This is a genomic window from unidentified bacterial endosymbiont (genome assembly GCF_918797525.1).
Classification (GTDB): Bacteria; Pseudomonadota; Gammaproteobacteria; order Enterobacterales; family Enterobacteriaceae; genus Enterobacter.
Map to the genome: position 1 here is coordinate 3,329,705 of NZ_OU963893.1, position 57,671 is coordinate 3,387,375.

The 57,671-nt window shown below is 54.0% G+C and carries 53 protein-coding genes, 5 tRNA genes and 1 riboswitch (2 of these 59 running past the window's edge); of the genes, 16 read left to right on the forward strand and 42 right to left on the reverse strand.

Annotation, left to right across the window (positions count from 1 at the left end):
• Positions 1 to 462, reverse strand: partial view of a molybdenum cofactor biosynthesis protein B gene (gene moaB, locus NL510_RS15830; protein ID WP_253378069.1) — the 5' portion only. It extends 51 nt beyond the left edge of the window; the window shows 462 of its 513 coding nt (coding positions 1–462); its start codon is at positions 460 to 462; its stop codon lies beyond the left edge, outside the window.
• 24 nt (positions 463 to 486) lie between these two features.
• Positions 487 to 1,476, reverse strand: a complete 990-nt coding sequence (moaA, locus tag NL510_RS15835; protein WP_253378070.1) for a GTP 3',8-cyclase MoaA — start codon at positions 1,474 to 1,476, stop codon at positions 487 to 489.
• A riboswitch (molybdenum cofactor riboswitch) is annotated at positions 1,464 to 1,598 on the reverse strand. It overlaps the preceding gene by 13 nt.
• Before the next feature lie 226 nt (positions 1,599 to 1,824).
• Between moaA and yvcK the strand changes: the two genes are divergently transcribed.
• Positions 1,825 to 2,733, forward strand: a complete 909-nt coding sequence (yvcK, locus tag NL510_RS15840; RefSeq protein WP_253378071.1) for a uridine diphosphate-N-acetylglucosamine-binding protein YvcK — start codon at positions 1,825 to 1,827, stop codon at positions 2,731 to 2,733.
• Between the two features lie 64 nt (positions 2,734 to 2,797).
• Here yvcK and uvrB read toward each other — a convergent pair whose 3' ends face one another.
• Positions 2,798 to 4,813, reverse strand: coding sequence for an excinuclease ABC subunit UvrB (gene uvrB / locus NL510_RS15845; RefSeq protein WP_253378072.1), 2,016 nt, complete (start codon positions 4,811 to 4,813; stop codon positions 2,798 to 2,800).
• Positions 4,814 to 5,553: 740 nt separating this feature from the next.
• Between uvrB and NL510_RS15850 the strand changes: the two genes are divergently transcribed.
• Entirely contained in the window at positions 5,554 to 6,276 is a 723-nt protein-coding gene (locus tag NL510_RS15850) for an ABC transporter ATP-binding protein (protein WP_253378073.1), read from the forward strand.
• Here the strand turns inward: NL510_RS15850 and bioD are convergent.
• The 4 genes from bioD to bioB are packed head-to-tail and all read right to left on the reverse strand — an operon-like array spanning position 6,239 to position 9,866.
• On the reverse strand, positions 6,239 to 6,940 hold the full coding sequence (gene bioD / locus NL510_RS15855) for a dethiobiotin synthase (protein WP_253378074.1): 702 nt from the start codon (positions 6,938 to 6,940) through the stop codon (positions 6,239 to 6,241). The two genes, NL510_RS15850 and bioD, sit on opposite strands and share 38 nt — an antisense overlap.
• A complete protein-coding gene (gene bioC / locus NL510_RS15860) occupies positions 6,933 to 7,688 on the reverse strand; it encodes a malonyl-ACP O-methyltransferase BioC (RefSeq protein WP_253378075.1) in 756 nt (251 codons plus the stop codon). The genes bioD and bioC overlap by 8 nt, the downstream gene beginning before the upstream one ends.
• Positions 7,675 to 8,829 (reverse strand): 8-amino-7-oxononanoate synthase, encoded by a 1,155-nt coding sequence (gene bioF, locus NL510_RS15865; protein WP_253378076.1) that lies wholly within the window; start codon positions 8,827 to 8,829, stop codon positions 7,675 to 7,677. Before bioF ends, bioC begins: the two co-directional genes overlap by 14 nt.
• A complete protein-coding gene (bioB, locus tag NL510_RS15870) occupies positions 8,826 to 9,866 on the reverse strand; it encodes a biotin synthase BioB (protein ID WP_253378077.1) in 1,041 nt (346 codons plus the stop codon). Before bioB ends, bioF begins: the two co-directional genes overlap by 4 nt.
• 86 nt (positions 9,867 to 9,952) lie before the next feature.
• Between bioB and bioA the strand changes: the two genes are divergently transcribed.
• Together bioA and NL510_RS15880 are read left to right on the forward strand one after the other, a co-directional pair.
• Entirely contained in the window at positions 9,953 to 11,242 is a 1,290-nt protein-coding gene (bioA, locus tag NL510_RS15875; protein WP_436299140.1) for an adenosylmethionine--8-amino-7-oxononanoate transaminase, read from the forward strand.
• 50 nt (positions 11,243 to 11,292) lie between these two features.
• Positions 11,293 to 11,769: a kinase inhibitor gene (locus NL510_RS15880; protein WP_253378079.1), complete on the forward strand. Its 477-nt coding sequence runs from the start codon at positions 11,293 to 11,295 to the stop codon at positions 11,767 to 11,769.
• A gap of 48 nt (positions 11,770 to 11,817) precedes the next feature.
• On the opposite strand, the gene hutH is transcribed toward NL510_RS15880, so the two are convergent.
• The 5 genes from hutH to hutI form a co-directional block, all read right to left on the reverse strand.
• A complete protein-coding gene (gene hutH, locus NL510_RS15885) occupies positions 11,818 to 13,338 on the reverse strand; it encodes a histidine ammonia-lyase (RefSeq protein ID WP_253378080.1) in 1,521 nt (506 codons plus the stop codon).
• Positions 13,338 to 15,023, reverse strand: coding sequence for a urocanate hydratase (gene hutU, locus NL510_RS15890; RefSeq protein ID WP_253378081.1), 1,686 nt, complete (start codon positions 15,021 to 15,023; stop codon positions 13,338 to 13,340). The genes hutH and hutU overlap by 1 nt, the downstream gene beginning before the upstream one ends.
• A gap of 127 nt (positions 15,024 to 15,150) precedes the next feature.
• Positions 15,151 to 15,885 carry a histidine utilization repressor gene (locus tag NL510_RS15895; protein WP_253384955.1) on the reverse strand — a complete coding sequence of 245 codons (735 nt, stop codon included), beginning with the start codon at positions 15,883 to 15,885 and terminating at the stop codon, positions 15,151 to 15,153.
• Positions 15,886 to 15,904: 19 nt separating this feature from the next.
• Positions 15,905 to 16,843, reverse strand: coding sequence for a formimidoylglutamase (gene hutG / locus NL510_RS15900; RefSeq protein WP_253378082.1), 939 nt, complete (start codon positions 16,841 to 16,843; stop codon positions 15,905 to 15,907).
• A complete protein-coding gene (gene hutI, locus NL510_RS15905) occupies positions 16,840 to 18,063 on the reverse strand; it encodes an imidazolonepropionase (RefSeq protein ID WP_253378083.1) in 1,224 nt (407 codons plus the stop codon). Before hutI ends, hutG begins: the two co-directional genes overlap by 4 nt.
• A gap of 223 nt (positions 18,064 to 18,286) precedes the next feature.
• Here hutI and NL510_RS15910 point away from each other — a divergent pair, with 223 nt between their 5' ends.
• Positions 18,287 to 19,570 carry a putative acyl-CoA thioester hydrolase gene (locus NL510_RS15910; RefSeq protein WP_253378084.1) on the forward strand — a complete coding sequence of 428 codons (1,284 nt, stop codon included), beginning with the start codon at positions 18,287 to 18,289 and terminating at the stop codon, positions 19,568 to 19,570.
• A gap of 71 nt (positions 19,571 to 19,641) precedes the next feature.
• Here the strand turns inward: NL510_RS15910 and NL510_RS15915 are convergent, their stop codons facing one another.
• Both NL510_RS15915 and pgl read right to left on the reverse strand, forming a co-directional pair.
• Positions 19,642 to 20,229, reverse strand: coding sequence for a hypothetical protein (locus NL510_RS15915; protein WP_253378085.1), 588 nt, complete (start codon positions 20,227 to 20,229; stop codon positions 19,642 to 19,644).
• Positions 20,230 to 20,553: 324 nt separating this feature from the next.
• Positions 20,554 to 21,549: a 6-phosphogluconolactonase gene (gene pgl, locus NL510_RS15920; RefSeq protein WP_253378086.1), complete on the reverse strand. Its 996-nt coding sequence runs from the start codon at positions 21,547 to 21,549 to the stop codon at positions 20,554 to 20,556.
• A 137-nt stretch (positions 21,550 to 21,686) separates the two neighbouring features.
• Here pgl and NL510_RS15925 point away from each other — a divergent pair, with 137 nt between their 5' ends.
• Positions 21,687 to 22,529, forward strand: coding sequence for a pyridoxal phosphatase (locus NL510_RS15925; protein ID WP_253378087.1), 843 nt, complete (start codon positions 21,687 to 21,689; stop codon positions 22,527 to 22,529).
• A 147-nt stretch (positions 22,530 to 22,676) separates the two neighbouring features.
• Here NL510_RS15925 and modC read toward each other — a convergent pair whose 3' ends face one another.
• The 4 genes from modC to NL510_RS15945 form a co-directional block, all read right to left on the reverse strand.
• Positions 22,677 to 23,735: a molybdenum ABC transporter ATP-binding protein ModC gene (modC, locus tag NL510_RS15930; protein ID WP_253378088.1), complete on the reverse strand. Its 1,059-nt coding sequence runs from the start codon at positions 23,733 to 23,735 to the stop codon at positions 22,677 to 22,679.
• A gap of 2 nt (positions 23,736 to 23,737) precedes the next feature.
• Positions 23,738 to 24,427: a molybdate ABC transporter permease subunit gene (gene modB, locus NL510_RS15935; RefSeq protein ID WP_253378089.1), complete on the reverse strand. Its 690-nt coding sequence runs from the start codon at positions 24,425 to 24,427 to the stop codon at positions 23,738 to 23,740.
• The gene (modA, locus tag NL510_RS15940) at positions 24,427 to 25,200 is read right to left on the reverse strand and encodes a molybdate ABC transporter substrate-binding protein (protein WP_253378090.1); all 774 of its coding nucleotides are present in this window, start codon (positions 25,198 to 25,200) and stop codon (positions 24,427 to 24,429) included. The genes modB and modA overlap by 1 nt, the downstream gene beginning before the upstream one ends.
• Before the next feature lie 177 nt (positions 25,201 to 25,377).
• Positions 25,378 to 25,527 (reverse strand): AcrZ family multidrug efflux pump-associated protein, encoded by a 150-nt coding sequence (locus tag NL510_RS15945; protein ID WP_042321036.1) that lies wholly within the window; start codon positions 25,525 to 25,527, stop codon positions 25,378 to 25,380.
• 127 nt (positions 25,528 to 25,654) lie between these two features.
• On the opposite strand from NL510_RS15945, the gene modE reads away from it, so the two are divergent.
• From modE to gpmA, 7 genes are all read left to right on the forward strand, one after another.
• A complete protein-coding gene (gene modE / locus NL510_RS15950) occupies positions 25,655 to 26,443 on the forward strand; it encodes a molybdenum-dependent transcriptional regulator (RefSeq protein ID WP_253378091.1) in 789 nt (262 codons plus the stop codon).
• 67 nt (positions 26,444 to 26,510) lie between these two features.
• Positions 26,511 to 27,983 (forward strand): molybdate ABC transporter ATP-binding protein ModF, encoded by a 1,473-nt coding sequence (gene modF / locus NL510_RS15955; protein ID WP_253378092.1) that lies wholly within the window; start codon positions 26,511 to 26,513, stop codon positions 27,981 to 27,983.
• Positions 27,984 to 28,183: 200 nt separating this feature from the next.
• A complete protein-coding gene (gene galE, locus NL510_RS15960; RefSeq protein ID WP_253378093.1) occupies positions 28,184 to 29,200 on the forward strand; it encodes a UDP-glucose 4-epimerase GalE in 1,017 nt (338 codons plus the stop codon).
• Between the two features lie 9 nt (positions 29,201 to 29,209).
• On the forward strand, positions 29,210 to 30,256 hold the full coding sequence (galT, locus tag NL510_RS15965; RefSeq protein WP_253378094.1) for a galactose-1-phosphate uridylyltransferase: 1,047 nt from the start codon (positions 29,210 to 29,212) through the stop codon (positions 30,254 to 30,256).
• A gap of 3 nt (positions 30,257 to 30,259) precedes the next feature.
• Positions 30,260 to 31,408, forward strand: a complete 1,149-nt coding sequence (gene galK, locus NL510_RS15970) for a galactokinase (RefSeq protein WP_253378095.1) — start codon at positions 30,260 to 30,262, stop codon at positions 31,406 to 31,408.
• Positions 31,402 to 32,442: a galactose-1-epimerase gene (gene galM, locus NL510_RS15975; RefSeq protein WP_253378096.1), complete on the forward strand. Its 1,041-nt coding sequence runs from the start codon at positions 31,402 to 31,404 to the stop codon at positions 32,440 to 32,442. Before galK ends, galM begins: the two co-directional genes overlap by 7 nt.
• Before the next feature lie 203 nt (positions 32,443 to 32,645).
• On the forward strand, positions 32,646 to 33,398 hold the full coding sequence (gene gpmA / locus NL510_RS15980) for a 2,3-diphosphoglycerate-dependent phosphoglycerate mutase (protein ID WP_253378097.1): 753 nt from the start codon (positions 32,646 to 32,648) through the stop codon (positions 33,396 to 33,398).
• A 981-nt stretch (positions 33,399 to 34,379) separates the two neighbouring features.
• On the opposite strand, the gene aroG is transcribed toward gpmA, so the two are convergent.
• Positions 34,380 to 35,432: a 3-deoxy-7-phosphoheptulonate synthase AroG gene (gene aroG, locus NL510_RS15985; protein ID WP_253378098.1), complete on the reverse strand. Its 1,053-nt coding sequence runs from the start codon at positions 35,430 to 35,432 to the stop codon at positions 34,380 to 34,382.
• Positions 35,433 to 35,734: 302 nt separating this feature from the next.
• Here aroG and NL510_RS15990 point away from each other — a divergent pair, with 302 nt between their 5' ends.
• On the forward strand, positions 35,735 to 36,115 hold the full coding sequence (locus NL510_RS15990; RefSeq protein WP_253384957.1) for a protein YbgS: 381 nt from the start codon (positions 35,735 to 35,737) through the stop codon (positions 36,113 to 36,115).
• Between the two features lie 99 nt (positions 36,116 to 36,214).
• The gene (zitB, locus tag NL510_RS15995) at positions 36,215 to 37,153 is read left to right on the forward strand and encodes a CDF family zinc transporter ZitB (RefSeq protein ID WP_253378099.1); all 939 of its coding nucleotides are present in this window, start codon (positions 36,215 to 36,217) and stop codon (positions 37,151 to 37,153) included.
• Here the strand turns inward: zitB and pnuC are convergent.
• From pnuC to cydA, 18 genes are all read right to left on the reverse strand, one after another.
• Positions 37,150 to 37,869 carry a nicotinamide riboside transporter PnuC gene (gene pnuC / locus NL510_RS16000; RefSeq protein WP_253378100.1) on the reverse strand — a complete coding sequence of 240 codons (720 nt, stop codon included), beginning with the start codon at positions 37,867 to 37,869 and terminating at the stop codon, positions 37,150 to 37,152. The two genes, zitB and pnuC, sit on opposite strands and share 4 nt — an antisense overlap.
• 22 nt (positions 37,870 to 37,891) lie before the next feature.
• Positions 37,892 to 38,935 carry a quinolinate synthase NadA gene (nadA, locus tag NL510_RS16005; protein ID WP_253378101.1) on the reverse strand — a complete coding sequence of 348 codons (1,044 nt, stop codon included), beginning with the start codon at positions 38,933 to 38,935 and terminating at the stop codon, positions 37,892 to 37,894.
• A gap of 168 nt (positions 38,936 to 39,103) precedes the next feature.
• Positions 39,104 to 39,176, reverse strand: a tRNA-Lys gene (locus NL510_RS16010).
• A gap of 23 nt (positions 39,177 to 39,199) precedes the next feature.
• Positions 39,200 to 39,275 (reverse strand) — tRNA-Lys (locus tag NL510_RS16015).
• A gap of 47 nt (positions 39,276 to 39,322) precedes the next feature.
• Positions 39,323 to 39,398, reverse strand: a tRNA-Lys gene (locus tag NL510_RS16020).
• A gap of 3 nt (positions 39,399 to 39,401) precedes the next feature.
• Positions 39,402 to 39,477: transfer RNA gene (locus tag NL510_RS16025), tRNA-Val, on the reverse strand.
• A gap of 27 nt (positions 39,478 to 39,504) precedes the next feature.
• A tRNA-Lys gene (locus NL510_RS16030) sits at positions 39,505 to 39,580 on the reverse strand.
• Between the two features lie 161 nt (positions 39,581 to 39,741).
• Entirely contained in the window at positions 39,742 to 40,536 is a 795-nt protein-coding gene (gene cpoB / locus NL510_RS16035; protein WP_253378102.1) for a cell division protein CpoB, read from the reverse strand.
• Positions 40,537 to 40,545: 9 nt separating this feature from the next.
• Positions 40,546 to 41,067 carry a peptidoglycan-associated lipoprotein Pal gene (pal, locus tag NL510_RS16040; protein ID WP_253378103.1) on the reverse strand — a complete coding sequence of 174 codons (522 nt, stop codon included), beginning with the start codon at positions 41,065 to 41,067 and terminating at the stop codon, positions 40,546 to 40,548.
• Positions 41,068 to 41,102: 35 nt separating this feature from the next.
• A complete protein-coding gene (tolB, locus tag NL510_RS16045; protein ID WP_253384959.1) occupies positions 41,103 to 42,395 on the reverse strand; it encodes a Tol-Pal system beta propeller repeat protein TolB in 1,293 nt (430 codons plus the stop codon).
• 134 nt (positions 42,396 to 42,529) lie between these two features.
• The gene (gene tolA / locus NL510_RS16050) at positions 42,530 to 43,696 is read right to left on the reverse strand and encodes a cell envelope integrity protein TolA (protein ID WP_253378104.1); all 1,167 of its coding nucleotides are present in this window, start codon (positions 43,694 to 43,696) and stop codon (positions 42,530 to 42,532) included.
• Between the two features lie 28 nt (positions 43,697 to 43,724).
• On the reverse strand, positions 43,725 to 44,153 hold the full coding sequence (tolR, locus tag NL510_RS16055) for a colicin uptake protein TolR (RefSeq protein WP_253378105.1): 429 nt from the start codon (positions 44,151 to 44,153) through the stop codon (positions 43,725 to 43,727).
• Positions 44,154 to 44,156: 3 nt separating this feature from the next.
• Entirely contained in the window at positions 44,157 to 44,849 is a 693-nt protein-coding gene (gene tolQ / locus NL510_RS16060; protein ID WP_253378106.1) for a Tol-Pal system protein TolQ, read from the reverse strand.
• Positions 44,846 to 45,250, reverse strand: a complete 405-nt coding sequence (ybgC, locus tag NL510_RS16065) for a tol-pal system-associated acyl-CoA thioesterase (RefSeq protein ID WP_253378107.1) — start codon at positions 45,248 to 45,250, stop codon at positions 44,846 to 44,848. The genes tolQ and ybgC overlap by 4 nt, the downstream gene beginning before the upstream one ends.
• A 149-nt stretch (positions 45,251 to 45,399) precedes the next feature.
• Positions 45,400 to 45,690, reverse strand: coding sequence for a cyd operon protein YbgE (ybgE, locus tag NL510_RS16070; RefSeq protein WP_253378108.1), 291 nt, complete (start codon positions 45,688 to 45,690; stop codon positions 45,400 to 45,402).
• A complete protein-coding gene (gene cydX / locus NL510_RS16075; protein WP_253378109.1) occupies positions 45,690 to 45,803 on the reverse strand; it encodes a cytochrome bd-I oxidase subunit CydX in 114 nt (37 codons plus the stop codon). Before cydX ends, ybgE begins: the two co-directional genes overlap by 1 nt.
• A 14-nt stretch (positions 45,804 to 45,817) precedes the next feature.
• Entirely contained in the window at positions 45,818 to 46,957 is a 1,140-nt protein-coding gene (gene cydB, locus NL510_RS16080) for a cytochrome d ubiquinol oxidase subunit II (RefSeq protein WP_253378110.1), read from the reverse strand.
• A 15-nt stretch (positions 46,958 to 46,972) separates the two neighbouring features.
• On the reverse strand, positions 46,973 to 48,541 hold the full coding sequence (gene cydA / locus NL510_RS16085) for a cytochrome ubiquinol oxidase subunit I (protein ID WP_253384961.1): 1,569 nt from the start codon (positions 48,539 to 48,541) through the stop codon (positions 46,973 to 46,975).
• 806 nt (positions 48,542 to 49,347) lie between these two features.
• Here cydA and NL510_RS16090 point away from each other — a divergent pair.
• A complete protein-coding gene (locus NL510_RS16090) occupies positions 49,348 to 50,811 on the forward strand; it encodes a phosphatidylinositol-specific phospholipase C domain-containing protein (RefSeq protein WP_253378111.1) in 1,464 nt (487 codons plus the stop codon).
• Between the two features lie 130 nt (positions 50,812 to 50,941).
• On the opposite strand, the gene sucD is transcribed toward NL510_RS16090, so the two are convergent.
• The 5 genes from sucD to NL510_RS16115 all read right to left on the reverse strand — a co-directional run.
• Positions 50,942 to 51,811: a succinate--CoA ligase subunit alpha gene (gene sucD / locus NL510_RS16095; protein ID WP_253378112.1), complete on the reverse strand. Its 870-nt coding sequence runs from the start codon at positions 51,809 to 51,811 to the stop codon at positions 50,942 to 50,944.
• Entirely contained in the window at positions 51,811 to 52,977 is a 1,167-nt protein-coding gene (gene sucC / locus NL510_RS16100) for an ADP-forming succinate--CoA ligase subunit beta (protein WP_253378113.1), read from the reverse strand. Before sucC ends, sucD begins: the two co-directional genes overlap by 1 nt.
• Before the next feature lie 84 nt (positions 52,978 to 53,061).
• A complete protein-coding gene (gene odhB / locus NL510_RS16105) occupies positions 53,062 to 54,279 on the reverse strand; it encodes a 2-oxoglutarate dehydrogenase complex dihydrolipoyllysine-residue succinyltransferase (RefSeq protein WP_253378114.1) in 1,218 nt (405 codons plus the stop codon).
• Positions 54,280 to 54,293: 14 nt separating this feature from the next.
• Complete coding sequence (gene sucA, locus NL510_RS16110) at positions 54,294 to 57,101, reverse strand: 2-oxoglutarate dehydrogenase E1 component (RefSeq protein ID WP_253378115.1); 2,808 nt, start codon at positions 57,099 to 57,101, stop codon at positions 54,294 to 54,296.
• A 228-nt stretch (positions 57,102 to 57,329) separates the two neighbouring features.
• Positions 57,330 to 57,671 carry the end of a succinate dehydrogenase iron-sulfur subunit gene (locus NL510_RS16115; protein WP_064325349.1) on the reverse strand. It continues 375 nt past the right edge of the window, so the window shows 342 of its 717 coding nt (coding positions 376–717); its start codon lies beyond the right edge, outside the window — the gene reads right to left on this strand; the stop codon is at positions 57,330 to 57,332.

Below are 57,671 nucleotides of genomic sequence, written 5' to 3' on the forward strand. Positions count from 1 at the left end.
CTGCGGCGCGATGATATTTTCCCACGCGGTGCGGCACGCTTTCGTCGAGCCAGGCATAGCGAAAATGAGCGTCTTATTCGCGACACCGGCCACGGCGCGCGACTGCAGCGTAGAAGTGCCAATCTCTTCAAAGGAGAGCATACGGAACACTTCCCCAAAACCGTCTATTTCACGGTCGAACAGCGGAATAAGCGCCTCTGGCGCCTGATCCCCTGCGGTAAAGCCGGTGCCGCCCGTGATTAACACCACCTGTACTGCATCGCCTGCAATCCACTGAGAGACCTGGGCCCGAATGGCGTAGCGATTCTCTTTTACGATAGCTTTATCCACAATGTGATGTCCGGCTTCATGAGCCGCCTCGCGCAGCCAGTGCCCGGAGGTATCATCCTCTTCACCACGACGCTCAGAAACGGTAAGAATAGCAATACGTGTCGGGATAAATTCAGCGCTGACCTGACTCATCTTCTGATTCCTTCTTATGCCTGTTTACCCGCCAATGTATGACAGATTCTGAGTAATTCCGGTATTACCCTGATGGAGGAAATGGGTCTGTTTTTTATGCCTCAGGGCGTCTGAAATGCGCGCTTCGAGCGCGTCCTGCTGAGCATCATCTTCCAGCAAATCGCGAAGATCAACGCCGCCATCGCCAAACAGGCACAGATGTAGTTTACCGACAGAGGAGACGCGAAGGCGATTACAGCTGGCGCAGAAGTCTTTTTCATAAGGCATGATTAAGCCGATTTCCCCTTCATAATCCGGGTGACAAAAGACCTGGGCCGGGCCATCGCTGCGCTGGCGGATTTGGTGGATCCAGCCGCGCCTTAAAAGTGCATCGCGCAGCACCATGCCGGAGAGGTGATGTCGCCGGAATAGCTCAATGCCTTCGCCGGTTTCCATCAGCTCAATGAAACGCAGTTGGATACGGCGAGGCTTGATCCACGTCAGGAAGGTATCGAGCTGGTGGTGATTTACATCACGCATCAGCACCGTGTTGACTTTGACTTTATCGAAACCAGCAGTAAATGCTGCATCAATGCCCTCCATTACCTGGCGGAACTTGTCCTGACCGGTAATGGCGTGAAACTGCCTGGCGTCCAGGCTATCCACGCTGACGTTGATCGCCGTCAGGCCTGCCTCACGCCAGTTCGCCACGTCGCGTGCCATGCGATACCCATTGGTGGTGACCGCGATCTGGCGGATCCGCGCGTTTTCACGGACAGCGGCAATGATATCGGTAAAGTCCCGACGCAGAGAGGGTTCTCCGCCGGTCAGACGGATCTTTTCCGTGCCAAGATCGGCGAAGGCGCGCGTGATGCGGCGCACCTCATCAACGGAGAGAAAGCCGTTATTGGTGACGCTGCCCGGTTTATAGCCATCGGGCAGGCAGTAGGTGCAACGAAAGTTACACACATCGGTAATCGACAGACGCAAGTAAAAAAACTTACGCGCGAAAGCATCAGTAAGTTGTGAAGCCATGTACACCTTTCCAGATACGGGAGGCACAGTCATTTCTTTCTGTACCCTGGTGGCAAATCCGCCACGGCCAGGGCGCCATATCTTCCGACACAGGCGCCAGGGCTAGAGTGTATGTTTTCAAATGTGAAAACGTGGTTGTGGCGATAGTAGCGCGGAATCACGCACTTCGCCACGATCGCTTTTCGCTATATAAATACATACATAGCGGCATTATCGTGCATTTTCGCAACAGAATACCTAAAACCTGGGCTTTCGCATTGATATACATCATTAAGCGCAGGGAGGGGCATCGTCTTTTAGGGGGAGTTGGGTTACTGTTACGCCGTTGGAACGTGATAAGGAATGTGTATGCGTAATCGCACTTTTGCGGATCTTGACCGCGTGGTCGCTCTGGGCGGAGGCCACGGTCTGGGCAGAGTAATGTCCTCTTTGTCGTCGCTTGGCTCAAGGCTGACAGGGATAGTAACAACGACCGATAACGGTGGCTCTACCGGTCGGATCCGGCGTGCGGAAGGTGGAATTGCCTGGGGTGACATGCGTAACTGTCTGAACCAGTTAATTACCGAACCCAGTGTCGCTTCAGCCATGTTTGAATATCGTTTTGGCGGTAATGGCGAACTTTCCGGCCATAACCTTGGAAATCTGATGTTAAAGGCATTAGATCACCTGAGTGTCAGGCCCCTGGAAGCCATTAATTTAATACGTAATCTGCTCAAAGTGGACGCGTTCCTGATCCCTATGTCCGAGCAACCGGTCGATTTAATGGCAATTGACGCCGAAGGACATGAAATTTACGGCGAGATGAATATCGATCAGCTGATCCTGCCGCCTACAGAGCTGATGACCTACCCGATCGTTCCCGCCACCCGCGAAGCGGTTGAGGCTATCGCTGAAGCGGATCTGATCCTGATCGGGCCCGGCAGTTTCTACACCAGTTTGATGCCCATTCTGCTGATTAAGGAACTGGCGCAGGCGCTGCGCAGAACGCCCGCGCCAATGGTATACATCGGCAATTTAGGGCGCGAACTTAGCCCGGCGGCGGCAAGCCTGTCGCTGGCCGACAAACTGAGTTTGATGGAGCAGTACGTCGGTAAAAAAATTATCGACGCCGTGGTGGTGGGGCCGAAAGTGGATGTATCCGATATGGGCGATCGCGTGGTGGTGCAGGAGCCGCTGGAAGCGAGCGATGTTAAATATCGCCATGACCGTCACCTGCTGCGTGAAGCGCTAGAAAAGGCGATTCAGGCATTAGGATAGACGTTTTCTCCCACTCCCTGTGGTTGCGGGAGAAAACACGCCTTAGCAACCCTGTTGCTTTTACCTAGGATGCGGCAATAAACAAATCGCGCAACTGATGTAACTGGTCGCGGAGCTGCGCCGCCTCTTCGAACTCCAGATTCTGCGCATGCTGCATCATCTGCCCTTCCAGCTCGTGGATTTTCTGCTGCAGCGCTTTCGGTGTCAGCACGACAGCATCGTCTTCCACCACCGGGCGTGCCTTGCCGCGACCTTTCGCTTTGGTCTTCGCAATGTTCTGCCCCAGCGCCAGAATGTCCACTACCTTCTTGTTCAGGCCCTGCGGGGTGATGCCATGCTCTTCGTTGTATTTCTGCTGTTTCTCGCGACGCCGTTCCGTTTCGCTAATTGCTTTCGCCATTGACGGCGTGATTTTGTCACCGTACAGAATCGCCTTACCGTTAACGTTACGCGCGGCGCGGCCAATGGTCTGAATCAATGAACGTTCGGAACGCAGGAAGCCCTCTTTGTCAGCATCCAGGATCGCCACCAGCGACACCTCTGGCATATCTAAACCTTCGCGCAGAAGGTTAATCCCCACCAGCACGTCAAACTCGCCGAGACGCAGGTCGCGAATGATTTCCATACGCTCTACGGTGTCGATATCCGAGTGCAGATAACGCACCTTCTCTCCGTGCTCTTCAAGATATTCGGTCAGGTCTTCCGCCATCCGCTTCGTCAGCGTCGTGACGAGCACGCGCTCGTTGATGGCAACACGAGTGCGGATTTCCGACAGCAGATCGTCCACCTGCGTCGCAACCGGACGCACCTCAATGACAGGATCGAGTAACCCGGTCGGTCGCACGACCTGGTCGACCACCTCATCGCCAGATTTCTCCAGCTCATACTTGCCCGGCGTTGCCGATACGTAGATGGTTTGCGGGGCCAGCGCCTCGAACTCTTCAAACTTCATCGGGCGGTTATCCAGCGCCGAAGGCAGACGGAAACCATACTCGACCAGCGTCTCTTTACGCGCCCGGTCACCGCGATACATACCGCCTATCTGCGGGATCGTGACGTGGGATTCGTCGATCACCAGCAAGCCATCTGCCGGGAGATAATCAAACAGCGTCGGGGGCGCTTCGCCCGGACCACGCCCGGAGAGGTAACGAGAGTAGTTTTCAATGCCCGAGCAGTAGCCAAGTTCGTTCATCATCTCCAGATCGAACTGCGTTCGCTGGCTTAGGCGCTGCTCTTCCAGCAGCTTATTGTTCGCCAACAGCGTTTTACGGCGATCGGCCAGCTCGACTTTAATCTCTTCCATCGCCTGCACGATACGCTCGCGTGGCGTGACGTAGTGGGTTTTCGGGTAGATGGTGAAACGCTGAATCACCGATTCTATGTGTCCGGTCAGTGGGTCAAACAGCGACAGGCGTTCCACCTCTTCATCAAACAGCTCAACGCGCAGTGCCATATCGTCCGATTCAGCCGGGAAGATGTCGATAACTTCACCGCGCACCCGGAACGTGCCGCGCTGGAAGGCCTGATCGTTGCGGGTGTACTGCAGCTCTGCGAGACGTCGTAAGATTGCGCGCTGGTCGATGATCATCCCCTGGGTCAGGTGCAGCATCATCTTCAGATAAAGATCCGGATCGCCCAGACCGTAAATGGCGGATACCGAGGCGACCACCACCACGTCACGACGTTCCAGAAGCGCTTTGGTCGCTGACAGACGCATCTGTTCGATGTGCTCGTTCACCGAGGCGTCTTTCTCAATAAAGGTGTCAGAACTCGGGACATAGGCTTCAGGCTGATAGTAATCGTAGTAGGAGACGAAGTACTCCACCGCGTTCTCCGGGAAGAACTCTTTCATCTCGCCGTACAGCTGCGCGGCCAGGGTTTTGTTCGGCGCCAGTACCATTGTAGGGCGCTGTAGATCGGCTATCACGTTGGCGACGGTGAAGGTTTTACCCGAGCCGGTCACGCCCAGCAGCGTCTGGTGTGCCAGCCCATCTTCTAGCCCCTCTTCGAGACGACGGATAGCCTCAGGCTGATCGCCTGAAGGACGGAATGCAGAATTCAATTTGAACGGTTTACTCATGGGCGACAACCTGATGACGTAAAAAGCGGCAGGTGAGTAATTTTACGCGTTGTGGCCAGGATTGCCAGTAAAAAATACTGGATAAAAAACCAGTATCATGTCAGGATATTTAGCGTAGCACACGAATATTTAGCGCATTTGCGGTGAAAATGTGGACTGTGCCCCTATAAAACACCAGCCTCGGCGGGTTATCCCCAGAAGATTTCCATTATTAACATTTGTCAAGCTGTGTCATGAGAGTTTTCTGGCAATCCATGACCGTTTCATGACAGCAATTGCTTTTATCTAACTCGCTAATTAGCAAAAGATATTTTCAAAAGCCGCCTTTCGCATCAATTCACGCGTAACCCGCGTACTCTCTAGCTTATCGCGTGTTTTCTAACTCTAATGCACATGGTTATCCACAGGAATAGTGGATAACTGCTTCCAGCCCGTACGGACCGTACCTCGGCTAATTCCCGGTTTTTCCCACGAGACGTGAGCAAAAAATATTTATCGTGATTTTTCGATGATTTTTTGTTGAGCCATTTTTAGCCACCCGGTGAGATCTTAATCACAGATCCACGTTTGCACCACGTCCTGACCATTGCGGCACTGTGGTTGTGCAACAGGGTCTTCCCGGCGGGGTGAGACTGGGATTAATTCCTAAAAAAATCTCATTTTTAATCATTTTAGTGTTCTGGCAGGCGTTTTGCACTTCTCACCCTGGGCCTTACCCACACCCGTTTAAGGAGAGAAAGATGTTGAGTCTGCGTGCTATTAATCAGTTTTACGGAAGCCAACATACGCTATGGAATGTCGATTTAGATTTACCCCAGGGCTTATGCACCGGGGTGGTGGGTTTGCCCGGCATGGGCAAAACCACCCTGATGAACTGCATCACCGGTGCTTTGCCCGTGGAGAGTGGAACCATCGTCTGGCATGAGGCCGGAGCGTCCCCCTGCAACTTGCTGAGCATGGTTGCGGAGCAGCGGTCCCGGCTGGGTATTGGCTATGTGCCACAGGACAGGCGGATCTTTTCCCAGCTTACCGTCGAGGAGAATTTACATATTGCGATGCGCGCAACCGGCATGACAGATGCAACGGCGAAATTCGAGGTTTATGACCTGTTTCCCCTCCTGTATACGCTACGAAAAACCCGCGCCAACGGGCTTTTGCCTGACGACCAGTATCAGCTGGCGCTGGCAAATGCGCTGATTACCCGCCCGCGCGTGCTGATCCTTGATGAGCCGATGCATGGCGCGGGGCACAGTTATGCTCAGAAGCTTGGACAACTGCTGGTGCGGTTAAGCCGGGAATGGGGGATGACAGTGCTGCTGGCGGAACAACAGCTTTCGTTTATCCGCCGGTTCGCGGATCGTTTCTGCATGCTGTACTGCGGACGCAACGTGGCGCAGGGCCACGTCAACGCATTAGATGATGGGCTTATCGCTCACTGGATGTCGCGGGATGCAAGGCGCTGAGGTTGAGGTAGCGCCCGGTTTCGGCCTGTTCTGCCCCTTCGGCCAGCCACGGGATCTCCCCCAGGAACGGCGCGGGCAGAACCCGTTTGAGCGTGGACAGATACTCCGGGTGGCGTTTCCCCGGCGCGACCACGTCGTTGGCTATCCAGCCTGCCAGGCGCAGCCCGGCCTGTTGCACGGCCTGCGCCGTTAGCATAGCGTGGTTGATGCAACCGAGCTTCACCCCGACGACCAGAATCACCGGGAGCTGTTCGGCCTGCACCCAGTCGGCAAAGGTGTGATGGTCTGAAAGCGGGGTAAACCAGCCGCCTGCGCCTTCTACCAGCACCCAGTCAGCCTGGCTTTCCAGCGAGCGCAGCCCGGCAGACAACAGGCTAAAATCAATCGGCCTGCCTTCATCGGCGCTGATGATATGCGGTGAGGTCGGCTCGGCAAAGGTGTACGGATTCACCGCCGGATAGTCCAGTTCAAGCGTGCTGTGACGCTGTAGCGCCAGCGCATCGCTATTGCGTAATCCTTGCGCCGTCATCTCGCTGCCGGAAGCGACAGGTTTATATCCGGCGGTGATTTTCCCCTGCAAACGGGCAGCCTGCAGCAGCGCGGCGCTGGCGACCGTTTTGCCCACTTCCGTATCCGTGCCGGTGACAAAATAACGTTCAGTCACGTTCAATAATCCCATGAAAAAGGTGATAAGAGAGCGGGAAATATCCCCGCGGCTGCGGCCAGGTAAGCTCCAGGCGCTGTAGTTGCCCGCGGGTGAGCGGTTTTCTCACCCGTCCGGCATGCAGATGTGTCGCGCCAATGCCCTTCAGAGAGCGCATGGCGCTGAGGGCATCGCTAAAGTTAAGCGTGATGGTCTGCACCGCGCTGCGATAGCGCCAGCCTGAAAGCGCCTGGATAACCTGGTGGTGTGATAAAAAGCGGTTGGCATGCGGCTGTTCATCCACCGCACGCCATGCCAGGTTTAACTCCGGCAGCGAACTTTCCAGCAACGTAGTAAAGGCCACACAGCCTCCGGGACGCGCCAGACGATACAGCTCGCCAAGCGCCTGCGGTAAACTGCTGCACCACTGCACCGCCAGGTGGCTCCAGACCAGATCGAACTGCGCATTCGCCAGCGGGATCGCTTCGATATCGGCCAGCAGATAATGATCCGCCGCCTGCTGCTGACGCGCCTGCTCGAGCATCTGCGCACTAAGATCGATGGCTGTAACCTCGCTCCCCTCCTCGCGCCAGTGGCGGCTATTGCTGCCGGGGCCACAACCAGCGTCAAGCACCTGCGCAAAGCGGCGCTTACCCAATGTAGCCAGCAGTCCCTGCGCGCTCTGGCGCTGCAGTTCGTCATGCTGTGAATAGCTGCGGGCGGCCCTGCCAAACGCCGCAGCGATGGCCTGCTTATCAACTGGCGTCATGCAATGCCTCCAGCAGCGTATCGATATCCTGGGTATCGTGCGCTGCCGTAAGCGTCAGACGCAGGCGAGCCGTACCCGGCGGCACGGTGGGCGGACGAATGGCAGTAACCCATATTCCGCGCGCGCGCAGGGCACCGGCCAGCGCCAGCGCCCGGGCGTTATCCCCGACGATCGCAGGCTGGATAGCACTTTGCGAATCAGTACGCTGCAGCGCCAAAGCGTGTAAACCCCGACGTAAACGTTGAATGTGTTCAGACAGACGCTCCCGCCGCTCTGCCCCCTCGGCGCTGCGAATAATCGCCACCGACGCAGACAGCGCCACGGCCTGCGCGGGCGGCATACTGGTGCTGTAAATCAGGTGTCTGGCGAACTGCAGCAGATAGTCAGCGACCGAATCACTGCACAGCACCGCCGCACCGCTCACGCCAAAGCCTTTGCCGAAGGTGACAATCAGCAGTTCCGGCTTCACGTTTTGCTGATGCGCGCTGCCGCGCCCTTCATCCCCCGTCACGCCTGTTCCGTGGGCATCATCAACCAACAGCCAGCCATTCTGTTTTTTCACCGCGTCATGCAGCGCTCGCAGTGGCGCACTGTCGCCGTCCATGCTAAAGACGCCTTCGGTTACCACCAGCTGTTGCCCGACACAGGGTTTATCAAGTAAGGCAGAAAGCTGCGCGACATCGTTATGGGCAAAGCGTCGCAGTTGAGCCGGGCTTAAATTAGCCGCTTCGAGCAGCGAAGCGTGGCTTAAGCGATCGGCGATGATACGGTCATCTTTGTCCGTCATCGCAGCAATGACCGCCTGATTAGCCGCAAAGCCCGAGATGAACAGCAGCGCACGCGCATAACCCAGCCAGCCGGCAAGCTCCTCTTCAAGCCCCTGATGCGCCGTCGTGTAGCCGCTGACATGCCCTGAACCGCCGCTGCCCACGCCGTAGCGATCCGCCCCCTGCTGCCAGGCCCGCACGATGGCCGGATGCTGGCTTAACCCCAGATAATCATTACTGGAGAAATTACAAAACCGCCGCCCCTCCCGAGTGAGAAATCGGCCTGCCCCGTTTTCCACCGCCTGACGTACGCGAAAAGCCGCCGCCGCACGGCGTGCCTGCAGGGCGGAATCAATACGTTGTTGCCAGGTCATACGGCGGCCGCGTTGTAGAACTGTTCGGTGTCGGCGTTGAAAATCTGCTGCTCCAGCTGCTGCTGTTGCTCGTTATCCCCCGTCGTCACTGCTGTTTGATGCGGGTTCAACCCCAGCTTACGAAACAGCTGCACGTCTTTGTCCTCTTCCGGGTTGGGCGTCGTCAGCAGTTTGCAGCCGTAGAAAATGGAATTTGCCCCGGCCATAAAGCACATGGCCTGCGTCTGCTCGCTCATCTGCTCACGACCGGCAGACAGGCGCACGAAGGAGGTCGGCATCATGATGCGCGCCACCGCGATGGTACGGATGAAGTCAAACGGATCCACATCCTCGTTGTCCGCCATTGGCGTGCCTTTGACCTTCACCAGCATGTTGATCGGCACACTTTCCGGTGGCGTCGGCAGGTTTGCCAGCTGGAGCAGTAGCCCGGCACGATCGTTTACCGTCTCGCCAAGGCCGATAATGCCGCCAGAACAGACCTTGATGCCCGCATCACGCACGTTATCCAGCGTGTCGAGACGCTCCTGATAGGTACGGGTGGTGATGATATTGCCGTAAAACGCCGGTGAGGTGTCGAGGTTATGGTTGTAGTAATCCAGCCCTGCCGACGAGAGGCGTTGCGCCTGTTCTTCATTCAGCGTGCCCAGCGTCATGCAGGCCTCCAGGCCCATCTCTTTAACGCCTTTCACCATTTGTTCAAGGTAGGGCATGTCGCGATCGTGCGGATTCTTCCACGCGGCCCCCATGCAGAAACGGGTTGAACCTGCGTTTTTCGCCTTACGTGCCGAGTCAAGCACCTGCTCGACCTCCATCAACCGCTCGGCTTCAAGACCGGTTTTATAGCGCGCGCTTTGGGGACAATATTTACAGTCTTCCGGACAGGCGCCGGTTTTGATCGACAGCAGCGTACTGACCTGAACATGGCGCGGGTCGAAGTGCTGACGATGCACCTGTTGCGCTTCAAACATCAGTTCCAGGAAAGGTTTGTTGAATAATTCAGTAACTTGCGACATCGTCCAGCGTGCGTGGTGAGCCATTGGGCTTCTCCAAAGGGTTTTGTTAATCGTCAGTTCGGTTTATACTTGTAAACCTAAATGTTTTCAAAATGGTTTACAAGTCGATTATGACCCAGGACGATCTCGCCTTCGACAAGCAGCATATCTGGCACCCTTACACCTCCACGACCCACCCCTTACCGGTCTATCCAGTAGCCTCTGCGCACGGTTGTACGCTCCAGCTTGCCAGCGGCGAACAGCTTATTGACGGGATGTCCTCCTGGTGGGCAGCCATTCACGGCTATAACCATCCGCGTTTAAATGCTGCCATGAAAACGCAAATTGATCGGATGTCGCACGTCATGTTTGGCGGCATCACCCATCCGCCTGCGGTTGATCTGTGCCGTCGTCTGGTCGCGATGACGCCCGACGCGCTGGAGTGCGTATTCCTTGCCGACTCCGGCTCCGTGGCCGTTGAAGTGGCGATGAAAATGGCGCTGCAATACTGGCATGCAAGGGGAGAAATCCGTCAGCGATTCCTCACCTTCCGTAACGGCTACCACGGCGATACGTTTGGCGCCATGTCAGTGTGCGATCCCGATAACTCAATGCACAGCTTGTGGAAAGGGTATTTGCCGGAAAATCTGTTTGCTCCGGCGCCTCAAAGCCGTTTCGACGGCGAATGGAATGAAATGGACATGGTCGGCTTTGCGCGGCTGATGGCGGCACATCGCCATGAAATTGCTGCCGTTATTCTTGAGCCGATTGTTCAGGGCGCAGGCGGGATGCGCATGTATCATCCACATTGGCTGAAGCGCATTCGCAAGATGTGTGACCGCGAAGGGATTCTGCTGATTGCCGATGAAATCGCCACCGGCTTCGGCCGTACGGGCAAGCTGTTCGCCTGTGAACACGCGGGGATCGCGCCGGACATTTTGTGTCTTGGCAAAGCGCTGACTGGCGGCACCATGACCCTTTCCGCCACCCTCACCACCCGCCACGTTGCGGATACTATCAGCGACGGCGACGCAGGCTGCTTTATGCATGGTCCGACGTTTATGGGCAATCCGCTGGCCTGTGCGGTAGCAAGCGAAAGCCTCGCAATCCTGGAAAGCGGCGAATGGCAGGCGCAGGTCGCAACGATTGAAGCGCAACTGAAGAATGAACTGGACGAGGCTTGTGGGGCCGAATTCGTGACGGACGTGCGTGTGCTCGGCGCTATTGGCGTCATTGAGACAACGCATCCGGTGAACATGGCGGCCCTGCAACGCTTTTTCGTTGAACAGGGCGTATGGGTCCGCCCCTTCGGTAAGCTTATCTATCTGATGCCGCCGTACCTAATCACGCAGACGCAATTGCGCACCTTAACCCGTGCGGTAGTTGAAGCCGTTCATATTCCGGCACATTTCACGATTTAACCCAATACGTTACACTTCTAAAAAAGCAGTGATTAGCGAGGGTAAATCGTATGAAAATCATCAGTAAAGATCTGCGCGACGGTGAAAAATTGCCAGAGCGTCACGTTTTCAACGCCATGGGCTATCAGGGGGATAACCTCTCTCCGCATCTGGCATGGGATGATGTTCCCGCCGGAACAAAGAGCTTTGTCGTCACCTGCTATGACCCGGATGCACCAACCGGCTCTGGCTGGTGGCACTGGATAGTGGCTAACCTGCCTGCGGATACGCGCGTATTGCCGCAGGGTTCAGGTTCGAGCCTTGTCGCCCTGCCGGAGGGCGCCATCCAGACCCGTACCGATTTCGGCAAAGCGGGCTACGGCGGCGCGGCACCGCCTAAAGGGGAAACCCACCGCTATATCTTCACGGTGCATGCGCTGGATGTAGATAAGATTGAGGTAGATGAAGGTGCGAGCGGCGCGATGGTGGGATTTAACGTGCACTTCCATTCCCTGGGAAGTGCGACGATTACCGCGATGTATTGTTGATAACGTCAACACATTTCCCTCACTCCGGAGGCCCGGAGTGAGGGATAATCACAGAATTGCCGGTAATAGCCCTACCAGCCGTCCTTCCTCAAGCAGCGCCATCGCCTGAGCAATATCCGGCGCAAAGAAGCGGTCATCATCGTAATGCGAAACCTGCTCGCGCAGCACCTGACGCGCCTGCTCCAGCAGCGGGCTAGATTTTAGCCCTTCACGTAAGTCTATGCCCTGACTGGCAGCCAGCCATTCCACCGCCAACACGCCGCGGGTATTCGCAGCCATTTCCCACAGACGACGCCCGGCAGCCGGCGCCATGGAAACATGATCTTCCTGGTTTGCTGACGTTGGCAGACTGTCCACGCTGTGGGGATGAGAGAGCGCTTTGTTCTCGCTCGCCAGCGCCGCCGCCGTGACCTGAGCAATCATAAAGCCCGAGTTCACCCCACCGTTGCGCACCAGGAACGGCGGCAACTGGGACATATGTTTATCCATCATCAGCGCGATACGTCGCTCAGACAGCGCGCCCACCTCAGCAATTGCCAGCGCAATATTATCTGCCGCCATCGCCACCGGCTCAGCGTGGAAATTACCGCCAGAAACCACCTCATTTTCCTGAGCAAATACCAGCGGGTTATCAGACACCGCGTTGGCTTCTGTCAGTAACACCTCTGCCGCCTGACGCAACTGCGTCAAACAGGCGCCCATCACCTGCGGCTGACAGCGCAGCGAGTAGGGGTCCTGCACTTTGTCGCAGTTATGGTGAGACTCAGCAATCTCGCTGCTCCCGGTAAGTAAATGGCGATACAGGGCGGCCGCGTCTATCTGCCCACGCTGACCGCGCACCGCGTGAATACGTGGGTCAAACGGACGACGTGAACCCAGCACGGCCTCGGTCGTCAATGCACCACACACCACCGCTGACGCAAACAGATCTTCGGCCTCAAACAGGCCACGCAGCGCAAAGGCGGTAGAGGCCTGCGTTCCGTTAAGCAGCGCCAGGCCCTCTTTCGCCGCCAGCGTGATGGGTGCCAGCCCGGCTTTTTTCAGCGCCTCTTTTGCCGATAGCCATTCGCCCTGCCAGCGCGCCTGTCCTTCGCCCAGCAGCAGCAGCGACATGTGCGCCAGCGGAGCCAAATCGCCTGATGCGCCGACAGAGCCTTTTGTCGGGATCCACGGACAGACTTGCGCATTGACCAGCGCCATCAGCGCCTGGATAACGCGCAGACGAATCCCCGAGAAACCGCGCGCCAGGCTGTTGATTTTGAGCACCATCATCAGACGGACTATCTCATCATCCAGCGGCTGACCGACGCCCGCCGCGTGCGACAGCACCAGCGAACGCTGCAGATTTTCCAGATCGTGCGTCGCGATGCGCGTCTGCGCCAGCAGGCCAAAACCGGTGTTGATGCCGTAGGCCGTTCGCCCCTCGGCCACCATCGCCTCGACGCAGGCCACACTGTCGTTGATGGCCGCGTGCGCACTTTCATCAAGCGACAGGGTGACCGGGTGACGCCAGACGCTACGCAGTTGTGTAAGCGTCAGGGAGCCGGGAGAGAGTGTTAAGGCGTTCATTATGGCTTTCCTTGTGTGGCAGGGATCATCGGCAGGTTGAGTCCCTGCTCTTTGGCACATTCAATCGCTATCTCATAACCGGCATCGGCGTGGCGCATCACCCCCGTTGCCGGATCGTTGTGCAGCACGCGCGCAATACGTGCGGCGGCGTCATCGGTTCCATCACAGACGATGACCATTCCCGCGTGCTGGGAGAAGCCCATTCCCACGCCGCCACCGTGGTGCAGTGACACCCAGGTCGCGCCGCTGGCGGTATTTAACAGGGCGTTCAGCAACGGCCAGTCGGAGACGGCATCGGAGCCGTCGCGCATGGCTTCGGTTTCGCGATTCGGGCTGGCAACCGAGCCTGAGTCCAGGTGGTCACGGCCAATCACAATCGGCGCGGAGACGTCACCACTGCGTACCATTTCGTTAAAGGCGAGGCCGAGTTTTTGCCGCCACTCCAGCCCTACCCAGCAGATACGCGCTGGTAAGCCCTGGAAATTGATACGCTCACGCGCCATCTCCAGCCAGCGGTGCAGGTGTTCATCGTCCGCGACAATCTCTTTGACTTTGGCGTCGGTTTTGTAGATGTCCTGCGGATCACCGGACAAGGCCACCCAGCGGAAGGGTCCAATACCGCGACAGAACAGAGGGCGAATATAGGCAGGCACAAAGCCGGGGAAGTCAAAGGCGTTGCTGACGCCCATCTCTTTCGCCATCTGGCGGATATTGTTGCCGTAATCGAAGGTCGGAATGCCCCTCTGACTAAACGCCAGCATGGCGCTCACGTGATCGGCCATGGACCGTTTAGCGGCGAGTACCGTGCCCTGCGGGTCAGTTTCGGCGTGTTGCTGGTAGTCTTCCCACGTCCAGCCTTTTGGCAGATAACCGTGCAGCGGATCATGGGCGCTGGTCTGGTCGGTGACGAGATCCGGGCGCACGCCACGGGCGACCAGCTCGGGGAGGATTTCCGCCGCATTGCCGCACAGGGCAATGGACACCGCTTTGCCTTCGCCAGCGTAGTGAGCGATCCGCGCCAGGGCATCATCCAGGTCGGCAGCCTGTTCGTCCACATAGCGGGTACGCAGACGGAAATCGATGCGGCTCTGCTGGCATTCAATGTTGAGCGAACAGGCGCCGGCAAGGGTCGCGGCCAGCGGCTGCGCGCCGCCCATTCCGCCCAGACCGGCGGTGAGCACCCAGCGCCCTTTCAGGGAGCCGTTATAGTGCTGACGCCCCGCTTCGACGAAGGTTTCATAGGTGCCCTGCACAATTCCCTGGCTACCGATGTAGATCCAGCTCCCCGCCGTCATCTGGCCGTACATCGCCAGCCCTTTGGCATCCAGCTCGTTGAAGTGCGCCCACGTTGCCCAGTGCGGCACCAGGTTCGAGTTGGCAATCAGCACGCGCGGCGCGTGTTCATGGGTTTTGAATACGCCGACCGGTTTGCCGGATTGCACCAGCAGCGTTTCGTTATGTTCCAGAGTAATCAGGGATTCGATAATGGCGTCATAGCATTCCCAGTTGCGCGCGGCGCGTCCAATGCCGCCGTAAACCACCAGCTCATGGGGGTTTTCCGCCACCTCGGGATCAAGGTTATTCATCAACATGCGCAACGGTGCTTCCGTAAGCCAGCTTTTGGCGGTAAGCGTAGTGCCGCGCGGGGCGCGAATATCCTGCTGGCGAAATTTACCTGACGTCATTGTGTGCTCCTCATACGGGACGGATGATGCATTAAGATATACTTGTATAGACAAGCACACACAAGATTGAATTTAACAGAAAATATACAATTTTGTAATATTGCGTTAGCTATCACGCTTTTAAAATTTATGACATAAAGTGGCCCTGCAGCCGGTAACGATCGCCCGGAAACAGCAGCGTTGCATGCGATACAATTTGCGATGCCGACCAGGTCCGGCGACGAATAAGCAGGCACGGATCGTGCTCTTTAATGCGCAGAATCTCGCACTCCCGCGGCGTAGCGCGAACCGCTTCAACGATGTGCTCCCCTTCCGTCAGCGGTGCGACGAGCGAGAGCCAGGCATGTGGCGTGGTCTGGGTGTAATCCTGATCCAGGTAATCCGGCACGCTAATCGCGTTCACGCAGCGGTCTTCAATCTGCACGGGAACATCGCTCTCAAAATGCACCATCACCGAATGGTAAATACGGGCGCCCTCTTGTACGTTAAGCGCCACGGCCTGCTCCGTACTCGCCTGCGTCTCTTCGAGCACCAGTACTTCGCAGCGGTGTCGATGGTTTCGCGCCGCAATTTCATCGGCGATGCTGCGAATTTCAAACAGTGCCGACTGTCCCTTGGGTTCCGCGACAAAGGTCCCTACCCCCTGCAGGCGCACCAGAAGCCCTTCGTCGGTCAGCTCGCGTAACGCCCGGTTGATGGTCATTCGGCTAAAGCCAAACTGCGCCACCAGCTCGGCCTCTGACGGAATACGGTCGTGCGCCCGCCAGACGCCGGCCGCAATTTTTTCGCTGATCGCCTGCTTCACCTTTTCATAAAAAGGGGCGGGCGGGCTGGATTGAGGCTCGGGTAAGCGTGAAAACATCATGGCTCCTTCAACAGTGTTATGCCCACCAGTGAGCAATTTGCCAGGCCAGACGGGCGGCAAGCTTCGCCCCTTGTCCATCCCGATCGTAATGTGGATTAAACTCGACCAGATCGGCTGCCTGCAGCTTGCCGCTGCGGCAGATCCGCTCAATAACCGGGAGCAGATCCAGCGCCGGAATACCTAACGCCGCAGGGGCAGAGACGGCAGGCATTTCGCCTGCCGGCAAGACATCCAGGTCAATAGTGAGATAGAGGCGATCGGCCTGCGCCAGCACTTTCTCCAGGGAAGTTAATGCCTCCCGGCGAAAGTACAGATCTTCTACCAGCGTGACGTTGAGCCGCGTAGCTTCGTCCCAGAGCGCCTGCGTGTTCGCCGCACGGCTTACCCCCAGACAGGCGTAGTGAAATTCACGCGCATTTTCAGTGCAGTGGTGCGCGAGCTGGCGAAACGGAGTGCCGGAGGTCGCACGGTCGGCTTTACGCAGGTCAAAGTGCGCATCAAGGTTGATGACCATCACGCGCTCGTGGGGGAAGGCATCCAGCACACCGCGACCGTGCGCCCAGGCGGTTTCGTGGCCGCCGCCAAACACCAGTGTGCGCATGCCTGACTGCTGACACGTTACCACCGCATCGCTTAAGGCCTGCTGGGCGGCCTCCAGGTCGTCGCCCTCGGCATAAACAGAGCCCATATCGATAAGCCGTTCATGTCCCGGATGGCTGGCCATATTCGCCAGCGCCCGGCGCAGCACGTCAGGAGCCTGCGCGGCGCCGGGCCTGCCGTGGTTGCGCTTTACCCCTTCATCACATTCAAAACCGATCAACGCGATGCCTGATGGCATGGGGATGAACTGTTTTTGCTGACGCAGGGTCTGGAAAATACGTTGCGCATTGCCGGCTTCGGCGCTGTCGTCGCGCCCTTGCCAGACCGTTTCTGCAACGGGCCGCCACAGCTTCATACCCGCTTCCCCCGGAAAACACGTTGATACAGTGGATTACGCCCCGGTTCGTAGACCATTTCCACCGGATATTGTGCATCCCAGACGATAAAATCAGCGACAAACCCGGCCTTGAGTTGTCCATGCGTCGCGCCACGACCCAGCGCCTGCGCTGCATGTCGCGTCACGCCAGCCCAGGCCTCTTCCGGCGTCAGGCCAAACTGTACGCAGGCCATGTTCATCGCCAGGTGAAGGCTGGCAAACGGGCTGGTGCCGGGGTTATAGTCGGTGGCGACGGCCATTGGGACGCCGCTTTGGCGGAGTTGCTCAACCGGAGGGCGCTGCCGCTCCTGTAGAAAATAGAAAGCGCCGGGCAACAGCACGGCGACCGTATCGCTTTGAACCATCGCCTGGATCCCGGCGTTGTCGAGATATTCAATGTGATCGGCCGAGAGACCGTTATAGCGGCTGACCAGCGCAGCCCCGCCCAGATGTGAAAGCTGCTCCACATGTCCTTTTACAGGAATACCCAGCGCAGTCGCGGCCTGAAAGACGCGTTCGCTTTGCGCCAGTGTAAAGCCGACATGTTCACAAAAGACATCCACGGCTTCGAACAACGCTTTTCGCCACAGTTCGGGCATGATCTGCTCACACACCAGCCTGATATAGCCGTCTGGATCGTCCCGATACTCCGCCGGAACGGCATGAGCCGCTAATAGCGTTGGGCTGATATCTATCGGATTGTTAAGACCTAATTGACGTACGACCCACAACATCTTCTCTTCAGCCTCTGCGTTCAGCCCATATCCCGATTTGATTTCAAGGGTGGTTACCCCTTCGTTCATCAGGCGCTGAAGACGCGGTTGCGCCAGTTCCAGCAAGCTTTCCGCCGAGCTGTTGCGGGTTGCCGCCACGCTGGCATTAATACCCCCGCCCTGCGCGCTGAGGGTCTGATAAGAGACCCCGTTTAGCCTTTGCTCCCACTCAGCGGCACGATCGCCACCAAACACAAGGTGGGTATGACAGTCGATAAGGCCAGGCGTCACCAGACGTCCCGCGAGATCGATACAATGACAATGCGCGGCAGGAATATCTGATTCTGCAATGACCGCCAGAATGGTATCACCCCGTACCACGATGGCGTGTTGCGCTTTCAGGCCATACGGGGTGGGATCGTCAGCAACCATTGTTGCCAGGCGTGCATTTCGCCAGATCACATCGTCAGATTGAAGCTGTTGCATGGGCATTTCTCTTGTCATGGGTTGTATAGACATTTATTTTCATCTGCTGCATGCTGTCAACCATTCTGATGTTAAATGTTATTTTTTTGTGATGATTTTCCCTGCGCGTCGGGGCAAAAATGCAACTTTTACCCTTTTTTATCTTCCCGTTTCGCTCAACTTAGTATAAAAAAGCAGGCTATTTCGTCTCTACCCTTAAGACTTGCTTATCAGGAGCTTTACCTTGAACATTTCCAGGATTTCCCGTCTGGGGTTGGCACTCGCATTTGGCGTGACGTTGTCCGCATGCAGCTCAACCCCCCCGGATCAGCAACCTTCTGAGCAGGTGGCACCGGGGACTTCATCTCGCCCGATCCTCTCTGCTGATGAAGCGAAAAACTTTACCCAGGCGCGTTACTTCACGGCGATGGATCCCAACGCTGCACCCTGGACGCCTTCTTCTATTAACCTGCCTAAGCAGCCTGACTTTGTGGTTGGACCGGCAGGCTCGAAGGGCGTAACTCACACTTCTATTCAGGCGGCGGTAGATGCTGCAATCACTAAACACAGCGCTTCTCGTCAGTTCATCGCCATTCTGCCGGGCGAATATGAAGGGACCGTTTACGTGCCGGCTGCACCGGGCAGCATTACGCTGTATGGTCTGGGCGAAAAAGCTATCGACGTGAAAATCGGTCTGGCGATTGATTCCGAACTCGATAGCACCACCTGGCGTCACCTGGTGAATCCAGCGGGTAAATACATGCCGGGTAAACCTGCCTGGTATATGTTTGATAGCTGTCAGAGCAAGCGTACCGCGACCACTGGCGTGATGTGCTCGGCAGTATTGTGGTCTCAGAATAATGGTCTGCAACTGCAGAACCTGACCATTCAGAACACCGTGGGGGACAGCGTTGACGCGGGCAACCATCAGGCCGTAGCGCTGCGCAGCGATGGCGATAAAGTGCAACTCAACAATGTGAATATTTTGGGCCGTCAGAATACCTTCTTCGTCACCAACAGTGGTGTGCAGAACACCCTGCAAAATAACCGCCTGACACGTACACTGGTCACCAACAGCTATGTTGAAGGTGACGTGGACCTGGTGTCCGGACGTGGCGCGGTGGTGTTCGATAATACCGAATTCCGCGTGGTGAACTCACGTACTCAGCAGGAAGGCTATGTGTTTGCGCCGGCAACCCAGTCTAACCTGTTCTACGGCTTCCTCGCCGTTAACAGCCGCTTCAACGCATACGGTAACGGCGTGGCGCAGCTCGGTCGTGCTCTGGATGTGGATTCTGCTACCAACGGCCAGGTGGTGATCCGCGATAGCGTGATTAACGAAGGTTTTAATACGGCAAAACCGTGGGCGGATGCCGCTATCTCCAAACGTCCGTTCTCGGGTAATACCGGTGCGGTGGATGATAAAGGCAACGTGCTGCGTAACCTGAACGATGCTAACTTCAACCGCATGTGGGAATTCAACAACCGCGGTCTGGGAAGCAGAGTGGTTGCTGAACCGAAGCAGTAAGTGATGCGTATAAGGGGGGGCGTCAATCCCCCTTTTACTGCGACTGATTACGGGAAGCTGAATATACGCTTCTAAGCGGTTTTAAAAACCGTCTGATTGTTTTTTGGGATATCGTAGTCGGTGGAAATTACCTGTTTTCGAGGAATATCGTAATCGGATGGAATTGTCTGTTCTATCGTAAATGCAGCGTTTTGATTGCCTTCCGGGTGAGTATTCCAATCGGACGGCGTTGTACTTACCTGAGATTGTAATCGCTGTAGACGCCATTGCTCAAACTCTTCAAATGGAACGAGATCCGTATCATCGTCATCTAAAGCGTTAACGCTGGCGGTTAAGGATGTCTTAATATCAGAGGTGCCAGGAGATGAGCTCTCATTCCTGAACACACTCTCATCAAAGTGAACTTTTTTCTTCGATCCTCCCAATGAATCCATGAGTTTTTTGTACCGGGAATATTCGTTAGCGCTCATTCTTAATTTGGGATGCAAACACGAAACTCGCGGCTTAATGTCCGGGGGTTTAAGGTTCGTACGGGTTGCGACGTATCCGCTTGATGTATGAATACCTTGCGTTGAATGCGTTGAGTTGAATGACGTATCAACGGAGGAATCAATGCTTGAGGTTGAATGGCATAAACATGCGTTGATATTTAAAGGCATGAACCCTCCTGATAATACTCTTTATCAATGTAGGTGAAATAATAACAAGGAACAGCGTTCATCATATGACTGGTTACTCTTTAATAAGGCAAAGGGAGCGACTCTTTTTCCACCCTGCCTGTGGAAAATCCGCATAAAAAAGTTAAAGGGAAATGAGGAATATAAAAACAGAAATTAAAGTAGAGTGACTGACCAGATGATGAGTCCTTTCTTTACAGATAGTTCACAGTGCCTTCGGCCACCATTATTATGACTGCGGTAGTTTCTCTTCGATGTGCCCATCGGGCATAAAAAACCTCGCATTTGCGAGGTTTTTTGAACCACTTAATGCGCGTTAACTACCACCCACATTGGCCCCTGACCTACGGCATAACGCCCTTTCTCTTCCAGCAGACCCTGCTCGCCGTGAATTTCGTACAGCGCAATGTGGTGGGATTTTTGCCCGGCCGCAATCAGGTATTTACCGCTGTGATCGATATTAAAGCCACGCGGCTGGGTTTCTGTCGGCTGGAAGCCTTCAATCGCCAGCACACTGCCGTCTTCCGAGACGCTAAAGATGGTGATCAGGCTTGAGGTGCGGTCACAGGCATACAGGTGACGACCATCCGGCGTGAGGTGAATATCCGCAGCCCAACGGGTGTCGGAGAAATCAGACGGCATCATATCCAGCGTCTGCACACACTCAACCTTACCGTTAGGATCGTTCAGTTCCCACACGTCGACAGAACTGTTCAGCTCGTTAACCACGTAGGCATATTGCTGGTTTGGATGGAAGACCATATGACGCGGGCCAGCCCCCTCTACGGTGGTCACCTCGGCAGGCGTCTGCGCCACCAAATGACCCTCATCGCTCAGGGTAAACAGGCAGATACGATCCTGCTTCAATGCGGGCACCCACAGCGTGCGGTTGTCCGGCGAGATATTGGCAGAGTGGCATCCTTCCAGACCCTCGACGACATCCACGGTTTCAACCGGAATACCGTCTTGTAGACGCATTACGCTAACACAGCCTGCGTTATAAGAGCCGCTGAAGATAAAGACGCCTTTGCGATCGGTCGAGATATGGGTTGGGCTTCCCGGCAATGGCGCTGCTGCGGTGTAGGTCAGCGCACCGTCATCCGGCGAGATGCGGTAGGCCAGCACGCGAAATTCCGGGCGAACGCCAACATACAGAAAACGTTTATCCGGGCTGATGACCATCGGCTGCACCTGTCCCGGCACATCCACTACCTGAACCAGCGTGAGTGTACCTTCGGTATTTAAACGCCAGACGTGGATCTGCTGGCTTTCAGGGCTGGCGGTATAAACGGTTTGTTTCATGAATACTCACTCCTCACTGCACATGTACATAGTTAACGTTTAACGATGAATGCTGAATTGTCGACGGGTGGTTTGAAGCATTCGCCTCCCGGTGTACTATCGAAAAAACGCTCTACCTAAATCAGGTGAATCACTATATGGACTATCAGGTAATCGCCCTTGATCTCGACGGTACTTTATTGACGCCAGAAAAAACTATTTTATCCGCATCATTATCTGCCCTTCAGAATGCGCGTAAAGCTGGGGCGAAGGTTGTCATCGTTACCGGTCGGCACTTTGTCGCCATTCATCCTTTTTATCAGGCATTAGGACTTAATACACCCGCTATATGTTGCAATGGTGCTTTATTGTACGATTACACCGAAAAAAGGGTCATTGCCTCAGACCCGTTACGACCAGAACAAGCGACACAATTAGTTAACTTACTTGATAGTGACAATGTCCATAGTCTGATGTATGCCGACGATGCCATGTTTTATCAGGAACCCTCGGGGCATATTACCCGTACAGAGAATTGGGCTAAGTCTCTCCCTGAATCCCAACGGCCAATTTTCAAACAAGTTCCCTCTCTTCGTGAAGCATCACAGCATGTTAATGCTATCTGGAAATTTGCCCTCACCGGCTCTGATACTGAAAAACTACAGCGCTTTGCTCAGATCGTCGAACGTGAGCTTGGGCTTGCGTGTGAATGGTCCTGGCATGACCAGGTAGATATAGCCCAAGCCGGAAACAGTAAGGGTAAACGCCTGGCACAGTGGGTTCAGACGCAAGGTTTATCTATGAGCCAGGTTATAGCCTTTGGTGATAATTTCAACGATCTAAGTATGTTGAAGCATGCTGGCCTGGGTGTTGCTATGGGTAACGCTGTTGATGAAGTCAAAGCCTGCGCTGATTTGGTAATAGGTAACAATACAGAAGCTGGAATAGCGGATGTCGTAAACCAGTACTTTGAACAAGTTCCGACAACAGAATGTCTGTAACTAAAGGGGATTTCGCCTTTAGAGCAAAGGTACGTTGAATCTTATTGCGATTGTTGACAGAGGGGTTTTGCTTACGTTGTTGAGTCTCAGGATGGGTCAATGCCCCCCTGACAGTATCACGCAGGACATTTATCCCCACTGCTGCAATCAGGTGGTGATCGAGACGCTCTTGATTTGCGCATAGAGCCACAGGCCAGGCTTTATCCCTAGCTCGTCTCTGGCCCACGGGCTAATGCGCGCCCAGAGCGTTTTACTGCCCACCTCGAGCTTTACTTCGACCTGGCCGTGATCATCAAAACACGCCGCCACTTTGGCGCGCAGTATATTTCGGATGCTGGTTTGCAGCGGGGGATGAAGTACCAGTGAAACATCCGACGCCTGAATGCGGATCCGCAGCGCAGACTGCAGCGGCTTGTCAATCTTATTAACCCACAGGTGCTGATCACCCAGCGCCAGCGCAGTCATGGCGTAATGCGGATGGTGTTCCAGCACGCTGACCTTCAGAATACTGCTCTGCTGCTCCTTCGGCAGCCAGGGGTGCATCACGCTGCTGCCCCATACCTCCTCCAGAGCGCCAAACGCTTTCACCTTGCCCGCCTCCAGCACCAGCACTTTATCTGCCAGATGCAGAATTTCGTCCAGCGAGTGGCTGACGTACAGCATGGGAATATTGATTTCACGCGCCAGACGCTGCAGATACGGTAACAATTCACGCTTGCGTGGAATATCAAGCGACGCCAGCGGCTCGTCGAGTAATAGCAGTTCCGGTGCGGTCAACAGCGCACGCCCTATCGCCACACGCTGTTTCTCGCCACCAGAGAGCGAGGAAGGCAGCCTGTCCAGCAATGGCCCGATGCCCAACAGCGCCACCAGCTTATCGAATTGTACGGCCATACTTTTCGCCATGCCGTAGCGCAGATTTCCGCGCACGCTGTAGTGCGGAAACAGCCTTGCATCCTGAAACACGTAACCGATACGGCGTTTCTCTGGGGACAGGTAAATCTTGTTTTCGACGTCATGTAACACGCGGTTATTTAAAACAATTCGCCCTGACTGCGGGTGCGTCAGACCGCTAATAGCATTAATCAGCGACGTTTTACCCGCCCCGGACACCCCAAAAATGGCGGTTATGCCGCTAGCGGGTAGCGTTTCGTTAAGCGTCAGGCAGTGGTTTCCCAGCGTCTGGGTGAAATGAAGTTCCAGCATAGTTATTTCCCCATCCGCTCGCGGCAAATACGCGCCAGCCATTCCGACACCAGCAGCGAGGCCAGCGCCAGCACAATTGAGATGATGCACAACCGCGCCGCCGCACTTTCACCGCCCGGAGTCTGAATAAGGGTGTACATCGCCGACGGAAGGGTTCGCGTCTCACCAGGGATGTTAGACACAAAGGTGATGGTCGCCCCGAACTCACCAAGCGAACGGGCAAATGCCAGCACAGTGCCGACGATAATACCCGGCAGCGTAAGGGGAAGCGTAATGGTGAAAAAGACGCGCCAGCGTCCGGCCCCCAGGGTACGGGCCGCCTGTTCTAGCTTGATGTCAACGCCTTCCAGCGCCAGGCGGATTGCCCGCACCATCAGCGGAAATGACATCACCGCGGCCGCCAGTACCGCACCACGCCAGCTGAAGGCAAACGTCAGTCCGAACCAATCGTATAGCCATGAGCCGATAAAACCACGACGACCCATTGCTATTAACAGCAGATAACCGACCACCACGGGCGGCAGAACCAGAGGAAGATGAAGAACGCTGTCCAGAAGGGCTTTGCCCGGAAACTTACAGCGAACCAATAACCAGGCAAAGAAGATCCCAAAGGGCAAACTCAGCGCAACCGCCAGGGAAGAGACTTTAAGGCTCAGCAGCACGGCCTGCCATTCAGGATCGGTCAATATCATTAGTGAGTCGTGAATCCGTAACGTTTAAAGATTGCCGACGCTTCTGGTCCCTTCAAATAGTCATAGAAGGCCGTGACGGTCGCATTTTTATGTCCATTCACCATCGCAACAGGATATTCCACTTTCTTATGGGTCTCTTCCGGGAAGGTCCCCACCACTTTGACACCCTTGCTGGCAACGGCATCAGAGCCGTAAACAATACCCAGCGGCGCTTCATTACGTTCCACCAGCGCCAGAGCGCCGCGGACATCTTCAGCCGGCGCCAGTTTTGGCGATAAGGTTTCCCACGCGCCCAGTTTCTGCAACGCTTCTTTGGCGTAAATTCCGGCCGGGACGTGGTCAGGATCGCCCACCGCCAGACGTCCACCGTTTAACAGGCGCGTCCAGTTGGTCTCTTTATTGATGGTCATAGCACCCTGGGCGCTGCTTTTTGGCGCAACGACAACAAGGCTATTGCCCAGCAGCGTTTCGCGGGTTGATGCCTCTATCGATTGCTTCTCAACCGCGTAATCCATCCACTTCTGATCGGCAGAAATAAAGAGATCGGCCGGTGCGCCCGCTTCAATCTGGCGCGCCAGCGTTGAAGAGGACGCAAACGAGGAGACGACCTCGACGTTGTGCTCTTTTTTGTATTCCGCAGCAATATCCTGCATCGCATTGGTCAGAGATGCTGCCGCAAAGACCGTGATTTTGCCTTCACCAGCCAGCGCGTGTCCGGTGAGTGAAAGCGTTAATGTTGCCCCTGCGAACAGGCGTGCCCATCTACGTGTCATCTGTAACTCCTTAGGGATCGTTATATAAAAATAAATATAACGAAACATACAGGGATATCCTAGCGATTAATCGTACTGATTGATGAGTAAAGCATATTGCTGTCAGGAATAATATCGGCGAGGAAGAGTTTAACTTGAGAGCAAAACGCCCGGGCTAGCCGGGCGTTTTGTAGGGAATCATTGCTGCTTTTTAGGCTGGTCTCGGTGACCGATGTTCGAAAAGACGTTGAACACTTCACCCAAGCCATAGATGGCACCGAGGATGATAGCCATCACTACTGGTACCATGATTACTGCGAATACCAGACTTTTCAACAACTCTAACATGGTTTTCTCCAGTTAATGTGAACAGCTTATTCTACCCTTTCAAGTGAGAAAAACATCCCCTTTTGTGCGGTGTGCTTTGCGCACTGGGCCATATGGGTCACAATATCTCTTTTGCCAGGACACCGTTATGCAGGCCGAAATTCTCCTCACATTACGACTTCAGCAGAAGCTTTTTGCCGATCCCCGACGTATCGCCCTGCTTAAACAAATAGAACAAACCGGTTCAATTAGCCAGGGGGCGAAAAACGCGGGCATCAGTTATAAAAGCGCGTGGGATGCCATCAACGAAATGAATACCCTGAGTGAGCAGACGCTGGTCGATCGAGCAACGGGCGGTAAAGGCGGCGGCGGAGCGGTGCTTACCCGCTATGGCCAACGCCTGATCCAGCTTTACGACCTGCTGGCTCACATCCAGCAAAAAGCGTTTAACGTGTTAAGTGACGACGACAACCTTCCGCTGGACAGTCTGTTAGCCGCCATCTCCCGCTTTTCGTTACAGACCAGCGCGCGTAATCAATGGTTTGGTACCGTGACAGCACGCGGTAACTCGCAGGTACAGCAGCATATCGACATCCTGCTTGCCGACGGCAGCACTCGCCTGAAAGCGGCCATCACGGCACAGAGCGGGCTGCGGCTTGGGCTGGACGAAGGTAAAGAGGTGCTGGTGTTAGTAAAGGCCCCGTGGGTAAGTATCGCCACCCGTCCCGAGCATGCTCAGGATGCAGATAACCAGCTTCACGGCGTCATCAGCCACATTGAACGCGGTGAAGAACAGTGCGAAGTACTGATGACGCTGCCAGACGGGCAAATGCTGTGCGCGACCATTCCGGCAGTCGAGGCGGTTGAATTAGAGGAAGGTGCTGTCGTTACCGCATATTTCAACGCAGACCGGGTGATTATCGCCACATTATGCTGAGCACATTGACAAGCACGTCGACAGTGCGTATCCCTGACATCCATTGCTGCAAAAAATGGGATACGTCATGTCATCATTGCACATTTCGCAAGGCACGTTTCGCCTTAGCGATACCCGAACCCTAACGCTGCCTGATTTAACATTACGCGCGGGCGAAAGCTGGGCGTTTGTTGGAACCAACGGCAGCGGGAAATCCGCACTCGCCCGCGCGCTGGCAGGAGAGCTTATCCTGCTACAAGGCGAGCGCCAGTGCGGCTTTACGCGTCTGACGCGGCTCTCGTTTGAACAGTTGCAAAAGCTGGTCAGTGAGGAGTGGCAGCGTAATAACACCGATTTGCTCAGCCCGGGTGAAGACGATACGGGCCGCACGACGGCAGAGATTATCCAGGACCACGTTAACGATCCCGCTCGCTGCCAACGACTGGCGGAACAGTTTGGCATTACCCCCCTTCTGGATCGACGTTTCAAATACCTCTCTACCGGCGAGACGCGCAAGACGCTGCTATGCCAGGCCCTGATGAGCGAGCCGGAACTGCTGATCCTGGATGAGCCTTTCGACGGGCTGGATGTGCAGTCCCGCGCTCAACTTGCTGCTCTGTTGGGCTCTCTCAACCAGGCTGGATACACGATTGTACTGGTGCTAAACCGCTTTGATGAAATCCCGGATTTTGTGCAGAACGCAGGCGTGTTGGCGGACTGTACCCTGACCGAAACCGGTACAACATCCGCATTGCTCGAACACGCGCTCGTTGCTCAACTGGCGCATAGCGAAAAACGGCAAGGCATTGCGCTGCCTGAACCCGATGTTCCCCCCGCACACCATGCGCTTGACCCCCGTGAACCCCGCATTATATTACGCGATGGCGTGGTATCTTATGACGATCGTCCGGTGCTTAATCATCTTAACTGGACAGTTGCGGCGGGTGAACACTGGCAGATCGTTGGCCCAAATGGCGCAGGTAAATCCACATTATTAAGCCTTATTACCGGCGATCATTCCCAGGGATACAGTAACGATCTCACGCTGTTTGGCCGTCGTCGCGGCAGCGGAGAAACCATCTGGGACATTAAAAAACATATTGGCTATGTCAGCAGCAGCCTGCATCTGGATTACCGCGTCAGTACCACGGTACGCAACGTGATCCTGTCCGGGTATTTTGACTCTATCGGCATTTATCAGGCGGTTTCGGATAAACAACACAAGCTGGCCCGGCGGTGGCTGGATATTCTGGGGATGGATAAGTGCATCGCCGACGCGCCGTTTCACAGTTTGTCATGGGGACAACAGCGCCTGGCGCTGATTACGCGCGCGCTGGTGAAACATCCGACGCTTCTCATTCTGGATGAACCGCTGCAGGGCCTGGACCCCCTCAACCGCCAGCTGGTCCGCCGTTTTGTTGATATTTTGATTGGCGAAGGTGAAACACAGCTATTGTTTGTTTCTCACCATGCCGAAGATGCCCCGTCATGCATCACCCATCGTCTTGAGTTTATCCCCGACGGTGAGCACTATCGTTACCTGTTGAGCAAAATTGATTAGCGCACGGAGGGCACTGCCCTCCTTTTTCAGATAACCTGCAGCAATACATATCTATCTCTTTGATCTAGAATGCTCTCAGGCAGTAATAAAGGACGCCTGAAAATCAGTGTAAACGATTCCACTAATTTATCCCATGTCACACTTTTTGCGTCTCTGTTATGCTAGGGTTAATACATACCATAAGCCCAATGGAGCGAAATATGCGAGTTCTGGTAACAGGTGGTAGCGGTTACATTGGTAGTCATACCTGCGTGCAACTGCTGAAAAACGGTCATGATGTCATTATTCTCGACAACCTGTGCAACAGTAAGCGCAGCGTACTGCCGGTGATTGAACGTCTTGCCGGCAAACAGCCCACGTTCGTGGAAGGCGACATCCGCAATGAAGCGTTGATGACCGACATCCTTCACGACCACGCCATTGAGACCGTTATCCACTTCGCGGGCCTCAAAGCAGTCGGTGAATCGGTAGCAAAACCGCTGGAGTACTACGACAATAACGTCAACGGTACGCTGCGATTGATCTCCGCCATGCGGGCGGCGAACGTCAAAAACGTTATTTTCAGTTCGTCCGCAACCGTCTATGGCGATCAGCCCCAAATCCCTTACGTTGAAAGCTTCCCGACCGGCACGCCGCAAAGCCCATACGGCAAGAGCAAGCTGATGGTGGAACAGATCCTGGCCGATCTGCAAAAAGCACAGCCAGAGTGGAGTATCGCGTTGCTGCGCTACTTCAACCCGGTGGGTGCCCATCCATCTGGCGATATGGGTGAAGATCCGCAGGGTATTCCTAATAATCTGATGCCTTACATTGCCCAAGTGGCGGTAGGTCGCCGTGACTCGCTGGCTATTTTTGGTAACGACTATCCAACCGAAGATGGCACTGGCGTGCGTGACTACATCCATGTGATGGATCTTGCCGACGGCCACGTTGCGGCAATGCAGCAGTTGGCAGACAAACCGGGCGTGCATATTTACAACCTTGGCGCCGGTGTCGGCAGCAGCGTGCTGGATGTGGTTAACGCCTTTAGCAAAGCCTGCGGCAAGCCGGTGAACTATCACTTCGCCCCACGTCGTGAGGGCGATCTTCCGGCCTACTGGGCCGATGCGTCTAAAGCCGATAAAGAGCTTAACTGGCGTGTCACCCGCACCCTTGATGAAATGGCACAGGATACCTGGCACTGGCAGTCACGCCATCCACAAGGTTATCCGGACTAAGGATCCATCATGACACACTTTAATCCCGTCGAGCATCCGCATCGTCGTTTTAACCCCTTAAGCGGACAATGGATTCTGGTCTCACCGCACCGCGCCAGGCGCCCCTGGCAGGGGGCGCAAGAGACGCCTGCGAAGCAGACCCTTCCACAGCATGACCCGGACTGTTTTCTGTGTCCGGGTAACACCCGCGTCACGGGTGATACCAACCCGGACTATAAAGGCACCTACGTTTTCACCAACGATTTTGCCGCCCTGATGACCGACACGCCGGATGCGCCGCAAAGCGATGATCCGCTGATGCGCTGTGAAAGCGCCCGCGGCACCAGCCGTGTTATCTGCTTCTCTCCCGATCACAGCAAAACGCTGCCGGAGCTGAGCGTTGATGCGCTGAAAGAGGTGGTCAGTACCTGGCAAGCGCAAACCGCAGAGCTGGGCCAAACATACCCGTGGGTGCAGGTGTTTGAAAATAAAGGCGCGGCTATGGGTTGCTCCAACCCGCATCCGCACGGGCAGATCTGGGCGAACAGCTTCCTGCCAAACGAAGCCGAGCGTGAAGACCGCCTGCAAAAAGCCTACTTTGCGCAAAACGGCTCGCCGATGCTGGTGGATTACGCCCGCCGTGAGCTGGCCGATGGCAGCCGTACGATCGTTGAAACCGAGCACTGGCTGGCCGTGGTGCCGTACTGGGCAGCCTGGCCGTTTGAAACGCTGCTGCTGCCAAAAGCGCATGTGCCGCGTATTACCGAGCTTAGCGACGCGCAGCGCGACGATCTTGCGCTGGCGTTAAAAAAACTGACCAGCCGTTACGATAACCTTTTCCAGTGCTCTTTCCCCTACTCGATGGGCTGGCACGGCGCACCGTTTAACAGTGAAGAGAACCCACACTGGCAGTTGCATGCCCATTTCTATCCGCCGCTGCTGCGTTCTGCGACGGTGCGTAAATTTATGGTGGGATACGAAATGCTGGCTGAAACCCAGCGTGACCTGACGGCGGAACAGGCGGCAGAACGTCTGCGTGCCGTTAGCGACGTCCATTATCGCCAATCAGGAGTTTAAATAATGAGTCTGAAAGATAAAACACAATCCCTGTTTGCTGAAAAATTTGGCTACCCTGCCACCCACGTTATTCAGGCGCCAGGCCGCGTTAACCTGATCGGTGAACATACCGACTATAACGACGGTTTTGTTCTACCTTGCGCCATTGATTATCAGACGGTCATCAGTTGCGCGAAGCGTGACGATCGCATAGTGCGCGTGATGGCCGCCGATTACGCTAACGAGACGGACGAATTTTCGCTCGACGCGCCGATTATGTCTCATAACAGCCAGCAATGGTCGAACTATGTGCGCGGTGTGGTGAAGCATCTGCAAAAGCGTGACACAAATATCGGCGGCGCCGATTTAGTGATTAGCGGCAATGTGCCTCAGGGCGCGGGTTTAAGCTCCTCGGCTTCACTCGAAGTGGCGGTGGGTACCGTCTTCCAGCAGCTTTATCATCTGCCGCTGGACGGCGCGCAAATTGCACTCAACGGCCAGGAGGCAGAAAACCAGTTCGTGGGCTGTAACTGCGGCATCATGGACCAGCTGATCTCCGCGCTGGGCAAAAAAGAGCATGCCCTGCTGATTGATTGCCGATCGCTGGGAACGAAAGCCGTTCCCCTGCCGCAAGGCGCGGCGGTGGTTATCATCAACAGTAACTTCAAACGTACGCTGGTGGGTAGTGAGTACAACACCCGTCGCGAGCAGTGTGAGACCGGAGCACGCTTCTTCCAGCAACCCGCCCTGCGTGATGTGTCTCTGAATGAATTTAATAACGTGGCGCACGAGCTGGATCCGGTGGTGGCCAAACGCGTTCGTCACGTACTGACAGAAAATGCCCGTACCGTTGAAGCGGCCTCTGCGCTGGCGAAAAGCGACCTCAAGCGCATGGGTGAACTGATGGCACAATCCCATGCCTCCATGCGCGATGATTTCGAAATCACCGTTCCACAAATCGACACCCTGGTAGAGATTGTAAAAGCGACCATCGGCGAAAAAGGCGGCGTGCGCATGACTGGCGGCGGCTTTGGCGGGTGCATCGTTGCGCTGGTGCCCGAAGAGCTGGTCCCGGCCGTTCAGGATGCGGTGGCAAAACAGTACGAAGCCAAAACCGGCATCAAAGAAACCTTCTATGTTTGTAAAGCATCACAAGGAGCAGGACAGTGCTAAATGAAACGCCAATCCTTGCACCGGATGGCCTGCCGTACCGCCTGTTAACCTTGCGCAACGGCGCGGGGATGGTGGTTACGCTGATGGACTGGGGTGCAACCCTACTTTCCGCTCGCGTCCCCCTGCCTGACAGCAGCGTGCGCGAAACCCTGCTTGGCTGTGCGTCACCTGAGCAGTATATCAACCAGACCGCCTACCTCGGCGCATCGGTGGGACGTTATGCCAACCGCATCGCTAAAAGCCGTTTTGAACTCGACGGCGTGCGCTATCCGCTGCAGTCGAGCCAGGGCGAGAACCAGCTGCACGGCGGACCGGAAGGCTTTGATAAACGCCGCTGGAAAATCGCGCGGCAAAATGACAGCGAGGCGCTGTTCTCGCTCCATTCTGCCGATGGCGACCAGGGCTTCCCGGGCAATCTCACCGCCACTGCCCGCTTTACGCTCACCGACGATAACCGTATTGCCATTGAGTACCGTGCTACGGTCGATAAGCCGTGTCCGGTTAACCTGACCAACCACGCGTATTTCAACCTCGACGGCAATCAGGGCGATATTCGTGACCATAAGCTGCAGATCCTGGCCGATGAATACCTGCCGGTCGATGAGATGGGGATCCCCTCTCAGGGGCTGAAATCCGTGAGCGGCACCAGCTTTGATTTTCGCCGCGCAAAGATTATCGCTCAGGATTTCCTGAGTGATGACGATCAGCGCAAGATGAAAGGTTACGACCATGCTTTCCTGCTGCAGGCAAAAGGCGATATAAAGCAACCTGCGGCGCAGGTCTGGTCTGCCGATGAAAAGCTGCAGATGACGGTCTATACCACCGCGTCTGCCCTGCAGTTCTATTCAGGTAACTATCTGGGCGGCACAACGGCGCGTGAACAGGATAAGTACAGCGACTGGCAAGGTCTGGCGCTGGAAAGTGAACTCCTGCCAGACAGCCCAAACCATCCGGAATGGCCACAGCCAGACTGCGTGCTGCGCCCGGGTGAAGCGTACATTAGCGTGACGGAATACCATTTTATTCCTCACTAACCTTCAGCCCTCCGTCCGGGGGGCTTTTTCTTCTCGCCTTGCTGAAAATAGCGCCGATCACAGACAAAATCATAACCCTGCCTTCACAAGCACCTTACACTCAGAGACTATTTTCGCTATGGTTAGGGTTAAGCGTTGCCGCTGACACAGAGACGGCAATATAATGAGAATTGTTATCATTCAAAATGCTTGAGGAGTAAGACATGGCTATTACTAAGCTGGTTCTGGTGCGTCACGGCGAAAGCCAGTGGAACAACGAAAACCGCTTCACCGGTTGGTACGATGTTGATCTGTCCGAGAAAGGCGAAAGCGAAGCTAAAGCAGCAGGCAAGCTTCTGAAGGAAGAAGGCTTCAGCTTTGATTTTGCTTACACCTCGGTGCTGAAACGTGCCATCCATACTCTGTGGAACATTCTGGATGAGCTGGATCAGGCCTGGCTACCGGTTGAGAAATCCTGGAAACTGAACGAGCGCCATTACGGTGCGCTGCAGGGTCTGAACAAAGCAGAAACCGCTGAAAAATACGGAGATGACCAGGTTAAACAGTGGCGTCGCGGCTTCGCGGTCACCCCACCCGAGCTGACCAAAGATGACGAGCGTTTCCCGGGCCATGACCCGCGTTACGCGAAACTGACCGACGCAGAGCTGCCAACCACCGAAAGCCTGGCACTGACCATCGACCGCGTGGTGCCTTACTGGAACGAAACCATCCTGCCACGCCTGAAAAGCGGTGAGCGCGTGATTATTGCCGCTCACGGTAACTCCCTGCGCGCCCTGGTGAAATACCTGGACAACATGGGTGAAGATGAGATCCTTGAGCTAAACATCCCGACTGGCGTACCGCTTGTGTATGAGTTCGACGAAAACTTCAAACCTGTTAAGCACTACTATCTGGGTAACGCAGAAGAAATCGCGGCGAAAGCGGCGGCAGTAGCGAACCAGGGTAAAGCGAAGTAATTTTTCACCTGGCATAAAAAAAGTGCGGACTTTTTTATTACTCGTATTAAATAGAATATAAATGTATAAAAGACCTATTAATTAGGTCTTTTATTTTTCCTTAATAAAGTTGTTAATTTTTGCTGTTGCCGCCCACATAACTGACTTTACCTGCCAGTCCGCGTCAATGTGCGAGGATAGATTCCCTGTGTTAAAATTCATTGGTTAGACAAGGAGGATAAAACATGAGTAAACGAAGTGATATAATTGATGGACGTCAGAGTCATCTAAAATATGGACTGAATTACACAGAAGTTCTGGGATGGATTAATTTAGGGCATGCACCGGGGGCTGATATCAGAAATCTGTTACAGCGTATTGATGCAGGTGAATCCTCTGGAAAAGCAATGCCCTTCAGGAATCGGTATATGTGGGCCCATTAAATGGTGCAAAAACAGTGGTTGTCCGGGTTGTATACAATTTCACATAACAATTATTCTGACAGCGGATCGTATAAAGGCTTCAGGTTCTTTGAGGTATCCAGTTTTTCCCATCGAACTACATTCAGACATAATGCTACAAGCGATCACTCTCGTGAAGTGCCCCCAACGAACAGGGGTTCACTTTACACGGCGTTAGTGAAATGTTATCAGTTATAATAGTCATCAATGAATTATTGCCTGAATGCCTCACTGGACAGTGGATCTACGCTGTTTCATGTAATGATTATTTTTATCCTGCCGGTATGATCGTGCCCGACGATAATCCGCATTTCAATTGAGGTATTAGCAGCGGTTTTATGATATTCGACAAAGCCACTGATATCGTCATCTCTGCCATTAATCGCAATACAGAGGCAAACTTGACTGATGATTTTTATATATACAAAAAATAGAGTGATCAACCAATTGATATATATGATTAAATCACTCTCTCGATGAGTTATTGTGCACGCTCAACTAGAAAGAAGTTGCCCCGCGCTTTTTTATTTTCACATTCGAACTAACCGCGACGGGCTTTCACCGCATTCGCCAGCTGGCGCAGCAGTGTGTCGGTATCGTCCCAGCCGATGCAGGCATCAGTGACACTCTTACCGTAAACCAACGGCTCATTGCCTTCCAGGTTTTGGTTACCTTCAACCAGATGGCTTTCGATCATCACCCCGATCACTGCGTGTTCACCACCGGCGATCTGTTGGCAGACATCCGCGCCCACTTCCATCTGCTTTTTGAACTGCTTGCTGGAGTTGGCATGGCTGAAGTCGATCATCACCTGTGGCGGCAGACCCGCTTTCTCTAGACCCGTTTTGACCTCTGCTACATGTTTCGCGCTGTAGTTTGGCTCTTTACCGCCGCGAAGGATGATATGGCAATCGCCGTTACCGCTGGTGTTCACAATGGCGGAATGCCCCCATTTGGTGACGGACAGGAAGCAGTGCGGCGCACCCGCAGCATTGATCGCGTCAATAGCCACCTTGATGGTGCCATCGGTACCGTTTTTGAAACCAACCGGGCAAGAGAGGCCGGATGCCAGCTCGCGGTGCACCTGAGACTCCGTGGTACGCGCGCCAATGGCTCCCCAACTCATCAGATCTGCCAGATATTGTGGCGTAATCATATCCAGGAACTCACCGGCTGCGGGCAGGCCGCTGTCGTTAATTTCCAGCAACAATTTACGCGCAATGCGCAGGCCGTCGTTTATCTGGAAACTATTATCCATGTGCGGATCGTTAATCAGCCCTTTCCAGCCAACGGTAGTACGCGGCTTTTCAAAATAAACGCGCATCACGATTTCCAGCTCGTCCTTAAGCGCTTCACGCAGGCTGAGCAGCCGGGCCGCATACTCTTTTGCTGCGGCAGGATCGTGAATGGAGCAAGGACCAATCACCACCAGCAGACGATCATCGTTGCCTATGAGGATCTGGTGGATCGCTTTGCGGGCATCAGAGACCGTGTTGGCTGCATTTTCAGTGGCGGGGAACTTTTCAAGGAGCGCTACAGGAGGTAATAACTCATTGATCTCTTTAATGCGTAAGTCGTCGTTCTGATAATTCATTTTCTTTCCAGCTCTGCCATATCTTTAGTAGTGAAAGCAATGCTTTCAATCTATCTTGTCGGCCTGAAAGTGTAAACAGGGTTTTACACCTCACGCAGATAATTCCTGGAATTTGGCTAAAATTCGTCACAAAATAGCGAAAAGTGAGATCTAAACTATGCTTTTTAACTGTAACAACCATTTTTATGTGATTAAACGCGATTCCATACTGACGTAAGTCCGTATGCCGGAATCTTTCGCCTTTGAATAAGATGCACTGTTGGAATGTTATCCAGCGTAACGATAAGAACAGGAGCAGCATGATGAAAATGACGAAACTGGCAACCCTCTTCCTGACGGCCACCCTAACGCTTGCAAGCGGCAGCGTACTGGCCGCCGAAACTGGCGCGTCTGACAGTAACGGTGATGCCAACGCGGCCGCTGAAGCAGGCCAGGTCGCGCCCGATGCAAAACAGAATATCGCCCCTAATAACGTCGATAATAGCCACATCAATAACGGTAATACCAATACCGGCGGCACCATGCTGCATTCGGACGGTACGCACCCAGGTAACATGAGTCATGACGGTATGACCACCGACGAGGTGCATAAAAACTCGATGTGTAAGGACGGCAAATGCCCTGACACCAACGATAAAGTGGGCAGCAATGCCGATACGAAAACCGATGGCACTACACAGTAACCGTGGGTGACATGACAAAGGAGAGCCGATGCTCTCCTTTTTTATTTAAGGGCTTAAAAACGCTACACTTAAAATAATAAAAATATCAGGAAAGATAACATGGCGCATACCCACTCCCACGCTCACGCTTCTGGCGATGACAATGCCAAACGGCTGTTGCTGGCTTTCGCCATCACCGCCACCTTCATGGTGATAGAAGTCATCGGCGGGGTCATTTCAGGCTCGCTGGCGCTTCTGGCTGACGCCGGGCATATGCTTACCGATGCCGCCGCCCTGCTCTTTGCGCTGCTGGCCGTTCAGTTCGCTCATCGTCCTCCTAATGCTCGCCACACGTTTGGCTGGCTCAGGCTCACCACACTGGCCGCATTTGTTAACGCTATTGCGCTGGTGGTGATCACTCTTCTCATCGTCTGGGAGGCTGTCCAGCGCTTCAGGGACCCGCAGCCGATCGCCGGGGGCACTATGATGCTCATCGCCATCGCCGGGCTGGTTGCCAATATTCTGGCGTTCTGGATTTTGCATCGCGGCAGCAGTGAGAAGAATTTGAACGTGCGGGCGGCAGCATTACACGTTTTAGGCGATTTGCTGGGATCTGTCGGGGCCATTCTTGCGGCGCTGATCATCATGGGTACGGGCTGGACGCCTATCGACCCCATTCTTTCGGTTCTTGTCTCATGTCTGGTGCTGCGTAGCGCGTGGCGGCTGTTAAAAGAGAGCGTAAATGAACTGCTGGAGGGTGCGCCTACATCGTTAAACATCGGCGAGCTTAAACGTAATTTATGCCGCTCGATCCCGGAAGTCAGAAACGTCCACCATGTTCACGTCTGGCTGGTGGGGGAAAAACCGATCATGACGATGCACGTGCAGGTCATCCCCGCGCATGACCACGATGCGCTGCTCAAACGCATTCAGCACTTTCTCATGCATCACTATGAGATTGCGCACTCGACCATCCAGATGGAGTATCAGCGCTGTAACGTGCCGGACTGCCACCTCAGCGAAGCGCAGTCCGACCCTTCACATCATCATCACCATTAGCTGGAGAGCGCGTGAGATCCACGCTCACGCGCGCTGTTAATCCACATCCGGCTACCGTTAAGGGCGATGAAGGTCAGCAGCAGATACTCAAGAGACATGGCATAGACGCCCTGCAGGGCAAAAACCACCACGCTAATCACATTGATGATGACCCACAACAGCCAGTTCTCAACGTATTTTCGGGTCATCAGGATCATGGCGGCAATCGACAGCACCATCATGCAGGAGTCCCAGAACGGAAAGGCATCCGGCTGTAGCTCAGGCATTGTGACGTTCAAACCAACACCCGACAACACCGACACCGCGACGCGGGTCAGGAACCCAAATACCGGGTTGATAAAGAACGTCATTAAACCAATGGCAATTACGCAGGCGACGAGCCAGGCAATAGCGTTCGGCAGGGGTAGCCAGCGAATGCGCAGTTCCGCCTCCTGCAGGCTGTTCTGCCGCGACCAGGCGTACCAGCCGTAGATATTCGCCGCGAAGAAAAACACCTGTAAAAGCAGGCTGGCGTACAGTTGTATCTGGAAGAAGATGATCGCAAAGAGCGTAACGTTCACCAGCCCAAACGCGTAATTGCTTATCTTCTCAAGGCTTGCCAGCCAGATGCAGAGTAACCCCGCCAGCGTGCCAACGGCTTCAATCCATGACAGATCATAGCCACCTGTGCCAATCGGTATATGAACCAGAATGTTCTGTGTGCTAAAAAAATCCATCTTTTCCCCGGTGCGTATTGAATTAATGACGAAGTGTAGCCCCAAAATCAAGCATGCGGTTAAGCGGGATCAGCGCGGCTTCGCGCAGCGCGGCATCCACATAAATTTCATGGCTCGCCCCCCCGTTTTCTAACCCTTCAGCAATGGCCTGAAGGCCGTTCATCGCCATCCACGGGCAGTGAGCACAGCTGCGGCATGTGGCCCCCTCTCCTGCGGTAGGGGCTTGAAGCAGCTCTTTTTGTGGTACGGCCTGCTGCATCTTGTAGAAAATACCGCGATCGGTCGCCACGATGAGCTGCTGATGCGGCAACGTTTTAGCTGCAGTAATCAACTGGCTGGTTGAGCCGACGGCATCAGCCATATCGATGACAGACTGCGGGGATTCCGGGTGAACAAGAATAGCCGCTTGCGGGTAGAGTCCCTTCATGCGCGCCAGCGCCTGGGTTTTGAACTCATCATGCACAATACAGGCACCCTGCCAGCAAAGCACGTCTGCGCCGGTCTGCTTCTGGACGTAGTTGCCAAGATGACGATCGGGAGCCCAGATGATCTTCTCGCCATGGCTGTCCAGATGCTCAATCAGCTCAACGGCAATGCTGGAGGTGACCACCCAGTCAGCGCGAGCCTTAACCGCCGCGGAAGTGTTGGCATAGACCACCACGGTGCGCTCAGGATGAGCATCGCAGAAGGCCGTAAACGCGTCTATTGGGCAGTCAAGATCGAGAGAGCATTCCGCGTTGAGTGTCGGCATGAGAATAGTTTTTTCTGGGCTGAGTATTTTTGCCGTTTCACCCATAAAGCGCACCCCTGCGACGAGGAGCGTGGAGGCGGGATGCTTTGCACCGAAGCGGGCCATCTCCAGCGAATCAGAAATACAGCCGCCCGTCTCTTCCGCCAGCTGCTGGATTTCCGGATCAGTGTAGTAGTGCGCCACCATCACCGCATCGCGTTCTTTAAGAAGACGCGTGATCTTCTCCCGGTAGAACTGCTTTTCATCCAGATTTAGCGCAGCGGGCTTCGGCGGGAAAGGATAGATTGCGGCGCCGGGATCAAACATCACACTCATTTTTGGCTTCTCGTTTTACTGGCTTAACAATATTGCCTTGCATTTGCAGGACATAGCAATAATAAGGGCAATTGTGTTTTATATACTAAACAAGATAGCGAATTTAAGCGTAAATGTCACAAGAAATGGATAGCAAAAAGGCGCCTTTAGGGCGCCTTTCTACATAGATGGGTCGTGCAGGATTCGAACCTGCGACCAATTGATTAAAAGTCAACTGCTCTACCAACTGAGCTAACGACCCCCTGCGGGATTTTTTCTTCGAAGTGGTGGGTCGTGCAGGATTCGAACCTGCGACCAATTGATTAAAAGTCAACTGCTCTACCAACTGAGCTAACGACCCATTCGGGTACTGACTTCGAAGATTTTTACTCGGTTCCACTTTAGAAGTGGTGGGTCGTGCAGGATTCGAACCTGCGACCAATTGATTAAAAGTCAACTGCTCTACCAACTGAGCTAACGACCCGAGTGGTGGGTGATGACGGGCTCGAACCGCCGACCCCCTCCGTGTAAAGGAGATGCTCTACCAACTGAGCTAATCACCCACTCTGTACTACCAGTAACGCGTTAAGTGGTGGGTCGTGCAGGATTCGAACCTGCGACCAATTGATTAAAAGTCAACTGCTCTACCAACTGAGCTAACGACCCACTTTTACGTTGTTTTCACGTTGTTTGATATCCCGTGGCAACGGCGGCATATATTACTGATTTATGAATTCTACGCAACAAAAATTTCGACGAAGATCACTTAACTGCTTACGAATCATGCTGCACGACCAGAAATAATGCGATTTCTGGTCATGCGGTAATCATCCCATCGAACTCAGACGTTTTTGCGCCTGTTTTGCACCTTCGGTACCCGGGAATTTTGTGACCACCTGCTGATAGACCGCTTTGGCTTTCGCCGTGTCACCCTTGTCCTGCATGATCACGCCGACCTTAAACATCGCATCCGGCGCTTTCGGCGATTTAGGGTAATTTTTCACCACTGAGGCGAAATAGAACGCCGCATCGTCCTTTTTACCCTTGTTGTAATTCAACTGACCGAGCCAATAATTGGCGTTTGGCTGATAAGTGGAATCAGGGTATTTCTTAACGAAGCTCTGGAACGCAGCGATAGCCTCGTCCTGACGCGATTTATCCTGCACCAGGGCAATGGCGGCGTTGTAATCGGTATTCGCGTCACCGCTCTGTACTGCCGTGCCTGTGGTGGCTGGAGTACCTCCGGCAGCCGGCGCAGGCGTTGCTGTTGCCGCACCGCTCTGATCGCCTGCCGCTGGCTGTGCTGACGCACCACTGCTCAGGCTTTCCATCTGCAGCAAGATTTGCTTTTGACGCTCTACAACCTGGCTGAGCTGATATTGGCTTTCCTGAATCTGGCCGCGCAGAGAATCAATATCGCTTTGGTTATCGGAGAGTTGTTGCTGGAGTTGGGTTAAAAGCTGGCTGTGAGCGTTAGAAATACGCTCAAGTTGAGTGACCCGGTCTTCTACCGAGCCTGAGCCGACACTACTGATTGGCGCCTGAGCAAAAGCGGCCCACGGGGCCGCTATTCCAACCAGTAACGACAGACTCAACAGATGATGTCTGAAGTTACTGCTCATGCAATTCTCTTAGTAAACCAGTACGGCACGACGGTTTTTGGCGTAAGCCGCTTCGTCATGACCCAGTACTGCAGGTTTTTCTTTACCGTAAGAAACGATGGAGATCTGGTCAGCAGAAACGCCTTTACCCTGCAGGTACATTTTAACAGCGTTAGCACGACGTTCACCCAGGGAGATGTTGTACTCAGGAGTACCACGTTCGTCCGCGTGACCTTCTACGGTGACTTTGTAAGACGGGTTGCTACGCAGGAAGTTCGCGTGAGCATCCAGCATTGCAGCGAAATCAGAACGGATGTCGTATTTATCCAGATCGAAGTAAACGATGTTGTTCTGCTGCAGCTGCTGCATCTGAAGACGCGCTTGCTCTTCAGAAGACATGTTGCCACTGCCGTTAGCGTCCATACCCGTGCCCGCACCCATCATGCCTTCGCCGCTCTGGTCATTGCTTGCGTTCTTGTTAGAAGAACACGCTGCGATTGCCATTACAGGCAGAGCGATCAACAGCCCCTTCAGCACTTTGTTCAGTTGCATTTCTGTGATTCCTTTAGTAATCAATTAATTATTATTTACAGATACGGCGACCAGGCAGGTGATTTTACCTGTCCATCAGTTGCCGGAATACGCGCTTTGAAACGCCCATCTGTAGAAACCAGATTCAGCACAGATCCCATCCCCTGAGAAGAGCTGTAGATTACCATAGTGCCGTTAGGTGCCAGACTCGGCGTTTCATCCAGGAACGTTGACGACAAAACTTGTACGCCACCCGCGACCAGATCTTGTTTGGCGATGTGCTGCTGCCCACCATTGGAGCTGACCATCACCATAAACTTACCGTCAGTGCTCACGTCTGCGTTCTGGTTCTGCGTACCTTCCCAGGAAATACGCTGCGGAGCACCGCCGTTGATATTCACTTTATAGATTTGTGGACGGCCTGCCTGATCAGAGGTATAGGCAATGTTCTGACTATCCGGGAACCACGTTGGTTCGGTATTGTTGCTGCGACCATCTGTCACCTGGCGAATCTGACCTGAACCAATATCCATAACGTACAGATTCAGACTACCGGTTTTAGACAGTGCGAATGCCAGTTTGGTGCCGTCAGGCGAGAACGACGGTGCGCCGTTATGACGTGGGAACGATGCCACCTGACGAACGGCGCCGTTAGCCAGCGTCTGGATAACCAGCGCAGAGCGACCGCTTTCAAAGGTAACATAGGCCAGTTTAGAGCCATCCGGAGACCAGGCTGGAGACATCAGCGGCTGCGGAGAACGCTTCACCAGGAACTGATTGTATCCGTCGTAATCCGATACGCGCAATTCATAAGGGAACTGACCGCCGTTGGTCTGAACCACGTAAGCAATACGGGTACGGAATGCGCCTTTAATGCCAGTCAACTTTTCGAATACCGCATCGCTGGCAGCATGAGCCGCATAGCGCAGGTACTGTTTAGTGACCTTGTAGGAGTTCTGAGCCAGAACGGTTCCCGGCGCGCCACCGGTATCAACCAACTGCCACGCGACATTGAATGAGCCGTCCGGGTTAGGCGTAACCTGCCCCACAACAACGGCATCAATCCCCAGAGCAGACCATGCGGCAGGCTGCACGTCCTGCGCGCTACCCGGCTGCTGCGGCAGACGAGAACGATCTAACGGGTTAAATTTACCGCTGTTACGCAGGTCCGCTGCCACGATGCCACCGGCATCTTCAGGCGCGGCGCCAGGCCCCGCCCACTGGAAAGGAACCACACCGATTGGGCGTGCCGAGTCAACCCCCTGGGTTATCTCGATACGTACTTCTGCGTGCAGCACAGCTGCCCACAGCATTAAGAAACTCAATGCTACACGTAATGCCTGCTTCATCATATCTCCCTTATCTGGGTTACCTTACCCATGATAATTTAGCAGAATGTTAACAAACTCAAATAGACAAAACTACCTGAACCCTGTGACTAAACCTGGCCTATTTTTCCCCGTTTGCACGGGGAAAAAGTAACTTAAGGCTTAAAGTCCAGCGGTGCATTTTTAAACACTTCGTAGACTGCCTGAGAGGGCGGTTTTGGCATTTTAGCCTGACGCGCTGCAGCCAGTGCCGCATTACATAAGGCCGGGTCGCCTCCTTCAGACCGGATATCCAGAAGCATGCCATCCGGTGCCAGTTTTATACGCAGCGTACACGTTTTACCGGCGAAGGAAGATGCATCATAGAAACGGCTTTCAATCGCGGATTTAATCTGCGAGGCATAACCGTTAATTTCAGCACCTGTCGCACCGTTACTCTTAGTGTTACCACTTCCAGCCGAAGCAGCATTATTTCCTTTCGCCCCCCCGCCCGTTTTCGGCGCATTCTTACCCGAGCTTAAATCGCCAAGTAGATCGTCGACACCGGCAGCGGCGGCGGCTTTTTCAGCTGCGGCTGCTTTTTTCGCAGCCGCTTTATCAGCAGCAGCTTTGGCAGCGGCGGCTTTCTCGGCTGCGGCCGCTTTTTTCACGGCCTCGGCTTCAGCTTTTTTCTGGGCGTCAGCAGCGGCTTTCTTCGCGGCCTCGGCTTCAGCTTTTTTCTGGGCTTCAGCAGCGGCTTTCTTCGCGGCCTCGGCTTCGGCTTTTTTCTGGGCATCGGCAGCGGCTTTCTTCGCGGCCTCGGCTTCGGCTTTTTTCTGGGCATCGGCAGCGGCTTTCTTCGCGGCCTCGGCCGCTAATTTCGCCTGCGCGTCAGCCTGCGCTTTCGCATCGGCTGCAGCTTTGGCTGCGGCCTCTTCCGCCTGCTTCTGTTGTTCCTGCGCTTTTTTCGTCGCAGCTTCAGCCTGCTCTTTTGCCGATTCTTGCGCCTGTAAACGTTCTTTCTCAAGCTGCTTCAGGCGTTCCTGCTCTGCGGCCTGCTTTTCACGCAGCTCCTCCGCTTGCTGTTGCGCCTGTTTTTCACGCTGCTCTTCAGCACGTTTTGCGCTCGCCTGCTGCTGTTGCTGGCGATTATAGTTCTGAACGACCGCACCCGGATCCACCATCACGGCATCGATGGAAGAACCGCCACCGCCGCCCGCTGATGCATCAATATGCTCGTCGAACGAACTCCAGATCAGCGCTGCAAAAAGAATTACGTGCAGCACTGTGGAGACGATTATCGCTCGTTTAAGCTTGTCGTTCTGTTCGGTTGCCTTTGACACAATCGGTTCCCAAAAACTACGCAGATGATCAAATAGGCTGAGTCATTAAGCCAACTGACTTAACGCCCGCACTGTGTAGCAAGTTCAGCGCTTTAATAATTTCATCGTAAGGTACGTCTTTCGCACCACCGATCAAGAAGACCGTTTTCGGATTTGACGCCAAGCGTCGTTGCGCTTCAGCGATAACCTGCTCTGGTGGTAATTGATCCATGCGATCTTTTTCTACCACTACGCTGTATTGCCCTACGCCGGAAACCTCAATGATGACCGGAGGCTCGTCATTGTTGCTTACCGCCTGAGAATCTGTCGCATCCGGCAGATCGACTTCAACGCTCTGGGTGATGATGGGCGCTGTCGCCATGAAGATCAGCAGCAGGACCAACAGGACGTCCAGAAGCGGAACAATATTAATTTCGGACTTGAGCTCGCGACGGCCTCGTCCACGCGATCTGGCCATGGTTTACCCCTTATTGCTCTCGGTGCTGGTAAACGCCTGACGATGCAGAATCGCGGTGAACTCTTCCATAAAGTTGTCGTAGTTCAGTTCCAGTTTATTCACGCGCTGGTTAAGACGGTTATACGCCATTACCGCTGGAATGGCCGCAAACAGGCCGATAGCGGTCGCAATCAGCGCTTCTGCAATACCGGGGGCCACCATCTGCAACGTCGCCTGTTTCACCGCGCCTAAGGCGATAAAAGCGTGCATGATCCCCCATACCGTACCCAGCAGGCCGATATACGGGCTGATGGAACCCACGGTACCGAGGAAAGGAATATGCGTTTCAAGGGTTTCAAGCTCACGGTTCATCGAAATGCGCATCGCACGGGACGCGCCTTCCACGACCGCTTCCGGCGCATGGTTATTGGCACGATGCAGACGGGCGAACTCTTTGAAACCACTATAAAAGATTTGTTCTGAGCCTGAAAGATTATCACGGCGTCCCTGGCTTTCCTGATACAGACGAGACAGTTCAATACCAGACCAGAACTTGTCCTCAAACGCTTCCGCTTCACGACTTGCCGCATTGAGAATACGCGTTCTCTGGATAATGATGGCCCAGGATGCGATCGAAAAACCAATCAAAATGAACATGATAAGTTTAACCAGAAGGCTAGCCTTCAGGAACAAATCAAGGATATTCATGTCAGTCACTGCTTAAACTCCGCGACAATAGACTTAGGAAGCGCACGAGGCTTCATTATGGTTGGATCAACACAGACAATCAGTACTTCAGCTGAGTTCAGTACCGTGTTCTCCGCATTAACTATCCGCTGCGTGAAAACCATTGAGGTTCCGCGCATTGATGTAATTTCAGTTTGAACGTCGAGCATATCGTCGAGTCTGGCTGGCGCAAAATACTCAAGCGTCATCTTGCGTACCACGAAAGCAACTCGCTCAGCCAACAACACCTGTTGGCTAAAGTGATGATGGCGCAACATCTCTGTGCGTGCCCGCTCATAAAAAGCAACGTAGCTGGCGTGGTAAACCACCCCCCCGGCATCGGTATCTTCATAGTAGACACGAACCGGCCATCGAAACAGCGTTGTATTCACTTTACATCCCGGTAATGCAACTTAAAGTTGGAGCTTTCAAACTTCGCTACTATACGCGCGGGAATGATGGTTTGGAATGGGGGAAAGTAAACGGAGAGTAAATTTTTATGGGCTGAAGTAAGCCCATAGGGTTAACAGAGATTTCTTATTTAAAAGAAGAAGAAGACAAGCCCGGCAATAAGCACCAGGTCGGCAATAAGCGGAAAGAAGATCCCCTGCCAGTGAAGCGCTTTCGGTCGAAAGCCCACACCATGGATCACCCCAGCGCACACTGCCCACATAATGAGGAAGCCATGCCAGATCTCAAGCTCGCTGGTCTTCGCTGCAAAACGCGAAGGGTCCCAGAAGATACAGCCTGCCAGCAGTAATGCCATCACTAATGAAAGCGCCCGTAATGGGCGCTTATCCATTACCGCATATAACGTTGCGATAATATTCATCAGTGCTTTTCTTCACCTGCTTCGGATGCTTCAACGTGCTCAAGCGCCAGGGCAGTAATGATGCCAAATGCACAAGCAAGAAGCGTCCCCAAAATCCATGCGAAGTACCACATATTCAGCTCCTTACTTAATACAGGGAATGAGTGTTGCTTTCGATATCTTGCCTGGTGATACGACCGAACATTTTCCAGTAACACCAGCTGGTGTACAGCAGGATAATCGGTACGAACACGCAAGCAGCATAGGTCATCAGGTTCAGCGTCAGCTGGCTGGAGGTCGCATCCCACATGGTCAGGCTAGCATTCATCATAGTGCTGGATGGCATCACGAATGGGAACATAGCGATACCGGCAGTCAGAATGATGCAGGCCAGCGTCAGTGAAGAGAACACAAACGCCATCGCCCCTTTCTCAAGACGCGACATCAGCATCGTCAGCAGCGGCAGCAACACGCCCAGAGCCGGGATGGCCCATAACGCTGGCGTAGTGTTGAAGTTCACCAGCCAGGCGCCAGCCTGACGCGCCACTTCTTTCGTCAGCGGGTTAGACGGTGCGGTATGGTTGATCGCAGACGTCACCACGTAACCATCAATACCGTACACAACCCAGACGCCAGCCAGCGCGAAACAGACCAGCGTCACAAGGGCTGCAACCTGAGCCGTTGTGCGGCAACGCAGGTGCAGTTCGCCTACGGTACGCATCTGCAGATAAGTTGCGCCCTGAGTCAAAATCATCGCCACGCTCACTACGCCAGCCAGCAGACCAAACGGGTTCAGTAGCTGGAAGAAGTTACCGGTGTAGAAAAGACGCATATACTCATCAACGTGGAAGGGTACCCCCTGCAGCAAGTTGCCAAACGCCACGCCAATCACCAGCGGCGGCACGAAGCTGCCAATGAAGATGCCCCAGTCCCACATGTTACGCCAGCGGGTGTCTTCAATCTTGGAGCGGTAGTCAAAACCTACCGGACGGAAGAATAAAGCCGCCAGAACCAGAATCATCGCCACATAGAAGCCGGAGAACGCAGCCGCATAGACCATCGGCCAGGCAGCAAACAGCGCGCCGCCTGCGGTGATCAGCCACACCTGGTTACCGTCCCAGTGCGGGGCGATGGAGTTGATCATAATTCGACGCTCGGTGTCGCTGCGACCGAGGAAACGGGTGAGCATGCCCACCCCCATGTCGAAACCATCCGTGACCGCAAAACCAATCAGCAGAACACCGATCAGTAGCCACCAGATAAAACGCAATACTTCATAATCGATCATTTGATGACTCCTGTCTTAGCGTGCCGGCTGAGTAGTCATATTGGACTGCTCGTAGTGATAGCGACCGGTTTTCAGGCTGCTTGGGCCAAGGCGCGCGAACTTAAACATCAGGAACAGTTCAGCCACCAGGAACAGGGTGTACAGACCACATATCAGCAGCATGGAGAAGATCAGATCGCCAGCTGTCAGAGAGGAGTTGGCTACCGCCGTTGGCAGCACTTCACCTATTGCCCACGGCTGACGGCCATATTCCGCCACAAACCAACCGGATTCGATTGCAATCCACGGCAGTGGAATACCGTACATCGCCGTGCGCAGCAGCCATTTTTTCTCGCCGATACGGTTACGAATAACAGACCAGAACGACGCCGCGATGATCAGCAGCATGATAATACCGCAGCCCACCATGATACGGAACGCGAAGTATAGCGGTGCTACGCGTGGAATAGAGTCCTGAGTTGCCATCTGAATCTGGGCTTCCGTCGCGTCGGAGACGTTCGGGGTATAGCGTTTCAGCAGCAGCCCGTAACCCAGGTCTTTCTTGATGTCGTTAAACTGGTCGCGAACGGCCTGATCGGTAGAACCGGCGCGCAACTGTTCCAGCAGCGAGTAGGCTTTCATCCCGTTACGGATACGTTCTTCATGCTGCACCAGCAGATCTTTCAGGCCAGTCACCTGTTTGTCGACGGAGCGGGTTGCGATAAGACCCAGCGCATAAGGAATCTGAATGGCAAAGCGGTTTTCCTGCGCATCCTGATCGGGAATTCCGAACAGCGTAAAGGCTGCCGGAGCAGGCTGTGTTTCCCATTCTGCTTCAATCGCTGCCAGTTTGGTTTTCTGCACGTCACCCATTTCGTAACCGGATTCATCACCCAGCACAATAACAGACAGAATCGCCGCCATACCGAAGCTTGCTGCGATGGCAAAAGAGCGTTTTGCAAACGGGAAGTCACGACCACGCAACATATAGTATGCGCTGATGCCCATCACAAACATTGCGCCGCACACATAGCCCGAGGCCACGGTGTGGACAAATTTAACCTGTGCGACCGGGTTCAGCACCAGCTCGGTAAAGCTGACCATCTCCATACGCATGGTTTCGAAGTTGAAATCAGACGCGATAGGGTTCTGCATCCAGCCGTTCGCCACCAGGATCCACAGCGCGGACAGGTTCGAACCTAAGGCCACCAGCCAGGTGACAGCCATGTGCTGAACTTTGCTCAGACGGTCCCAACCGAAGAAGAACAGACCTACAAAGGTGGATTCGAGGAAGAAGGCCATCAGACCTTCAATGGCCAGCGGCGCACCGAAGATATCCCCCACGTAGTGGGAATAGTAAGACCAGTTTGTCCCGAACTGGAACTCCATGGTCAAACCGGTTGCCACGCCCAGCGCGAAGTTGATACCAAACAACTTGCCCCAGAACTTGGTCATATCTTTATAAATCTGTTTGCCGGAGAGGACGTAGACCGTTTCCATAATAGCCAGCAGGAACGCCAAACCGAGCGTCAATGGCACAAACAGGAAGTGGTACATCGCGGTCAAGGCAAACTGTAAGCGCGACAGTTCGACTATATCTAACATCATGACTCCTTGCTCATCGCATGAAGACTCCGAGAGTGAACCCCGTTAGAAAAGGACTCACACACATGCCCCAATACAAATTATTCGCATCCTTGTCGTCGCTATTCGTCTAAAGAGGATAAAAGCGAAGGCAACAGGTTACAAATACGTTAAAAAAAATCCAAATAGATCCCGCGAATATAATACGCTGCAAAACCCTTACAATAAACAGGTTTTTATTGATTCACATTTACGTTTTACGACGGGGATCAACTTATACCAAAAATGCCACTTTTGAGCCTTTTTGATCGCGGACAATTTAGCGCCTTTTACTGGGTTTTTCCAAGAATTAAACATTGATTTATATCAAAAACAGCCGTTCTTGTTAAGTATGTTTATTTGCAGTAACAGAGACAAGTAATTTCATAACAATATTTTTACAAACGCATGTTACTGATTATCAAAACCAACAAACAACACAAACAGGAGTTATTTAATTTAACGACACCGAGGGTGCCCTCTTTACAATCACATAAACCTGTAAAAAAGTGTTCCGTCATTTTTCTGATGCGCGAAAACCCCTGCACTCAATTACATATATTTTACCTTTTCAACCATGAAAATTAACACCATCGCAGACATGTCCGCCAGAAGTGAGCCTGGATACTCTTTTAGCGCGTTGCGCACTACAGAGCATTTTTCTTCACGTATAATATATAAAAAATATGAATATTACATTTTAGGAATATATTAATAGTGGAGTTATTGTTATTAGCACTATTAGCCCATAATATTCACGTTCAATTTTAACAACATGGATGTTATAAGTGAAACTCTCTTCTTTTGTTATTTTATCTTTGCTGAGTACATCGGTTTTTGCACATAATGACGATGGATATAGTCATGACGCAAATATTATGAATTACAATCAGAGCGCGTGGATGGAAGAACTTCCTGACGCGACTCAATTATCACAGCTGAGCATCCCCGGGACCCATGATACAGGCTCACGTTATGGTGGCGCAGCCATTGAGAACCAGGTAATGACCATCAGTCAGCAGCTCAACGCAGGTATCCGCTATCTCGATATTCGCGTGCGCCATATCGATAATGCGTTTGCCATCCATCATGGTTTGAAATATCAATATCTTAATTTTGACGATGTGCTCAAGTCTGTCACCCAGTTCCTCAGTGCGCATCCCAGCGAAACGATCGTCATGCGTGTGCATGAGGAGTATAAAGCGGACAATAATACGCGAAGCATAGAAGAAACGATGGACAGTTATATTAAAAAATATCAAAAATTTTTCTATAACGTTGATTATCAAAGTCACGATCCTAATCTACAGTTGGGTCCATTGCGCGGTAAAATTTTTGTCGTATGGGATAATGTCCGGAGTACCGGGATGATACATACCACGGGTACGTATTTTAGTGCTGTGAGAAGGCAAGACGCCTATAATGTAAAAACTAACTGGGATCTCTATAATAAATGGGAAATAATTAAACGCTTCATCAATGATAACAAGTCAGCGAAAGAACTTACCATTAACCATTTGAGTGCTTCAGGCGGCTCGTTTCCGTATTTCATAGCCAGCGGTCACTCCCGAGCAAGTACTTCTGCACCGCACCTTGCCACCGGTTTGACGACGCCAGGCTGGAAGCATAAATATCCCGACTTTCCGCGGGTTTCATGTTTCATAGGCATCTGCACTATCGCCTTTGAAGGAACAAACACGCTGACTAAAAACTACTTAAATGACCATAATATTGAACGTACAGGCATTATCGCTGCAGATTTCCCTGGAAAAGGATTGATCAAGTCCATCATCGACAAGAACTATTTTGAAGTTAAACGCTACAAAAACACGCAGGCAAATCAATGCCTTACTTTTTCAGTCACATCAAACGCTGCCCTTCTCCCCTGTAATAAAGAGACTATTCCACAACAGAAAATCTCACTGCGTGACGGCCAGATACGTCAACAATCCTTGTGTCTGACAGCGGCAAACGCAGGCACGTTTGAAAACAGTGCTGTCGTGTTTAGCCCATGCAAAAACAGCGAAAATCAAAAATGGGCCGACGAAAATCGCCAGTTGGTTAACACGCAAAGGGGAAAACGGTGGTGTTTAACTAACCCTAAAAATAGTCAGAAACTGATCCTCCGTGCCTGCAACAGATCCGATGCGGGACAATATTTTTCGCCCGTCACAGAACCACGCGCAAGCAGCAACGGTAAGGTCACGGATGGAAAAAATATTTTTGTCCTCCCGGGTAGTTCATCGCGCTAAATTCACTCTCCTGCCCTTTAAGCAGAGAAGGGTAGAACTTCCCATAAAAAAGGCCGCTTTTCAGCGGCCAACCATGTCGAAACGGACATTTTTATATTTTAACGCTCCCCATCCAGGGAGCAGAGAGGATTTACTTAATGATGGATTTCAGTGCTTCACCGATATCCGCCAGGCTGCGAACGGTTTTCACCCCTGCGGCTTCCAGCGCCGCGAATTTCTCATCCGCAGTGCCTTTACCCCCGGCGATAATCGCCCCTGCGTGACCCATACGCTTGCCTTTTGGCGCCGTCACACCGGCGATGTAACCCACTACCGGCTTGGTCACGTGTTCTTTAATGTAAGCCGCGGCTTCTTCTTCGGCACTCCCTCCAATCTCACCGATCATCACAATCGCTTCGGTCTGAGGATCTTCCTGGAACAGCTTCAGGATGTCGATGAAGTTAGCGCCCGGGATCGGGTCACCGCCGATGCCCACACAGGTGGACTGGCCGAAACCGTAGTCGGTAGTCTGCTTAACCGCTTCATAGGTCAGGGTACCCGAACGGGAAACGATGCCCACTTTGCCCGGCTTGTGGATGTGGCCAGGCATAATGCCGATTTTACATTCGCCAGGGGTGATAACGCCTGGACAGTTCGGGCCAATCATACGTACGCCGGCTTCATCCAGCTTCACCTTCACGGTCAGCATATCCAGCGTCGGGATACCTTCGGTAATGGTGATGATCAATTTGATCCCAGCCTCGATGGCTTCCAGAATGGAGTCTTTACAGAACGGTGCCGGAACATAGATCACAGTCGCGGTTGCGCCGGTCGCTTCTACCGCTTCACGCACGGTGTTGAATACCGGCAGGCCCAGGTGCGTGGTGCCACCTTTACCTGGCGTTACGCCGCCAACCATCTGTGTGCCGTAGGCAATCGCCTGTTCGGAGTGGAAAGTCCCCTGGCTACCGGTAAAGCCCTGGCAGATTACTTTGGTGTCTTTATTAATTAAAACGGACATTATTTCCCCTCCACTGCGGCAACTACCTGCTGAGCGGCATCCGTCAGACTTTTCGCTGCAATAATATTCAGGCCGCTGTCAGCCAGTTTTTTCGCGCCGAGTTCAGCGTTGTTTCCTTCCAGACGCACAACTACCGGAACGTTAACCCCCACTTCTTCAACCGCACCGATGATACCGTCGGCAATCAGGTCGCAACGGACGATGCCGCCGAAGATGTTAACCAGAACCGCTTTCACGTTGTCGTCAGAGAGGATGATTTTGAACGCTTCGGTCACGCGCTCTTTGGTTGCGCCACCGCCAACGTCGAGGAAGTTTGCTGGCTCACCGCCGTGCAGCTTAACGATGTCCATGGTGCCCATTGCCAGGCCCGCGCCGTTAACCATGCAGCCGATGTTGCCGTCCAGCGCGACGTAGTTCAGCTCCCACTGTGCGGCCTGCGCTTCACGCGGATCTTCCTGAGACTGGTCGCGCATTTCACGCAAATCGGCCTGGCGGAACAGTGCGTTACCGTCAGCACCCAGCTTACCGTCGAGGCAGATCAGGTCGCCCTGGGTGGTGATCACCAGCGGGTTGATTTCGATCAGCGCCAGATCGCGCTCGAGGAAGATATTCGCCAGGCCCATGAAGATCTTGGTAAACTGCTGAACCAGCTTGCCTTCCAGCCCCAGTTTGAACGCCAGTTCGCGCCCCTGGTAAGGCATAGGGCCTGCCAGCGGATCGATCGCCACTTTGTGGATCAGATGCGGGGTCTCTTCCGCCACTTTTTCGATTTCCACGCCGCCTTCGGTAGACGCCATGAACACCACGCGACGGGAACTGCGGTCAACAACCGCGCCCAGATACAGTTCTTTGGCGATATCAGTCGCCGCTTCAACCAGGATCTGGTTTACCGGCTGGCCATTCGCATCTGTTTGATAGGTAACCAGGCGCTTGCCGAGCCAATGTTCAGCAAAAGCACGGATCTCTTCTTTGCTCTTAACAACCTTCACACCGCCCGCTTTACCACGGCCACCAGCGTGAACCTGACACTTAACTACCCAAGGGCCGGAACCGATTTTTGATGCGGCTTCTTCTGCTTCACGTGGGGTAGTACAGGCATAACCCACCGGCGCCGGTAAGCCTGACCTGGCAAACAGCTGTTTGGCCTGATATTCATGTAAGTTCATGTGTTCTATCCATCCTTCAGATAATCGTTAGGTAGTGCTTTTATAGGCCCGGCAGGCATAGCACCGCCGGGCAAGACGGCAAAATTAGACGTCCAGCAGCAAACGCGTTGGATCTTCAAGCAGCTCTTTAATGGCTACCAGGAAGCCCACGGACTCGCGACCGTCGATCAGACGGTGATCGTAAGAGAGTGCCAGGTACATCATCGGCAGGATCTCCACTTTACCGTCTACCGCCATCGGGCGATCTTTAATGGCATGCATGCCAAGGATTGCGCTCTGTGGTGGGTTGATAATAGGGGTAGACATCAGCGAACCGAATACGCCGCCGTTGGTAATGGTGAAGTTACCGCCGGTCAGATCGTCTACGGTCAACTTGCCGTCACGGCCTTTCAGCGCCAGCTCTTTAATACGTTTTTCAACGTCAGCCATACCCAGCGTATCAACGTCACGCAGAACCGGAGTCACCAGGCCACGTGGCGTAGAGACCGCCATGCTGACGTCGAAATAGTTGTGGTAAACCACATCATCGCCGTCGATAGACGCGTTGACTTCCGGGTAGCGTTTCAGCGCCTCAACAACCGCTTTCACGTAGAAAGACATAAAGCCCAGACGGATACCGTGACGTTTTTCAAACGCGTCACCATACTGCTTACGCAGATCCATGATTGGCTTCATGTTGACTTCGTTGAAGGTGGTCAGCATTGCGGTGGAGTTTTTCGCTTCCAGCAGACGCTCAGCCACACGCTTTCGCAGGCGGGTCATGGGCACGCGTTTTTCACTGCGTGCGCCCAGTGCAGGCTGTGCCGCTGCCGGGGCGTTCGCCTCTGCTTTAGCTTCAGTTGGCGCTTTGGCCAGATGCTTGTCGATGTCTTCACGGGTCAGACGTCCACCCACACCGCTGCCTTTGATGGTGGCCGGATCAAGGCTGTGCTCAGCCAGCAGGCGACGGATCGCCGGGCTGAGCGCGTCGTTCGTTTGCTCTTCCAGAGAGGCCTGCTGGCGCTGCGCCGGAGTAGAGGCTTTATCTTCAGTTTTCGCACTGGACTCTTTGCCCGCGCTGTTGCCTTCACGCAGACGGCCCAGGATCTGGCGAGACGTCACGGTGGTGCCTTCATCTTCCAGGACTGCATCCAGAATGCCATCCGCCGATGCCGGTACTTCCAGTACCACTTTGTCAGTTTCGATTTCTACCAGCACTTCATCGCGCTTAACGCTATCGCCCGGTTTTTTGTGCCAGGTGGCGACGGTCGCATCAGCTACAGACTCGGGCAGGTCGGGAACAAGAATATCTACGCTACTCATTATGCATCCTTTAATTAATCGACGTTCAGCGCGTCATTGACCAGATCGTGTTGCTGCTTCTGGTGAACGGACATATACCCTACCGCCGGCGAGGCGGAGGCCGGGCGACCTGCATAACGCAGGGCAGACCCAAATGGAATCACTTCACGGAAATGATGCTGGCTGCAATACCATGCGCCCTGGTTGAGCGGCTCTTCCTGGCACCAGACAAAATCATGTACGTGAGCATATTGTTTCAGTACGTCCTGCATCGCCTGATGCGGGAAGGGATAAAGCTGTTCGATACGCACGATGGCGACATCTTTTTGATCGTTCTTACGGCGCTGTTCCAGCAGGTCGTAATAAACCTTACCAGAACACATCACGACACGCTTCACGCCTTTCGGATCCAGTTCATCAACCTCGCCAATGGCGGGCTGGAAAGTGCCGTTGGCCAGTTCGTCCAGGCTGGAGACCGCCAGCGGATGACGCAGAAGAGATTTCGGCGACATCACCACCAGCGGACGGCGCATACCGCGCAGCGCCTGACGACGCAGCATGTGATACACCTGAGCGGGGGTAGATGGCACGCAAACCTGCATGTTCTGCTCGGCGCAGAGCTGCAGATAACGTTCCAGACGTGCGGAGGAGTGCTCCGGGCCCTGCCCTTCATAACCGTGCGGCAGCAGCATCACCAGGCCACACATACGGCCCCACTTCTGCTCGCCAGAGGAGATGAACTGGTCGATAACGACCTGCGCACCGTTGGCGAAGTCGCCGAACTGCGCTTCCCAGATGGTCAGCGTACGGGGTTCTGCCGTGGCGTAGCCATATTCGAATGCCAGTACCGCTTCTTCAGACAGTACGGAGTCCCAGACCTTGAACGGGCCTTGTCCGTTATGCACATGCTGAAGCGGCGTATAGGTAGAACCGTTAATCTGATTGTGCACTACCGCATGCCGGTGGAAGAAAGTGCCACGGCCCGCATCTTCACCGGACAGACGAACAGGAATACCTTCGTCAACCAGCGTCGCGTAAGCCAGGGTTTCCGCCCCGCCCCAGTCGAACAGCTTCTCGCCTGCCGCCATCGACTGACGGTCACCGTAGATTTTCGCTACGCGAGACTGCATCTCGATAGCCTCTGGCACGGTGCTGATGCGTTTTGCCAGCTCCTGCAGACGCTTCATCTCCACCTTGTTCGGGTAGCTCTCATCCCACTCATGGTTGAGGTACGGCGACCAGGTAAAGGAGTGCATATTCATTGGGCGCAGCTCTTTCACTACGCATTCGCCCGCGTCCAGCGCGTCACGGTAAAGATTGACCAGCTCGGTCGCATCTTCCAGCGTCGCCACGTTTTCGCCTTCCAGTTTGTCAGCATAGATTTTACGCGGCGTCGGGTGCTTTTTGATTTTCTGATACATCAGCGGCTGGGTTGCGCTTGGCTCATCCGCTTCGTTGTGGCCGTGACGGCGGTAGCAGAACAGGTCGATCAGTACGTCACGTTTGAAGGTGTTACGGTAATCCAGCGCCAGACGGGTGACGAAAGCAACGGCTTCCGGATCATCCGCGTTAACGTGGAAGATTGGCGCCTGTACCATCTTGCCGATGTCGGTGCAGTACGGGGTAGAACGTGCATCCAGCGGATTCGAGGTGGTGAAGCCCACCTGGTTATTGATAACGATACGAACGGTACCGCCCACTTCATAACCACGCGCTTTAGACATGTTCAGGGTTTCCTGAACCACACCCTGGCCGGTGATAGCCGCATCACCGTGAATGGTGATTGGCAGAACTTTGTTGCTGCCCGGCTCATCCAGACGATCCAGACGCGCACGCACGGACCCGATAACCACCGGGCTGACGATCTCCAGGTGCGACGGGTTGAACGCCAGCGCCAGGTGAACCTGCCCCCCTTCGGTCTCGATATCAGACGAGAAGCCCATGTGGTACTTCACATCACCGGTGCCGAGGTGTTCTTTGTGTTTGCCCGCGAATTCATCGAACAGGTCTTGCGGTTTTTTACCCAGAACGTTAACCAGCACGTTCAGACGACCACGGTGCGCCATGCCCAGAACCACTTCACGGGTACCGCTCTTGCCCGCATGACGGATCAGCTCTTTCAGCATCGGCACTAACGCGTCGCCACCTTCCAGCGAGAAGCGTTTTGCGCCCGGGAATTTCGCGCCAAGATAACGTTCAAGACCTTCTGCAGCGGTCAGTTCGCTCAGAAAGCGTTTTTTCTCTTCAGTGGAGAAGGTCGCATGACCCGCCACGGACTCGATACGCTGTTGGATCCAGCGCTTCTCTTCCGTTGAGGTGATGTGCATGTATTCCGCGCCGATGGAGCCGCAGTAGGTCTGCTTGAGGGCGTCAATCAGATCGCCCAGCTTCATCGTGTCTTTGCCGATAGCAAAGGAACCTACGTTAAAGCTTTCCTGGAAATCGGCCTCGGTGAGATCGTGATAGGCCGGATCGAGATCCGCGACACGATCCTGCTGCCACAGCCCCAGCGGATCAAGATTCGCATGCTGGTGACCGCGGAAGCGATAGGCGTTGATAAGCTGCAGAACTTTAACCTGCTTCGCATTGGTATCAGGGTCGGAAATCGCAGAAGAGTAACGTGAGGCATCCTTCGCCAGACGACGGAAATAATCACGTGTTTTGGAGTGGAATTGATCCGGTTTGACTCCCGTGCCAGGCAACTGCTGGAACATGGAACGCCAGTTAGCGTCCACTGAGTCAGGATCGGTTAAGAAGTCTTCATAGAGCTGTTCGATCCAGCTCTGGTTTGCGCCAGAGAGGAAAGAAGAGTCTAGCCAGGCTTTCAAAGCGCTGTTCTGCATCGTGATCCCTTAAGCATTTTTATGCTTACTTTCGCCGTAGAAACTACCACGCACAACACGTGTACGTGCCGGGGTTCACCTGCGAGCTCTTTTCATTTGGCCCGCGAAGGAACCTTTAGAAACTGTCTGGACTTCAGGGTAGTACAGGGCAGTTTTTAAAGGTTTCTGCAATCTTTTCCCTCTCCCCATTGGGGAGAGGGTAAGGGGAACAGCGCTCCCCTCTTACAACTACGCACTGCGCTGCAGCAGCATCGACTTGATATGCCCGATGGCGCGCGTCGGGTTTAGCCCCTTAGGACACACACTGACGCAGTTCATGATGCTATGGCAGCGGAATACGCTGAAAGCGTCACTCAGCCCTTCCAGACGGTTATCGGTTTCGGTGTCGCGGCTATCGATCAGGAAACGATAGGCAGCCAGCAGACCGGCCGGGCCGATAAATTTGTCCGGGTTCCACCAGAATGACGGGCAAGACGTCGAACAACATGCGCAGAGAATACACTCGTACAGCCCATCGAGTTTTTCACGCTGCTCAGGAGACTGTAAGTGCTCACGAGCGGGTGGATTTTG

What these genes read in the sequence shown, in the direction of transcription:
- NL510_RS15850 (WP_253378073.1), top strand. Translation starts at nt 5,554, where the DNA reads ATGTTGAGTCTGCGTGCTATTAATCAGTTTTACGGAAGCCAACATACG.
- bioA (WP_436299140.1), top strand. Translation starts at nt 9,953, where the DNA reads ATGACCCAGGACGATCTCGCCTTCGACAAGCAGCATATCTGGCACCCT.
- NL510_RS15925 (WP_253378087.1), top strand. Translation starts at nt 21,687, where the DNA reads ATGGACTATCAGGTAATCGCCCTTGATCTCGACGGTACTTTATTGACG.
- galK (WP_253378095.1), top strand. Translation starts at nt 30,260, where the DNA reads ATGAGTCTGAAAGATAAAACACAATCCCTGTTTGCTGAAAAATTTGGC.
- NL510_RS15895 (WP_253384955.1), bottom strand. Translation starts at nt 15,885, where the DNA reads ATGTTTTCACGCTTACCCGAGCCTCAATCCAGCCCGCCCGCCCCTTTT.
- pgl (WP_253378086.1), bottom strand. Translation starts at nt 21,549, where the DNA reads ATGAAACAAACCGTTTATACCGCCAGCCCTGAAAGCCAGCAGATCCAC.
- galT (WP_253378094.1), top strand. Translation starts at nt 29,210, where the DNA reads ATGACACACTTTAATCCCGTCGAGCATCCGCATCGTCGTTTTAACCCC.
- sucC (WP_253378113.1), bottom strand. Translation starts at nt 52,977, where the DNA reads ATGAACTTACATGAATATCAGGCCAAACAGCTGTTTGCCAGGTCAGGC.
- hutH (WP_253378080.1), bottom strand. Translation starts at nt 13,338, where the DNA reads ATGAACGCCTTAACACTCTCTCCCGGCTCCCTGACGCTTACACAACTG.
- sucD (WP_253378112.1), bottom strand. Translation starts at nt 51,811, where the DNA reads ATGTCCGTTTTAATTAATAAAGACACCAAAGTAATCTGCCAGGGCTTT.
- uvrB (WP_253378072.1), bottom strand. Translation starts at nt 4,813, where the DNA reads ATGAGTAAACCGTTCAAATTGAATTCTGCATTCCGTCCTTCAGGCGAT.
- cpoB (WP_253378102.1), bottom strand. Translation starts at nt 40,536, where the DNA reads ATGAGCAGTAACTTCAGACATCATCTGTTGAGTCTGTCGTTACTGGTT.
- cydA (WP_253384961.1), bottom strand. Translation starts at nt 48,541, where the DNA reads ATGTTAGATATAGTCGAACTGTCGCGCTTACAGTTTGCCTTGACCGCG.
- bioC (WP_253378075.1), bottom strand. Translation starts at nt 7,688, where the DNA reads ATGACGCCAGTTGATAAGCAGGCCATCGCTGCGGCGTTTGGCAGGGCC.
- hutI (WP_253378083.1), bottom strand. Translation starts at nt 18,063, where the DNA reads ATGCAACAGCTTCAATCTGACGATGTGATCTGGCGAAATGCACGCCTG.
- zitB (WP_253378099.1), top strand. Translation starts at nt 36,215, where the DNA reads ATGGCGCATACCCACTCCCACGCTCACGCTTCTGGCGATGACAATGCC.
- modA (WP_253378090.1), bottom strand. Translation starts at nt 25,200, where the DNA reads ATGACACGTAGATGGGCACGCCTGTTCGCAGGGGCAACATTAACGCTT.
- aroG (WP_253378098.1), bottom strand. Translation starts at nt 35,432, where the DNA reads ATGAATTATCAGAACGACGACTTACGCATTAAAGAGATCAATGAGTTA.
- ybgE (WP_253378108.1), bottom strand. Translation starts at nt 45,690, where the DNA reads ATGAATATTATCGCAACGTTATATGCGGTAATGGATAAGCGCCCATTA.
- NL510_RS15945 (WP_042321036.1), bottom strand. Translation starts at nt 25,527, where the DNA reads ATGTTAGAGTTGTTGAAAAGTCTGGTATTCGCAGTAATCATGGTACCA.
- cydX (WP_253378109.1), bottom strand. Translation starts at nt 45,803, where the DNA reads ATGTGGTACTTCGCATGGATTTTGGGGACGCTTCTTGCTTGTGCATTT.
- bioF (WP_253378076.1), bottom strand. Translation starts at nt 8,829, where the DNA reads ATGACCTGGCAACAACGTATTGATTCCGCCCTGCAGGCACGCCGTGCG.
- modB (WP_253378089.1), bottom strand. Translation starts at nt 24,427, where the DNA reads ATGATATTGACCGATCCTGAATGGCAGGCCGTGCTGCTGAGCCTTAAA.
- pnuC (WP_253378100.1), bottom strand. Translation starts at nt 37,869, where the DNA reads ATGGATTTTTTTAGCACACAGAACATTCTGGTTCATATACCGATTGGC.
- NL510_RS15915 (WP_253378085.1), bottom strand. Translation starts at nt 20,229, where the DNA reads ATGCCTTTAAATATCAACGCATGTTTATGCCATTCAACCTCAAGCATT.
- NL510_RS15990 (WP_253384957.1), top strand. Translation starts at nt 35,735, where the DNA reads ATGAAAATGACGAAACTGGCAACCCTCTTCCTGACGGCCACCCTAACG.
- modC (WP_253378088.1), bottom strand. Translation starts at nt 23,735, where the DNA reads ATGCTGGAACTTCATTTCACCCAGACGCTGGGAAACCACTGCCTGACG.
- tolR (WP_253378105.1), bottom strand. Translation starts at nt 44,153, where the DNA reads ATGGCCAGATCGCGTGGACGAGGCCGTCGCGAGCTCAAGTCCGAAATT.
- galE (WP_253378093.1), top strand. Translation starts at nt 28,184, where the DNA reads ATGCGAGTTCTGGTAACAGGTGGTAGCGGTTACATTGGTAGTCATACC.
- bioB (WP_253378077.1), bottom strand. Translation starts at nt 9,866, where the DNA reads ATGGCTCACCACGCACGCTGGACGATGTCGCAAGTTACTGAATTATTC.
- modF (WP_253378092.1), top strand. Translation starts at nt 26,511, where the DNA reads ATGTCATCATTGCACATTTCGCAAGGCACGTTTCGCCTTAGCGATACC.
- pal (WP_253378103.1), bottom strand. Translation starts at nt 41,067, where the DNA reads ATGCAACTGAACAAAGTGCTGAAGGGGCTGTTGATCGCTCTGCCTGTA.
- moaA (WP_253378070.1), bottom strand. Translation starts at nt 1,476, where the DNA reads ATGGCTTCACAACTTACTGATGCTTTCGCGCGTAAGTTTTTTTACTTG.
- cydB (WP_253378110.1), bottom strand. Translation starts at nt 46,957, where the DNA reads ATGATCGATTATGAAGTATTGCGTTTTATCTGGTGGCTACTGATCGGT.
- hutU (WP_253378081.1), bottom strand. Translation starts at nt 15,023, where the DNA reads ATGACGTCAGGTAAATTTCGCCAGCAGGATATTCGCGCCCCGCGCGGC.
- NL510_RS15880 (WP_253378079.1), top strand. Translation starts at nt 11,293, where the DNA reads ATGAAAATCATCAGTAAAGATCTGCGCGACGGTGAAAAATTGCCAGAG.
- odhB (WP_253378114.1), bottom strand. Translation starts at nt 54,279, where the DNA reads ATGAGTAGCGTAGATATTCTTGTTCCCGACCTGCCCGAGTCTGTAGCT.
- hutG (WP_253378082.1), bottom strand. Translation starts at nt 16,843, where the DNA reads ATGAAGCTGTGGCGGCCCGTTGCAGAAACGGTCTGGCAAGGGCGCGAC.
- gpmA (WP_253378097.1), top strand. Translation starts at nt 32,646, where the DNA reads ATGGCTATTACTAAGCTGGTTCTGGTGCGTCACGGCGAAAGCCAGTGG.
- modE (WP_253378091.1), top strand. Translation starts at nt 25,655, where the DNA reads ATGCAGGCCGAAATTCTCCTCACATTACGACTTCAGCAGAAGCTTTTT.
- sucA (WP_253378115.1), bottom strand. Translation starts at nt 57,101, where the DNA reads ATGCAGAACAGCGCTTTGAAAGCCTGGCTAGACTCTTCTTTCCTCTCT.
- nadA (WP_253378101.1), bottom strand. Translation starts at nt 38,935, where the DNA reads ATGAGTGTGATGTTTGATCCCGGCGCCGCAATCTATCCTTTCCCGCCG.
- yvcK (WP_253378071.1), top strand. Translation starts at nt 1,825, where the DNA reads ATGCGTAATCGCACTTTTGCGGATCTTGACCGCGTGGTCGCTCTGGGC.
- tolB (WP_253384959.1), bottom strand. Translation starts at nt 42,395, where the DNA reads ATGAAGCAGGCATTACGTGTAGCATTGAGTTTCTTAATGCTGTGGGCA.